This is a genomic window from Kocuria sp. LUK (assembly GCF_021012935.1).
In the GTDB taxonomy this organism is placed as follows: Bacteria; Actinomycetota; Actinomycetes; order Actinomycetales; family Micrococcaceae; genus Kocuria; species Kocuria flava.
Map to the genome: position 1 here is coordinate 227,181 of NZ_JAJMZI010000002.1, position 57,058 is coordinate 284,238.

A 57,058-nucleotide genomic window follows, 5' to 3' on the forward strand; every position below is an offset into this window, starting at 1 on the left:
GGTGGAGCGCACCTACGTGGTGCCCGGGGAGTCCTACCTGGACGTGCTCGACGGGCTGCACGACTCGGTGATCGACACGGTCGTGTGCCGGCACGAGGGCGGGGCGGCCTACATGGCCGAGGCCGACGGGAAGATGACCCCGGTCCCCGGGGTGGCGATGGTCACCCGCGGGCCCGGGGCGGCCAACGCCCACGTGGGCCTGCACACCGCCTGGCAGGACTCCACCCCGATGGTGCTGTTCGTCGGGCTGATCCCCTTCGAGCACCGCGACCGCGAGGCCTTCCAGGAGTTCGACCCGCACGCCTGGTTCGACTCCGGGGCCAAGCGCGTGATGGTCCTCGACCACGCCGAGCGGGCCTCCGAGATCGTGGCCGAGGCGTTCTTCGCCGCCAGCTCCGGCCGTCCCGGGCCCGTGGTCGTGGGCCTGCCCGAGGACATCATCAAGCACGAGATCGACGCGACCCTGCACCCGCCGATCCCCGTGGCCACCGGCGGGATGACCGTCAACGACTGGAAGGCGCTGCGCGACGCGCTCTCGGCGGCCGAGAAGCCCCTGTTCGTCACCGGCGGCAACGACTGGACGACCGCCGGGGCCGAGGGGCTGACGCGGTGGCTTGAGGAGCACCACCTGCCGGCCGCGGCCGAGTGGCGCACCGAGGGCACCGTGCCCTTCGACTCGGACTCCTACGTGGGCCCGATCGGCTACGGCCGCCCCAAGCCCACCCACGACCTGCTGGAGGAGACCGACCTGCTGGTCTTCGTGGGCACCGTGCCCGGGGACGTGATCACCAACGGCTTCCTGGTCCGCCAGGACTGGGCGAAGAAGAACTTCCTGGTCACCATCGACCCGTCCCTGCGCGGTCGCTCGGGCCCGGTCTCCTACCAGATCGTGGCCAAGCCCGACGTGTTCGTGCGCGACCTGGTGCGCATCGACCTGCCGGTCAAACCGGTGTGGAAGGAGTGGACCGCCCGGCTGCGCGCCCAGCAGGTCGAGTTCTCCACCCCCACCGCCACCGTGGGGGAGGGCCCGGCGCGGATGGACACCCTGATGGCCGAGCTCGTGAAGGGCCTGCCCGAGGACGCGATGGTGACCTTCGGGGCCGGGGAGCACACCAACTGGGCCCACCGCTACTTCCCCACCCGCGGCTACGCCTCGATGATCTCGGCCCGCAACGGCTCGATGGGCTACTCCGTGCCCTCCGCGGTGGCCGCGTCCCTGCGCTACCCCGGCCGGCGGGTCGTGACCATCGCCGGCGACGGCGAGTTCCTGATGAACGGCCAGGAACTGGCCACCGCCGCCCAGTACGGAGCCACCCCGCTGGTGATCGTGATGGACAACCAGGAGTACGGCACGATCCGCACCCACCAGGAGCGCGACTACCCCCACCGGGTCTCGGGCACCCAGCTGGCCAACCCCGACTTCGCCCTGATGGCCCGGTCCTTCGGCGGGTTCGGGGTGCGCGTGGAGCACGACGCCGAGATCCCCGCCGCACTGGAGGCCGCCCTGAAGGCCATCGACGAGGAGGGCCGCTTCGCCCTGATCCACCTGATCGTCGAGCAGCGCACCAAGGCCTACTGACCGGCCGCGGGCGGGGGCGCACCCGGTGCGGCCCCGCCCGGCGAGGAGCGGGGTGCGGCCGGCGGTGGTGGAGCCGGGGTGCGCGTAGCAGACTGGGCGGGTGCAGACCTTCCTCCCCTACCCCGACTTCGCCCGCTCCGCGCGCGCCCTCGACCGCCGCCGGCTCGGCAAGCAGCGGGTGGAGACCCTCCAGGTGCTGCGCGCCGCGACCGTGCCCGGCTACGGCTGGTGGCGGCACCCGGCGACCGCGATGTGGTCCCACCACGTCCCGGCCCTCGTCGCCTACGGGCGGGCGGTGGTCGACGAGTGGACCGCCCGCGGCGGGGCCGACAGCACCGGGTGGCAGATCCGCGAGTTCGACCCCGGCGCCTGGGACCGGTGGCCCCGGGAGGGCGTGGCCGAGCCGCCGCCGTGGCTGGGCGACGACGCGCTGCACCGCTCGCACCGGTCGAACCTGCTGCGCAAGGACGAGCAGTTCTACCGGTCCGTGTTCCCCGAGGACCCGGCGGGGCTCGACTACGTCTGGCCCGAGCCCGGCGACCGCACGCCCCCGGCGGAGCCGCCGCCGGGCGAGCGCGCGTGGGTGCTCGCCGCCGGGGCGCACGCGACGGCGGGCGGTGCCGTCCTCGTGCCCTTCCGCGCCCCCGAGGGGATCCGCGAGAGCCACTGGGCCGCCGCCCTCGAGCGCCTCGAGCAGGAACCCGCGGAGGGGGAGCCGGTGCTGCTGCTCCACGGTCCGCCCGGGCCGGAGCAGGTCGTGGAGCAGGCGGTGCTCGCGGAGGACGTCCACCACGCGGTGGCGGGCTTCTCCCTCGAGCTCGAGCGGACCGGCCGGGGTCCGCGCCGGCTGCTGAGGGCGCCCGCGCGACTGCAGTCCCCGCGGCCGCTCTTCGCCGTGCCGGCCGCCGACGTCCTCGCCGGTCCAGGACCGGAGGAGACGGCGGAGCACTGATCCGCCCGCCGTTCCGCGGCGGGCGCGGTACCCCTGGGTAGCATGGGAGCACCGGGCGGAGCGTCCGCACCGGCCCCGAGGAGGTCCGCATGCGAGGCTCCCACGTCCCCGCGACCGGCACGATCACCGTCACCGACTGGCCCGACCCGCAGGCGCGCGAGCCCGGGCAGGTGGTGGTCCGGATGCTCCACGCCGCGGTCTGCGGCTCGGACCTGCACGTGGTCTTCCACGGCCTGCTCCACGAGGAGGGGCCCGCCCGCCCCGGCTACCCGGGCCACGAGGGCGTCGGCGTCGTCGTCGAGTCCCGCTCCGAGCACGTGCCCGTGGGCGCCCTCGTGCTCACCGTGCCCAAGGGCGAGATGGGCGGGTGCTTCGCCGAGCTGCAGCTGCTCGACGACCGGCACGTCGTGGAGCTGCCCGCCGGCACCGACCCCGAGGACTCCGCGCAGCTGCGCCGGCTGCTGATGGCCCAGCAGTACGGCACGTGCCTCTACGCCATGCGCCAGTTCTGGCCCCACGAGACCCCCGCCCGCCGGGCCGGCACCTGCGTGGTGATGGGCGCCGGCTCCGCCGGCCTGTTCTTCGTCCAGGAGGCCTGGCGGCTGGGCTTCGAGCACGTCGTGGTCTCCGACCTCGAGCAGCCCCGCCTCGAGATCGCCGCGGCGCTGGGGGCCCGCACCGTCCGGGTGCCGGAGCAGGACCTCGCCGCGGTCGTGGCCGAGGTCAGCGGCGGGCGCGGGGCGGACCTCGTGATCGAGGCGGTGGGCCACGACGTCCTGCGGGACCAGGCGGTCGAGCTCGCCGCCGACCGCGGAATCGTGGGGCTCTTCGGCCTGCCCGAGCGCCACGGCCCCACGGAGATCCCCCTGTGGACGGCCTTCCGGAAGAGCCTGCGCATCCAGTGCTCCGTCGCCGCCCAGGCCGAGCCGGGCCTGACCTCCTTCCGCGAGGCGCTGCGCCGGATCTCAGAGGGCGAGATCGACGTCGAGTACTGCCTCGGCCCCGAGTACCCCCTCGAGCGGATCGCCGAGGCGCTGCAGGTCGCCGAGGAGCACGGCCACGGCCACGTGAAGCTCACCGTCACGCTCTGAGCTGCGCTCCGGGACGCTCCCCCGGACCGGCCAGCGGCAGGCGCACCTCGAAGCGGCACTCGCCCTCCGGGGTCTCGCCCGCCGTGACCGTGCCCCCGTGGGCGGCCACGATCGCCCGGCTGATCGCCAGCCCCAGCCCGGAGCCCCCGGTGTCCCGGGCGCGGGAGTCGTCCAGGCGCACGAACCGGTCGAAGACCCGCTCCCGGTCGGCCGGTGCCACGGGCGGGCCGTCGTTGTCCACAGTGACCACGGCCTCCCGCCCGTCGGCGCGCAGGGCGACCACGATCCGGGAGACGGCGTGGCGCTCCGCGTTCGAGAGCAGGTTGCGCAGCACCTGCTGCAGCCGGGCGCCGTCGCCGCGGACCCGCACCGGCTCCACCCGCGCCCGCAGCTCGTGGCGGGTCACGGGCCGCACCCGGGCCAGCTCCTCCCCCACCACGTCGTCGAGGTCGGTGTCGGCCACCCGGAGATCCAGCCCGGCGTCGTCCGCCCGGGCGAGCACGAGCAGGTCCTCCACCAGCCGCCCCATCCGCTGCGCGTGCGAGCGCAGCACCGGGGCGAGCTCCGCCCAGGACGCGCCGCTGGGGTCCGCCGCGGCGACCTCCACGGTGGTGGTCAGCGTGGCCAGCGGGCTGCGCAGCTCGTGGGAGGCGTCGGCCACGAAGCGCCGCTGGGCCCGGTCGGAGGCCTCGAGCCGCTCCAGCATGCCGTTCATGGTCCGTGCCAGTGCGGCGACCTCGTCCCGGGTGGGCGGCACGTCGACGCGCTCGCCGAGCCGGGCGGTCCCGATCCGGCGCACCTGCTCGGTGATGCGCCGCACCGGGGCCAGGGACCGGCCCACGAGCCACCACAGCAACCCGGCGCCCAGGAGCGCGAGCACCGGCCCGCCGACCGACAGGAACAGGGCGACCGTGCGCAGGACGTCCTGCTGCAGGGACATCGGGACGGCCACGACGAGCGTCCGCGGCACCCCGTCGATGTACATGCTCTCGGCGACATATGTGAAGTCGGTGGTGCGCAGCAGGCCGGCGCGCCCCGTGTCCGCGGAGTCGTGGGACTGTCCGGGGTCCAGCGCGGGCACGTCGAGGTCGAGCCCCAGCGCCGCCGCCGGGGAGGCGGCCACGACCTCGCCGCCGGGGCCGAGGAGCTGGACGACCACGCCGGGCCGGCCCAGCCGCAGCAGCAGCTCACCGGGCTCGGCGTCCGTGCGCACGGCCACGGCACCGGCCTCTCCCGCCAGCAGGCCCGGGGGCACTCCGAGCTCCCGCAGGATCTCGGCCCGCCGCTCCACGGCCTCCTCGTGGGCCGCGCTCACTGCCGTGCGCCCGAGCACCTCGAGCAGCACGGCCCCGGCGACGGCGACGACCGCGAGCACGAGCAGGGCGGCGGCTGCCGCGCTGCGGCCCCGCACGCCCCAGCGGGCCGGCGGCAGCAGGCGGGGCCGCGTCACGGCTGCCCGGGCGCCGGGTCGTCGGCCACGAGCCTGTAGCCCATGCCGCGGACCGTGCGCAGCGTGCTCAGCCCGAAGGGCGCGTCGATCTTCCGGCGCAGGTACCCGACGTAGACCTCCACGATGTTCTCCGAGCCCTCGAAGCTCGCGTCCCAGGCGTTGTCCATGATCTCGGCCTTGGAGACCACGCGCTCCGCGTTGTGGACGAGGAACTGCAGGACGACCCACTCCTTGGCGGTGAGCTCGATCGGCCGGCCCCGGCGGTGGACGGTGCGGCGCACGGGGTCCAGGCGCAGCGAGCCGACCTCGAGCACCACGGGCCGCTCCGGGGCGCCGCGGCGGATGAGGGCGCGCAGCCGCGCGACGAGCACCGGGAAGCTGAACGGCTTGGTGAGGTAGTCGTCGGCGCCGAGGTCGAAGGCGTCGGTCTGGTCGTACTCCCCGTCCTTGGCCGTGAGCACGAGCACGGGGGTCCAGTTCCCGGACTCGCGCATCCCGCGCAGGACGTCGTAGCCGTTGCGACCCGGGAGCATGAGGTCCAGGACGACGACGTCGTAGGGGTTCTCCCCCGCCAGCCACGCGCCCGTGGTGCCGTCGTGGGCGAGGTCGACCACGAACCCCTCGCGGCCCAGCCCGCGGCGCAGCGACTCCGCGAGGTCCACCTCGTCCTCGACCAGCAGCGCCCGCATCCCGCCCCTCCTTCTCCGGTCCTCCTCCGGCGCGGCCGCTCCGGCGCCCCGCCGGGTCCCGCTCCGTCCGGGTCCAGTCTCGCGCACCGGCACCCGGACCGCTCCGGCGACGGGCCGGAGCGCCGCCGGCCGTGCCCCCGGGTCCGTGCCGGCCGGTCCGCGCGTCCCGGACCCCGTCCGCCGACGGGCGCAGACCACGGCCCGCCCGTGCACCGCGGCCCGTGTGCCCGGGCGGGCGCTGCGGACCCGCGTGCCGCGGTCTTCTCCCCACCCGGTGCACAAAGTTGTCCACAGGTGTGGAGAACATTGTGCACAGTTCCCCGTCCACAGCGTTATTAACAGCTGTGGAGCCCGCGCTGACGGCGTCCACACGGTTGTGCACACCTGTGGAAGCACACCGGTGGCATTTGTCGACAGCTGGGGACAACCCCTGTGGAGAACCCAGGGCGCTCCGCGGTCAGCGCCCGGAGCGCCGGCGGGCGGTCGTCGTGTAGGCGAGGGCCACCAGCGCACCGGCGGCGAGCCCGCCCAGGTGGGCCTGCCACGCGATGCCGGGGAAGACGAAGCCGAAGACCACGTTGACGCCGATCAGCACGAGGATCGGGGTGATCGAGCGCCCCAGGTGCCGCTGCAGCACGAACAGGGCCCCGAACAGACCGAAGATCCCGCCCGAGGCACCCACCACGAACGTGAAGGGCGGGGCGAGCACCAGCACCCCGAGCGAGCCCCCGAGCACGGAGACCAGGAACAGCAGCAGGAACCGGGCCCGCCCCAGCGCCGGCTCGAGCATCTGGCCGAAGACGTAGAGCATGTACATGTTCAGCACGAGGTGCAGCGGGTTGGCCACCGAGTGGAGGAACCCGCTCGTGAGCATCCGCCACGGCTCCGAGGCCGTCAGGAACGGGGCGTAGGAGGCCATCGCGGTGAGGTTCAGGCCGAGCAGGCCGGCGAGCCACTGCAGGGCGTAGACGGCGGTGTTGACGCCGATGAGCGTCCACGTCACGAGCAGGGCGGAGCCGCGGGGGACGCGCCCGCCGAGGCTCGTGCGGCGGACGGGCCGCGAGCGCGCGGCCTCGGCGACGCAGTCCACGCAGTGCACGCCGACGGCGGCGGGGCGCTGGCACTGCGGGCAGACGGGCCGGCCGCAGCGCTGGCAGGCGACGTAGCTGGGCCGGTCGGGGTGGCGCGGGCAGACGGGGACCTCTCCCCCGCTGCTCGCGCCGTACTGCGGTCGGTCGCCGCTCACTGGGACTCCTCGTGCTCCGGCGCGCGGCCGGGCTGGTCTCGGGCCGGCCCGCGGGCCGGGAAGGGGACGGCGCAGGCCCGCCCGGAGCGTTCCGGGCGGGCCTGCGCCGTGGGCCCGCCCGGCTGCGTGCGGAGCGGGCGGGGATCCTCGCGGACGGACCGCGGGGCTAGAGCTGCTCGACGTCGATCGAGGTGATCACGCAGTCCTCGACCGGGCGGTCCATCGCCCCGGTGCGGACGGCGTTGAGCTCGTCCACGACCTTGCGGGAGGCGTCGTCGGCGACCTCGCCGAAGATGGTGTGCTTGCCCTGCAGCCACGTGGTCGGGGCGGTGGTGATGAAGAACTGGGAGCCGTTGGTGCCCTTGCCGTTGCGCTTGCCGGCGTTGGCCATCGCCAGCACGTAGGGCTCGTTGAAGTTCAGCTCGGGGTGGATCTCGTCGTCGAACTCGTAGCCCGGGCCGCCGATGCCCTGACCGAGCGGGTCCCCGCCCTGGATCATGAAGTCCTTGATGATCCGGTGGAAGACCACGTCCTTGTACAGCGGGCCGGACTGCTTCTCACCGGTGCGCGGGTCGCTCCACTCGCGGGAGCCGTCCGAGAGGCCGATGAAGTTCTCGACGGTCTTCGGGGCGTGGTTGCCGAACAGGTTCACGACGATGTCACCGTGGTTGGTGTGGATCGTCGCCTTGGCGGTGGGGATGGCAGAAGTCATGGGGCCATTCTTGCACGGTGCCCCTGGGCGCATCCGAGGTGCCGGGGGGTTCAGCGCACAGTGAAAACCCGCGGGAGCGCGCGGCGGGGAGTCCACCGCGGCGGGCACCCCACGTATGCTGACAGTGGATCGACACGACCCTCGGAAGGGATGGATTCATGAGCATCAGGAAGTCCAGGAGCGAGAAGCAGGCCGCGGCGGCCCAGAAGGCCGCCGAGAGCAAGGTCCTCGACGCGGGCAAGTGGGCGTCGAAGGAGATCGGCGACCTCGCGCCGAAGCTCCAGCACGGCATCGAGGCCGGCGCCGCCGCCCTCGCCGGCGGCGTGGCCGCCGCGGGCCCGCGGGTCCAGGAGGGCCTGGGCCGCGCCCACGACCTCTCCGACTCCGCCAAGCTCAAGGCCGCCGCCGTGGCCACGCCGGTCGCCGCGAAGGCCGCCCGCTCGGCCGCCCCGGTGGCCGCGAAGGCCGCCGACCGCGCCGCCGAGAGCCGCGCCGCCGTCCAGGCGAAGTACGCCGGTGCCGCGGCCCTGCTGGCCGGCAAGTTCGCCGAGGCCGACACCCCGGAGCAGCTCGAGGCCATCGTCGCGAGGCTGACCGGTGACAAGAAGGCCGTGGCCCACGCCAAGAAGGCCGCCGCCAAGGTCGCCAAGGACTACGCCAAGCAGCAGAAGAAGGCCGAGGGCTCGCACAAGGGCCTGCTCGTCCTGGGGCTGCTCGTGGCCGGCGGCGTGGCCGGCGTGGCCGCCTGGAAGGCCTCCCGCCCGGTGGAGGACCCGTGGAAGACCCCCGCGGCGACCTCCCCGCGGGTCAGCGCCTCCCCGGTCGCCCCGCAGACCACCGTGGCCGCCGGCACCGGCGTGCAGGTCGACGACGTCAAGGACGCGACCACCCCGGCCGGGCAGTCCGGCGGCACCTCCGCCGCGGCCGCCGAGGCCAAGGAGGGCGCCCAGTCGATCGGCGAGGACGCCAAGACGACGATCCACGAGGTCAAGGAGCAGATCCAGGGCAAGAAGCCCGAGGACGAGGCCTGAGCACCCCGGCACGCACCTGACGGAGCCCCCGGACCCGCACAGCGGGACCGGGGGCTCCGTCGTCGTCCCCCGGGTCCGTGCCGGGGGCTGCGGGGCGGCTCAGCCCCGGAACCAGGCCACGACGTCCTGGAGCGTGTCCCAGGCCTGGTAGAGGCCCAGGACGATGAAGAGCACCGCGCACAGGGCCAGGGCCACGTTGGTGAAGGCCCCGTTGCGCCAGCGCCGGGGCGTGCGGTCGGTGTTCAGCAGCCACACCAGCGTGATCGCCAGGAACGGCATGAACAGCGCCCCGAGCACCCCGTAGAGCAGGATGAGGAAGACGGGGCGGTCGAGCAGGAACAGCAGCATCGGCGGGAAGGTCAGCCACAGCAGGTAGAAGCGGAAGTACTTGCCGCCGGTGATCGTGTCGGGGTGGCCGCTGGGCTTCTCGCGCAGGTTGCCCCAGAAGTCGGCGAACATCAGCGAGACGCCCGACCACACGCCGATCAGCGAGGAGAAGGAGGCGGCCCAGAAGCCCACGAGGAAGGCGGTGCCGATGACGTCGCCGTAGCGGTCCTTGAGGATCTCGCCCAGCTCGAGCAGCCCCTCGTCGCCGGCGCTGATCGCGTACCCGGCGGAGTAGAGCACCTCGACGCCCACCACGAGCATGGCCACCACGAAGATGCCGGTCACGGTGTAGGCGGCGGCGTTGTCGAGCTGCATCACGCGCATCCACCCGGGGCGGTACCAGCCCTTCTCGCGCAGCCAGTAGCCGTAGGCGGCGAGGGTGATGGTCCCACCGATGCCGCCGGCCAGCGCGAGGGTGTAGACCACGCCGCCCTCGGGGATCAGCGGGACGAAGCCGCGCAGCATCTCCGGGATGTTGGGCACCGTCAGGACCGCGAGGCCCACCACCACCACGAACATGATGCCGACCATCAGGGCGGCGACCTTCTCGACGACGGCGTAGCGGCCGAACCAGACCATGGCGAAGCCGAGCAGGCCCATGAGCACGGCCCACGCCCACAGCGGCAGGACCGGGAACAGGGCCGCCAGCGGCAGCGCCGCCGAGGACATCGCGGTGGCGCCGTAGACGAACCCCCAGATGATGATGTAGGGACCGAAGTAGACGGTGGTCCACTTCCCCAGCGAGCGCCAGCCCTCGAAGATCGTCCGCCCCGTGGCCAGGGAGTAGCGCCCGGCGCCCTCGACGAGGATGATCTTCAGGACCGTGCCCAGCACCACGGCCCACAGCAGTCCGTAGCCGAATCGGGAGCCCGCGGTGAGGGTCGCGACGAGATCCGCGGCGCCGACGCCGGTGGCCGCGACGACCAGGCCGGGCCCCACGACCTTCCAGCCGCTGACCTTCTCGAGCGGTTCGTCGGGGTCGATCCCCGGCAGCGGTCGTCTCGCCTTGTCGGCGAACTTCTCGTCGGCCATGCAGGTGCTCCTGGTTCGGGCGGGCGGGGCGCCGTCGGGCGCTTCCCGGGACCCGCCAAGTCTGCCACGGCCCGCGCCGGGGCACGGGAGGAGCCGGGAACGGGAAAGATCCCGACCGAGCGGGTGCTCGATCGGGATCCGTTGCGGTGGAGGCGAGGGGACTCGAACCCCTAACCCCCTGCTTGCAAAGCAGGTGCGCTACCAGTTGCGCCACGCCCCCGCGGTGTCCGGCTACTCCACCTCGTCGGTGGCCTCGGCCCAGGCGGACCGGCCGGCGTCGGCCTCCCGCCACTTCGTGAGGACCGCGACCGAGGCCCCGAGCAGGGCCAGCGCCGCGGCGAGCTTTCTGTTCACGGACTGCCTCCAGGGGCTGGCAGTGAAGGGGGAACCGTGGGCGTACCAGGAATTGAACCTGGGACCTCTTCGTTATCAGCGAAGCGCTCTAACCGTCTGAGCTATACGCCCTTCTCGACCCGTGCGGGCCGATCAGAAACGATACCGGAACCGGGCACCCCTGCCAAATCGGTGCCGGCGGGCGCCCCGGGGACGCCCGCCGGACGCGGGACCGGTCAGTCGTCCGTGAGGGTGACGCCGATGCCGCCGACCAGGGCCGCGGCGATGTTGTAGAGCAGCCCGCCCAGCACGGAGAGGGCGGTCAGCAGGATCACGTTCACCACCGAGACGATGGTCGCGAAGATCGCCACCTGGCCCAGCGAGAAGAAGTCCTTGACGTTCAGGGCCCCGCCGGCGCCGCCGAGCATGCCGAGCAGCTCGTTGATGCCGTCGAACATCCCGGTCAGGTCCAGCACGATCCACAGCACCACGGAGGCGACGACCGTGATGATGCCCAGCGCCACCGAGAGCAGGAAGGCGAGCTTGAGCACCGACCAGGTGTCGACCTTGGAGACGACCAGCCGGGCCCGGCGCACCCGGGGGCGCGGGGCCGGGCGGACGAGGCCCTTGGTGGAGGTCCCGGGGCGGCCGGAGGAGTCCTTGGCGGGCCGTGCGGGGGCGGGGCGGCCCGCCGGTGCCCGGCCGCCGCCCTTGCCCGCGGAGCCGCCCTTGCCGGCCGGACCGCTCGGGGCGGGACGTCCCGTGGCGGGGCCGGTGCGCGGTGCGGACGCGAGGGGGGCCCGCCCGGACCGGCCGGCGGCGTTGGAGCCGGAACTCGAGCTCATGCGTTACCTCCGTTGTCGTTGCGGTCCAACGCTACTTCATCGTCCGCGCCGTCCCCGGCAGCGGGGGCGTCGCCGAGCCCGTCCGCCGGGCTCTCCTCGGCCTCGACGACGTCGGCGGTCTCGAGCACCTCGCCCTGCTGGACGTCGACCTCGGCCACGGCCTCGGCGTCGACCTCCTCGGCGATCTCGCGGTCCGCGTTGCGCGCCACGCCCACGATCGAGTCGCCCTGGGCGGGCTTGGCGAAGATCACGCCCATGGTGTCGCGGCCCTTGGCCGGGACCTCGGAGGCGCCGGTGCGCACGACCTTGCCGGACTCCATGACCACGAGGACCTCGTCCTCCTCGCCCACGATCAGCCCGCCCACGAGCCGCCCGCGCTGCTCGGCGAGCTTCGCGACCTTGATGCCCAGGCCGCCGCGGCCCTGCACCCGGTACTCCTCGACCTTGGTGCGCTTGGCGTAGCCGCTCTCGGTCACCACGAACACGTAGGACTCGTCGGTGACCACGTTGGCGGAGAGCAGCTCGTCGCCGTCGCGGAACTTCATGCCGGTCACCCCGGAGGTGTTGCGGCCCATCGGCCGCAGCACGTCGTCGCTCGCGGTGAAGCGCAGGGACATCCCGTTGCGGGAGACCAGCAGCAGGTCGTCCTCGGCGGAGGTCAGCTGCGCGGAGACGAGCTCGTCGCCGTCGCGCAGGTTGATCGCGATGACGCCCGCGGAGCGGTTGGTGTCGTAGTCCTGCAGGCGCGTCTTCTTCACCAGGCCGTTGCGGGTGGCCAGCACCAGGTAGGGGGCGTCCTCGTAGGAGCGCAGCTCCATCACCTGGGCGATCCGCTCCCCCGGCTGGAAGGCCATGAGGTTCGCGACGTGCTGACCCTTCGAGTCGCGCCCGGCCTCGAGCAGCTCGTAGGCCTTCGCCCGGTAGACCCGCCCGAGGTTCGTGAAGAAGAGGATCCAGTGGTGGGTCGTGGTGACGAAGAAGTGCTCGACGACGTCGTCGCCGCGCAGCTGTGCGCCCTTGACGCCCTTGCCGCCGCGGCGCTGGGACCGGTACTGGTCCGAGCGGGTGCGCTTGACGTAGCCCCCGCGGGTGATGGTGACGACCATCTCCTCCTCGGGGATGAGGTCCTCCATCGACATGTCGCCGTCGTAGCCGGCGAGGATCTGGGTGCGGCGGTCGTCGCCGAAGCGGCCCACGACCTCGTCGAGCTCGGTCGAGATGATCTCGCGCTGGCGCGACTCCGAGGCGATGATCGCGGTGTACTCGGCGATGAGCCGCTCGAGCTCGGCGTGGCGGTCCTGGATCTTCTGCCGCTCGAGGGCCGCGAGCCGGCGCAGCTGCATGTTGAGGATGGCCTGGGCCTGGTCCTCGTCGATCGCCAGCAGCTCCATGAGCCCGGTGCGGGCGTCGTCGGCCGTCGGCGAGCGGCGGATGAGGGCGATGACCTCGTCGAGGGCGTCGAGGGCCTTGAGCAGCCCGCGCAGGATGTGGGCCTCGGCCTCGGCCTGGCGCAGGCGGTAGCGCGTGCGGCGGACGATCACGTCCATCTGGTGGGTGACCCAGTGGCGGATGAACGCGTCGAGGCTCAGCGTGCGGGGCACCCCGTCGACGAGCGCGAGCATGTTGGCCGAGAAGTTGTCCTGCAGCTGGGTGTGCTTGTACAGGTTGTTCAGCACGACCTTGGCCACGGCGTCGCGCTTGAGCACGATCACGAGCCGCTGGCCCGTGCGCCCCGAGGTCTCGTCGCGGATGTCGGCGATGCCGGTGATGCGCCCGTCCTTGACCAGGTCGGCGATCTTCATCGCGAGGTTGTCCGGGTTGGCCTGGTAGGGCAGCTCCGTGACGACCAGGCACGTGCGCCCGTGGATCTCCTCGACGCTGACCACCGCGCGCATCGGGATCGACCCGCGGCCCGTCCGGTAGGCGTCCTCGATGCCCTTGCGCCCCAGGATCTGGGCGCCGGTCGGGAAGTCGGGGCCCTTGACGCGCTTGAGCAGCTCCTCGAGCAGCTCCTCGCTGGAGACCTCCGGGTGCTGCAGGTACCACTGGACGCCGTCGGCGAGCTCGCGCAGGTTGTGCGGCGGGATGTTCGTGGCCATGCCCACGGCGATCCCGGAGGAGCCGTTGGCGAGCAGGTTCGGGAACCGGGAGGGCAGGACGGCCGGTTCCTGGTTCTTCCCGTCGTAGTTGTCCTGGAAGTCGACGGTCTCCTCGTGGATGTCCCGGACCATCTCCATGGCCACGGGCGCCATCTTGGTCTCGGTGTACCGCGGCGCCGCGGCGCCGTCGTTGCCCGGGGAGCCGAAGTTGCCCTGGCCCAGCGCCAGCGGGTAGCGCATCACCCAGTCCTGGATCAGGCGCACGAGGGCGTCGTAGATCGCCGAGTCGCCGTGCGGGTGGTACTGGCCCATGACCTCGCCGACCACGCGCGCACACTTGTTGAAGGAGCGGTCCGGGCGGTAGCCGCCGTCGTACATCGCGTAGATCACGCGTCGGTGCACGGGCTTGAGGCCGTCGCGCACGTCGGGCAGGGCACGGCCCACGATCACGGCCATCGCGTAGTCCAGGTAGGACCGCTGCATCTCCGTCTGCAGGTCCACCTGCTCCACGCGGTCGGTCAGCACCGGGGTGCCCTCGAGGTCGCCGGCGGCGGGGGCCGCCCCGTCCTGGGTCTCGTCACTCATCAGGGAAGTCCGTTCTGTCTGCTGGTCCTCGGTCCGGGGCGCGGCGCCCGGCACTCCGCCTCATATGCGTTGCCGGGCATATGTCGCGGATCAGATGTCGAGGAACCGGATGTCCTTGGCGTTCTGCTGGATGAACTCGCGGCGGGACTCGACGTCCTCGCCCATGAGCACGGAGAACGTCTGGTCCGCGGCGGCGGCGTCCTCCATGGTGACCTGCAGCAGGGTCCGGCGGTCGGGGTCCATGGTGGTGTCCCACAGCTCGGTGTAGTCCATCTCGCCGAGGCCCTTGTACCGCTGGATGCCGTTGTCCTTCGGCAGCCGCTGGTTGTTCGCCAGTCCGCGGGCGACGACCTGGTCCCGCTCGGCGTCGGAGTAGACGTAGTCGTGCGGGGCGTTGGACCACTTGATCCGGTACAGCGGCGGCTGCGCGAGGTAGACGAAGCCGTGCTCGATGAGCGGGCGCATGAACCGGAAGAGCAGGGTCAGCAGCAGCGTGGTGATGTGCTGGCCGTCGACGTCGGCGTCGGCCATGAGCACGATCTTGTGGTACCGGGCCTTCTGGATGTCGAAGTCGTCCCCGATCCCGGCGCCGAAGGCCGTGATCATCGACTGCACCTCGGCGTTGGACAGCGCCCGGTCCAGGCGGGCGCGCTCCACGTTGAGGATCTTCCCGCGCAGCGGCAGGATCGCCTGGTGGGCCGGGTCGCGGCCCTGCACCGCGGACCCGCCCGCGGAGTCGCCCTCCACGAGGTAGATCTCCGAGACCGAGGGGTCCTTCGAGGAGCAGTCCTTGAGCTTGCCGGGCATGCCGCCGGACTCGAGCAGGCCCTTGCGCCGGGTCGTCTCGCGCGCCTTGCGGGCGGCCAGGCGCGCCTGGGACGCGTTGATGGCCTTGCGGATGATCTCCTTCGCGGCGGCCGGGTTGCGCTCGAGCCAGTCGCCGAACCGGTCGTTGACCTCCCGCTGCACGAAGGTCTTGGCCTCCGAGTTGCCGAGCTTGGTCTTCGTCTGGCCCTCGAACTGCGGCTCGGTGAGCTTGATCGAGATGACCGCCGTGAGCCCCTCGCGGACGTCGTCGCCGGTGAGGTTCTCGTCCTTGTCCCGCAGCAGCCGGTTCTCGCGCGCGTAGCGGTTGATCAGCCCGGTCAGCGCGGAGCGGAAGCCCTCCTCGTGGGTGCCGCCCTCGTGGGTGTTGATCGTGTTCGCGTAGGTGTGCACCGACTCGCTGTAGGCGGTCGTCCACTGCATCGCGAGCTCGAGGGACATGTTGCGGCCGCCGTCCTCGGCCTCGAGCGCGATGACGTCGTCGTGGACGAGGTCGGCCTTCTTGGTGGTGTTCAGGAAGGTGACGTAGTCGAGCAGGCCGTGGTCGTACTTGTAGACCACGCGCCGGTGCCCGGCCTCGTCGTGGCCCAGGTGGTTGAGCTGCGGGGCGTCGGTGCCGCCGTCGCGGCCCTCGACCGGCTCGCCCGCGTCGGCGCCCGAGCCGGCGATCTCCTCCCCGGTCTCCTCCAGTCGGCGCTCGTCCACGAGCGTGATCCGCAGGCCCTTGTTCAGGAAGGCCATCTGCTGGAACCGCGCCCGCAGCGTCTCGAAGTCGAACTCGACGGTCTCGAAGATCTCCGGGTCCGGCCAGAACACCTGCGTGGTGCCGGTCCGGTCCGTCTCCTCGCCGGCCTCGAGCGGGCCCTGGGGCCGGCCGCCGTCGCCGAAGGCCATCCGCCACACGCGGCCCTGGCGCCGCACCTCGGTCTCGACGCGCCGGGACAGCGCGTTGACCACCGAGATGCCCACGCCGTGCAGGCCGCCGGAGACCGCGTAGCCGCCGCCGCCGAACTTGCCGCCGGCGTGCAGGATCGTCATGACGACCTCGACCGTGGGCTTGCCCTCGGTGGGGTGGACGTCCACGGGGATGCCGCGGCCGTTGTCGCTCACGCGCACGCCGCCGTCGGCCTGCAGCACCACCTCGATGGCGTCGCAGTACCCCGCCAGGGCCTCGTCCACCGAGTTGTCGACCACCTCGTAGACCAGGTGGTGCAGCCCGCGCGGGCCCGTCGAGCCGATGTACATGCCGGGGCGCTTCCGGACGGCCTCGAGGCCCTCCAGCACCGTGATGTCGCCGGCGCCGTACTCGCGCTGCTGCGGTTCCTCTGTTGCCACGGGTTCCTGGCTCCTCCTGCTGGGCGTCGGACCGCTCCGGCGCGCACGCGGGACCGCCGGTGGGACGTGCCTGTCCACCGGCCGGTCGTCGTGCGGGGTCGGAACGGGTCGGCGGGGCGGGCCGCCCTCGTCCGGGGTCGGGGGCCGCGGACGGGGCCGGGGGTCCGGTCCGTCGATGTCTGTCTTCCTGCGATTCTAGCGGAAAACACGGGCCGCGACGGCCCCGGAGTGCCCTTGAGCGGCCGGAAAAGCGGCCCAGGACGGTTCCGCCTCCCCCCGACCACCCCGGGGTTCCACCGCGGGCCCCCCGGAGCGCCACAGGGGCATCCAGCGCTGCGGGCCGCGCCCGGCGGCGAGTGCTCCGGAGCCGGTTCAGCCGTAGGTGTCCCGCGGTCCCCGCCCGCGCACCGAGCGGCGCCCGCGCTTCCAGGACGGGCCGGCGGGGCCCAGGACCTCGATGCGGGTGACGATGCCCTCCCCCAGCTGTTCGTCGAACATCCGCAGCAGCTGCGGGAGCATCAGCCGCAGGTTGGCGGCGTAGGCCGTGGAGTCGCAGCGCACGCGCACCACGGTCTCGTCGAAGCTCTCGGGCCGGCAGTGCGCGGCGATGCCCGGGCCCACGAGCCCGTCCCACCGGGAGAGCACGGAGCCGACGGCGACCGGCGACTTCCAGCCCCGTCCGGCCACGAGCGAGTCGAGCACCGCGCCGACCCCGCGCGGGTCCCGCGCGGAGCGGCCCGCGCCCGAGTAGCCGCCGAGGGCGCGCGGGTCGACGTCGTTGCCCCGCCGGCGGAGACGCTCGGCCGGGGACGCGGTCGCGGACTCCATGGCCGCGCCGAAGCCCTTGAGGTTGCGCCGGGCGGCCGCCCCGTGCAGCCGCCCGTCCCCGCGGGCCTCAGCGGCCCGGCGCATCCGCTCGAGCAGCGCGGCGGGGGCGTCGATCTCGTCCTCGATCCGCACGACGCCGGCCGGCTCCCCCGGCTCCGGCGGGACGGGCGGCTGCCCGGCGCCCGGAGGCTCCTCCGGGCCGGTGTCCCCGGGCAGGGGCAGGGGCGTCCCGAGCTCGTCCCCGGTCACGACGGCGGGACCTCCTCCGTCCCGTTCCCGGCGGCGGCGGTGGGCTCCTCACGGACCGCCCGCCCGGGGCCGACCCGGACCACGTCGTGCGGGCCGGCGACCAGCTCCGCCGGGAGGTCCTCCTCGACCGCGGCCGTGACCAGCACCTGTTCGGCGGTCGCCACGACCGCGGCCAGCCGGCTGCGGCGGCGGGCGTCGAGCTCGGCGAAGACGTCGTCGAGGACGAGGATGGGGGCCGCGCCCTCGCTCGGGTCGTCGGCGAGGTGGACGTACCAGGAGCCCAGGCGCAGGGCCAGGGCGTAGGACCACGTCTCGCCGTGGGAGGCGTAGCCGCGGGCGGGGGCCTCACCGAGCACGAGCTCCAGCTCGTCCCGGTGCGGGCCCAGCAGCGTCAGCCCGCGCTCCACCTCGCGCCGCTCCGCCTCGGCGCAGGCCTCGAGCATCAGCGCGTGCAGGTCCTCCACGGTGAACCCGCGCAGCTGTGCCGCGTCCCCGCCGGCGCTCTCGGGCAGCACCGAGGAGACGTAGCGCAGCCGGGTGGTCTTGCTCCCGTCCGTCAGCTGGCCGTAGGCGCGGGCGACCTCCGGGCCCAGTGCCTCGAGCAGCTGCAGCCGGGCGTGCAGGATCGTGGCGCCCGCCCGGGCGAACTGGTCGTTCCAGGCGGCGAGGGTCGAGCGGTGGACGTCGGTGAAGCGCCCGGACCGGCGGGCGGACTTCAGCAGCGCGTTGCGCTGCTTGAGCACCTTCTCGTAGTCCGCCAGGGTGCCGGCGAGCACGGGGCGCATCGACACCGCCAGGTGGTCGAGGAAGCGGCGGCGGTGCGAGGGGTCGCCCTTCACGAGGGCGAGGTCCTCCGGGGAGAACAGCACCGTGCGCACGATGCCGATCGCGTCGCGGGCCCGCACCGGGGCGGCCCGGTTGATCCGGACGCGGTTGGCCCGGCCCTCGTTGAGCTCGAACTCGAGCACGGTCTGCTGCCCGCCGCGGCGCACCCGGACCCGGACGATCGCCCGCTCCGCGCCGAAGCGGATCAGCGGGCCGTCGGAGGAGACGCGGTGCGAGGACAGGTCCGAGGTCCAGTCCAGGGCCTCGACGACGTTCGTCTTGCCCACGCCGTTGGGACCCAGGAGCACGGTGATCCCGGGCGAAAGGCGTATGTCGAGCTCGGCATACGTCCTGAAGTCCAGCAGGGAGAGGTGGTCGACGAACACGCGGGGTCAGCAGTCTCCGACTCGGGGCCGGCCGGTCACTGGCTGGGCAGCCGCACCGGCATCAGCAGGTACTTGTAGTCGTCCTTGTCGTCCCCGTCCGGGGTCTCCTGTGCGGAGAGCACCGCGGGCTTCGGCGGGGCCGTGAACGAGAAGCGGACGTACTCGGAGTCGAAGGCGTGCAGGCCCTCCGAGAGGTAGGTGGGGTTGAACGCCACCGTGATGTCCTCGCCGGTCAGCTGCGCGTCGAGGATCTCGGAGGCCTGGGCGTCCTCCCCCGTGCCCGCGTCCAGGGCGACCTGGCCCTGGGTGAAGGCCAGGCGGACCGGGGTGTTGCGCTCGGCCACGAGCGAGACGCGGCGGACGGCCTCGACGAGGTCGCTCGTGCGCACCGCGGCCGTGATGGGGGTGTGCTCGGGGAACAGCGAGCGGATCTTCGGGTACTCCCCGTCGATGAGCAGGCTCGTGGTCCGGCGGCCGCCGGACTCGAAGCCGACGAGCTCGGCGGAGTCGGAGAGGGCGATGTTGATGTCCCCGGAGGGGCCGAGGGTCTTGGCGATGTCGTTGAGGGTGCGGGCCTTCACGAGCGCTGCCGTGGAGATGTCGCTCGCGGCCGGGCGCCACGTCAGCTCGCGCATGGCCAGGCGATAGCGGTCGGTGGCGAGCAGCGTCATCTTCTCGCCCTCGATCTCCACCCGCACGCCGGTGAGGATCGGCAAGGTGTCGTCCTTGCTGGCCGCGATCGTGACCTGCGCGACCGCGTGGGCGAACTCGTCCCCGGCCACGACGCCGGAGAGCTCGGGCAGGGCGGGCAGCTCCGGGTAGTCCCCCACCGGCATGGCGGCGAGGTTGAACCGGGAGGAGCGGCAGGTCAGCGTCACCTTGCCCTCGTCGGCCTGGACCTCGACCGGGGCGGAGGGCAGGGAGCGGCAGATGTCGGCGAGCAGCCGGCCCGAGACGAGCGTGGTGCCCTCCTCCCGGACGTCGGCGCTGATCGACAGACGTGCCGAGATCTCGTAGTCGAAGCTGGCGATGGACAGGGCGCCGTCCTGGGCGCGGATCAGCAGCCCGGACAGGACGGGGACCGGGGGACGAGGGGAGAGGGACCGGGCGGTCCAGGTCACGGCCTCGGCGAGAACATCGCGTTCGACGGAGAACTTCACGAGAGGTTGCTGCCTTTCAGTCTGGGCTTCTGCGGCGGGGCCGGGGTCCCGGCGGGTCGCCGCCCGGGACCGGTCTCCGTCGCGCCGGAGGCGCCGCGGAGCGAGGACGGGACTCGCCGTGTGCATCGTAGCCGTCCCCGAGAACGGAGAGCCATTCCCCCGCCGGGACGGCGGGGGCCGGAGGACCGGCCCGCAGACCGCTCCGGAGTCCCGGACCGGGGCCGGAGGACCAGGAATCTTGTTGTTTGGCCGGAGATCTCTTTAAGGACAGGAGTGTTAATAACCGCTGTGGAATCTGTGGAAAACTGCCTCCTGCTCAGCATCCGCGCGGATCCGGGGTGTGCACTTCTTGTGATTCGCCGTCCACCGGGCCGGCCCTCTCCCGTGGACGGATTCCGCGCCGTTCCGCGGCGTCCACAGGACCGGGCCGGGTTGTGCCGAGGTTGTCCACCGCCGCGCCGCGCTTCTCCACACATTTTTCCACAGGTGTGGGTTTCCCGCTGTGCACAGCGGCTCCACAGGACCGGAAAACCTGTGCACGACGGGTCGGTGCACCGCACGGTCCCGCGGTCCACGCCTGTGGACAGCACCTGAGGACAAGGGGCCGGGAACACGCCGAGGGCCCGCCGGATCGGTCCGGCGGGCCCTCGGGCGGATCGCGGCGGCGGCCGCGCGGGCGGCTCAGCCCTCGCGCTGCTGCTGCTTGATGCGGTTGGTCAGCTCGGTGACCTGGTTGAAGATCTGCCGGCGCTCGGCCATCAGGGTGCGGATCTTCCGGTCGGCGTGCATCACGGTCGTGTGGTCGCGCCCGCCCAGCTCCTGGCCGATCTTCGGCAGGGACATGTCGGTGAGCTCGCGCAGCAGGTACATCGCGATCTGCCGCGCGGTGACCAGCGTGCGGGTGCGGGACTTGCTCTTGAGCTCCTCGAGGGTGATGTCGAAGTAGACCGCGGTCTGGGCCAGGATCGAGGCCGCCGTGATCTCCTGCGCCCCGTCGTCGGTGATGAGGTCCTTGAGCACCAGCTCCGCCAGGGGCAGGTCCACGGCCTGCTTGTTCAGCGAGGCGAAGGCGGTCACGCGGATCAGCGCGCCCTCGAGCTCGCGGATGTTGGTGGAGATGTGGGAGGCGATGTACTCCAGCACGTCGTCGGGGGCGTCCATCCCCTCGCTCGTGGCCTTCTTGCGCAGGATCGCGATGCGGGTCTCGAGCTCGGGCGGCTGCACGTCGGTGATCAGCCCCCACTCGAAGCGGGAGCGCATCCGCTCGGCGAAGCCGGTGAGCTGCTTGGGCGGCATGTCGGAGGTGATCACGATCTGCTTCTCGTGGTTGTGCAGCGCGTTGAAGGTGTGGAAGAACTCCTCCTGCGTGTGCTCCTTGCCGGCGAGGAACTGGATGTCGTCGATCAGCAGCATGTCGACGTTGCGGTAGATCTCCTTGAAGGAGGAGCCCTCGTCGTCGCGGATCGAGTTGATGAAGTCGTTGGTGAACTCCTCCGAGTTCACGTAGCGCACGCGCACCTGCGGGTAGAGCCGCTTGGCGTAGTGGCCGATCGCGTGCAGCAGGTGCGTCTTGCCCAGTCCGGAGTCCCCGTAGATGAACAGCGGGTTGTAGGCCTTGGCGGGGGTCTCGGCCACGGCGAACGCGGCGGCGTGGGCGAAGCGGTTGGACTGGCCGATGACGAACGAGTCGAAGACGTACTTGGGGTTCAGCCGGGCGGAGCTGTCCCACTCCCCCACCACGGCCGGGGCGGTCCCGGTGTCCTGGACGGGCCGGCGCGGCGGCGCGGCCTGGGGGTCCCGGCGCGGGGGCAGGGTGCGGGTGCCCGGGTCCTCGGCCCCCGGCCCGCCCGCGGGGACGGGGGAGGCGGGCAGCGGGAAGGCGAGGGTCTCGGCCCAGGGCGAGTCGGCCGGCGCCGGATCGGCGGCGGGAGCGGGGGCGGCCGGGCGGCCGCGCTCGGCCTCGAGCTCGTCGATCGGCGGCAGGCCGGGGCCGGTGGGGGCCACCGGCTCGGGTGCGGCGACGGCCTCCAGGTCGGCGTCGACGACGAAGGCCACGAGCGTCTCCGGGCTGAAGGCGCGGTTGACGGCCGAGCGCAGCACGGGGGCCATCTGGTTCTGGAAGAACTCCCGGGTGAGCTCGTTGGGCACGGCCACCAGCAGCGTGGTGCCGATCAGGCCCTGGGGCTGCGCCAGCGAGATGAACCCGCGGTAGCGGCCCGTGGTCATGGGGTCCTCGTACATGTGCTGCACGCACTCGGCCCACTGGGCGCTGAGCGCCTGATTGTCCTGCGTGCCCACGCGTACTCCTGCTGTCGTTGTCGGGTCCGTCCCTGCCCCGCGGCGGGAGTCTTGTCCACAGCGTTGTTCACAGCGGTGGAAAAGCTGTCGGGGGCCGGCCGCGGAAGCCAGCCTAGAACATGCGCGAAGGCTGTTCATAGCCGCTCCCCGGGCCTCCGGGGAATTGCAGACGTGTAGTTCCGGCCCTCTCCGGCGCGGGAGCGGGGCTCTCGTCCCCCAGGTTTTCCACAGGATGTGACCAAGATCCGTGCACAGCTGTGGGTAGGATGTGCACTGCACAGCGCCGACCGTCCCGGCGCCCGCGGACCCGACCCCTGATTTGACCCGCCCCGGACCGTTGTCTAGGGTGGGCTAGTCTTTTGTGTCCACGGTCATGCCCACCCGCAGGCTCGGACGCATCCACCAGCACCGCCGCGTCCGAACGCGGGCCCCGCCGCTTCCCTGCGCCGGGCACGCCGCCGGGCGCGCACCCCGACGCCTTTGGAGTAACCAGTGAGCAAGCGGACTTTTCAGCCGAATAACCGCCGTCGCGCCCGCAAGCACGGCTTCCGTGCCCGGATGCGCACCCGCGCCGGCCGCGCCATCCTCGCCGCCCGCCGCAGCAAGGGCCGCACCGAGCTCTCCGCCTGAGCACCCGTTGACGGAGCCCGCGCCGTCCGCCGTGCGGGAGCACCGCCGTGCTGCCTGAGCAGCACCGGATGAGGACCTCGGCCCAGTTCCGGGCCACCACGCGTTCCGGCGCCCGCAGCGGGCGCCGGAACGTCGTCGTCTCCGTGCGCGCCACCCGCCCGGGGGACCCGGCGCGGGTGGGCTTCGTCGTGTCCAAGGCCGTGGGCAACGCCGTCCGGCGGAACAGGGTCAAGCGCCGGCTGCGCGCGCTCGCCCAGTCCACGGTCAGGCGGGCGCCGTACGGTTACGACGTCGTCGTGCGGGCGCTTCCCCCCGCCGCGGCCGCCCCCTGGCCGGAGCTGGCGGCCGACTGGGACGGGGCGTGGCGCACGGCGTCCTCGCGGGCCGGGGTGCCCGCGGCCGAGCAGGACCCCACCGGACAGGAGGAGCCCGAGTCATGAGCGAGCACGCTCACGCGCCCGAGGACCTCCTCGCCGCGGCGCCGGACGAGTACGTGCGCCCGGCCACGGCCGGGCAGGCGGTGGCCCTCCTCCCCCAGAACCTGCTCATCGCGCTGCTGAAGCTCTACCGCCGGATCGTCTCGCCGCTCTACGGCGACGTCTGCCGCTACTTCCCCACCTGCTCCGCGTACGCGCTGGAGGCCGTCACGGTGCACGGCGCCGCGCGCGGGCTCGGACTGAGCGTCCGCCGGCTGCTGCGCTGCCACCCCTGGGCCGCGGGCGGGATCGACAGGGTGCCGCAGGGAGGCCGGGAGTTCCCCGACCTCGCGTCCCTGCCCAAGATCATGCTGCTGAACCACCCCACCCCGGCCGACCGCCGGCAGTACCGTCCCGCGGCGGACCCCGGTCCCGCGGCCCAAGGAGAGCCTTCCCCATGAACCTGTTCGAACTGATCCTCTTCCCCTTCAGGTGGGTCGTCTCGGCCGTGCTGTGGGTCTTCCACGAGCTGCTCACCGCCGTGGGCATGGACCCCGCGGCCGGCATCACCTGGGTGCTGTGCATCGTGGGCCTGACCCTCGTGATGCGCACGCTGACCATCCCGCTGTTCCTCAAGCAGATCAAGTCCATGCGCGGCATGCAGGAGCTGCAGCCGGAGATGGCGAAGCTGCAGGCCAAGTACAAGGGCAAGAAGGACCAGCTCTCCCGCCAGGCCATGGCGCAGGAGCAGATGGAGCTGTACAAGAAGCACGGCTCCAACCCGTTCTCGGCGTGCCTGCCGATCCTCGTGCAGATGCCGATCTTCTTCGGCCTGTTCCAGGTGCTCAACGGCGTGCCCAAGTCCGCGGCCGCCGGCGAGTCGATCCACGTGCTCCCCCCGAACATGGTCCAGTCCTTCAACGAGGCGACGTTCTTCGGGGCCCCGCTGTTCTCCACGCTGCTCAACCCCGGCGACGGCGACCGGCTCGCGACCATCGTGCTCGCGGTCGTGATGATCGTGGCGATGTCCGCCTCGCAGTTCATCACCCAGAAACAGCTCACGGCGAAGAACATGAGCGAGACCGCCAAGGCCTCCCCCATGTACCGCCAGCAGCAGATGATGCTGTACCTGTTCCCCCTGGTCTTCGCCATCGGCGGCATCAACTTCCCCATCGGCGTGCTGGTCTACTGGACCGTGTCCAACTTCTGGTCCATGGGCCAGCAGTGGTGGGTCATCCGCAACAACCCCACCCCCGGCTCCCAGGCCGAGCGCGAGCTCAACGAGCGCCGCGCCGCCAAGGGGCTGCCCCCGCTGGGCAAGACCCGGGAGGAGCACGAGGCGGAGGTCGAGGAGAAGCGCGCCCGTGCGGCCGCGGGCCAGCGCCAGCAGCCCGTGGGCAAGAAGCGGCAGAGGCAGCAGGCGCGCAAGAAGCAGTCCCGGTGAGCACGGCCGGTCCGACCGGCCCCCGCACCATCCCTCCCGCGACGGGCGCCGACCCGACCGCGGCACCCCACGGCCCCCAGGAGACGACCATGACCGAGAACCGGCCCACCGTCCAGGACACCGACGAGCAGCCGCCCGCCGCGGGCGGCGCGCCGGCCGGGACGGACCAGGAGCCGCCGGCCGGGGACGCCCCCGTGCCCGGCCCCGCCCTCGACCCGCTCGAGGAGGAGGGCGAGGTCGCGGCGGACTACCTCGAGGAGCTGCTCGACACCGCCGACCTCGACGGCGACATCGACATCGAGGTCCGCGACGGACGGACCTACCTGTCGGTGGTGGCCGAGGGGGACGACGACGACGCCCTCTCCGCGCTCGTGGGCGAGGACGGCGAGGTCCTCGAGGCCCTGCAGGAGCTCGTGCGGCTGTCGGTGCTCGCGGCCACGGGCCGCCGGTCGCGGCTGGTGCTCGACGTCGGCGGGCACCGCGCCCGGCGGGCGGACTCGCTGCGGGAGCTGGCCCTCGAGGCGGTGCAGAAAGCCCGGGAGACCGGCGCCTCGGTGCACCTCGACCCGCTGTCCGCCTACGAGCGCAAGATCGTCCACGACGTGGTCGCCGAGCACGGCCTGATCAGCGAGTCCGAGGGCGAGGGCGAGTCCCGGCACATCGTCGTCACCGCCGAGCCGGCCCGATGACGACCGCGGAGCGCCCCGCACCCGACCCGCAGGAGCCGCCCGTTCCCGACGCCCGGGAGCGGGCCGCCGCCGAGCGGCTCTTCGGCCCCCGGCTCGGCCTCGCCGAGCGCTACGTGACGCACCTGGCCTCCTCCGGCATCGTGCGCGGGCTGATCGGCCCGCGGGAGGTCCCCCGGCTGTGGAGCCGGCACGTGCTCAACTGCGCGGTGGTCGAGGAGCTGGTCCCCGAGGGGGCGCGGGTCGTCGACGTCGGCTCCGGCGCCGGGCTGCCCGGCCTGTGCCTGGCGCTGGCCCGCCCGGACCTGAGCATGACCCTCGTCGAGCCTCTCGAGCGCCGCGTCCAGTGGCTCGAGGAGGTCGTGGCCGACCTGGGCCTGGCGAACGTGCGCATTGTGCGGGCCCGCGCGGAGCAGGCCCGCGACGAGGTCGGCGAGGTCGACGTCGTGACCGCCCGGGCCGTCTCGGCGCTCACGGGGCTGCTCGACATCACCCTCCCCCTGCTGCGGGGCCGGGGCGAGCTGCTCGCCCTCAAGGGCCGCACGGCCGCCGACGAGGTGGTGAAGGCGCGCAAGAAGCTGCACCGCTACGCCGCGCGCTCCACCGAGGTCGTCACGGCGGGCACCGAGCTGCTCGAGGAGCCCACCACGGTCGTGCGCGTGCGGCTCTGAGCGGTCCCCGCTCACCCGTGCCGGCGGGCGGCCGGGATCGCGTGCGCCGCAGCCGCGGGAGGTCGGCGGTAGGCTGGAGCGCGTGCGCGCAGAGCCTGCCCCGCCGGGAGCGGGGCGCGGACCCCGGTGCCCGGTCCTCCGCGGACGGGGTGCCCCGACGCGACGTGTTCGAGACGAACCGGGAAGGTGCGACGTTCGATGACCATCGGCGAGGGCGCGGAGAGCGGCCAGGGGATCGACATGGGATTTCCCCCCGATCCCGTCGAACAACCGATGACGGTTGTTCCTGATCGGGGCACGCGTGTTTCACGTGAAACGGACGCCCTGCGTCCGCAGAGGACCACAACGATGGCGGAGGATTCGCCGCTGGGGAGGAAGCTCGTGGAAGAGACCAGGCGCCGCGCCAGGCTGCGCAACGTCGAGCTGGAGAAGCCCGCGAGCACGCGGGTCTTCACCATCAGCAACCAGAAGGGCGGCGTCGGCAAGACCAGCACCTCGGTCAACCTCGCCGTGGCCCTCGCCCGGCAGGGTCAGAACGTGCTGGTGATCGACAACGACCCGCAGGGCAATGCCTCCACCGCGCTCGGCGTGGAGCACAGTTCCGAGGTGGACAGCACCTACGACGTCCTCATCGACGAGATGCCCATCGCCGACGTCGTCAAGCCCTCGGCGGAGGCGGAGAACCTGTGGGTCGTCCCCGCGACGATCGACCTGGCCGGCGCCGAGATCGAGCTCGTCTCCATGGTCGCCCGCGAGCACCGGCTGCGGCAGGCGCTCGAGACGTACGCGAAGCAGCGCGAGGAGCAGGGTCTGGAGCGCCTCGACTACGTCTTCATCGACTGCCCGCCGAGCCTCGGCCTGCTCACGCTCAACGCCTTCGTGGCGGCGACCGAGGTCCTCATTCCCATTCAGTGCGAGTACTACGCGCTGGAGGGGCTGAGCCAGCTGCTGAAGAACATCGAGATGATCCAGAAGCACCTCAACCCCGCGCTGAAGGTCTCGACGATCCTGCTCACGATGTACGACGGCCGGACCAACCTGGCCTCGCAGGTCGCCGAGGAGGTCCGCACGCACTTCCCCGACGAGGTCCTCGAGACGATGATCCCCCGCTCGGTGCGCATTTCGGAGGCCCCCAGCTACCAGCAGAGCGTCATCAGCTACGACCCGAGCTCGACCGGCGCGCTCTCCTACCTCGAGGCGGCCGCGGAGATTGCGCAGAAGCCGGTGCGCTGAACCACCGCTCCGCCGTTCTCCCGGCGCCCCCGTCCTGTTCCGACAGGGCGGGGGCGTCGCCCTGTCGCGAGCCAGGAGACTCATGTCCGGCACCGTTCGGCGGGAGGTGCGTCTCACGTGAAACAGCACATCGGTAGGTCCGGGTCCTGTTTCACGTGAAACAGAACCTCGGCATGTCCGGGTGCTCTTCCACCGTGAATCGATCAGTGCCTGGAGCCGGAGCTGTTTCACGTGAAACGGAGCAGTGCCCGCGTCCTACCCGGTCCACCCTGAAGTGCGAAGGCACGCGTTCTCGTCGACGGTGGCGGGTGCGGCAGGGTTCCTCGTCCGCGGCCGTCGTGCGCACGGCGCCGCCGACGTCCGTGGCTGCGGCGCGTCTCCCCGTCCTCGGTCGTGCCGCCCGCTGGGCCGCGACGTCCTGGGCAGCGGGACGGCGCTCTCGCCTGCCCCCTCAGGGTTCCGGGGTCGAGATCCGGAACGGCCGGTCCCCCGCCGGCCCGGGTCGACCGGCCGGTCGCGCGCTGCTCGGATAGGATGGTCCGGATTGCCGGAGCATCGAGAGGAACGACGTGGCAGAACGACGACGGGGTCTGGGGCGCGGTCTGGGCGCCCTGATCCCGAGCACCCCACCCGCAGCGGACGCAGACGCACCGGGGACGGCGACGCCCGATCACGGTACCTCCGAGGACGGCCGCGCGCCGTCCGGCCCGACCACGGAAGCGACCCCTTCCTCCGCCACACCCGCCGTCCGGGGCGGACAGGTCCCTGAGGTGGCACCGGCGGAGACCCGGGACGAGAGCCGGTCGTCCGCGTCGGGCGCTGCGCCGGCCCCCGCGGACGGGGACGCGGACGGCGGCGGACCTGCGGAGCGGACGGAGCAGAAGGAGCAGCCGAAGCACGGGCGCACCACCTCCTCGACCGGAGCGGGACGCAAGCGGACCGTCAGCCCGGCCGCACGGCAGAAGGCGATGAAGTCACGGATGGACATGGGCGAAGCGCTGCGCAACACCACGCTGGTCAGCCGGCCCTCGGACATGTTCTTCCTTCCGTCCACCTCGGCTGCCGGGCAGGAGACGGACTCCTCGCCCGCGTCCCGCGTTTCACGTGAAACAGCGGAATCCGCAGGAGCCGAGGACACCGCGGCGTCCCCCGACACCGCCGCGGTGTCCACGCCCGCGGAGCGTTCGTCGACGAAGTCGCACCGGGTCGAGGCCGGACCGCCCTCCGCCGAGAGCGACGGTCCGACGGAGAGCACGGGGAAGAACACCGTGGAGCGGGCCGGAAAGAAGGCCGAGAACATCGCTCCGGCGGACACTGTGCCGCCGACGGACGCCGCGCCGGACCATGTCCTCCGGGAAACGGATGCTCCTGTGGCGGAATCCGCTCCGACCCTGGACATCCCGGCTCAGTCGGCCGCCCCGGCGCCCGCAGGGCAGGACAGCGCGCTGTCCGCCGGTGTTTCACGTGAAACGGACACGGACGGCTCGGCCGGGCAGGCGTCGGACATCGGAACCGCGGACAGCACGAGCCCGGATGACGAGCCGGAGCTCGTCGACGTGGCCGGGGCCCGCTTCGCCGAGATCCGGGTCGTGGACATCCACCCCAACCGGAAGCAGCCGCGCCAGGTCTTCGACGAGGAGGAGCTCGCCGAGCTGGCCTACTCGATCGGCGAGCTGGGCGTCCTCCAGCCCATCGTCGTGCGGCGCAGCCGGGAGCCGGGGGAGTCCCCGTACGAGCTGGTCATGGGCGAGCGGCGGTGGCGGGCCACGCAGCGCGCCGGCCTGGAGACCATCCCGGCCATCGTGCGCGAGACCGCCGACGACGCGCTGCTGCGCGACGCGCTCCTCGAGAACCTGCACCGCAGCCAGCTCAACCCGCTCGAGGAGGCCGCCGCCTACCAGCAGCTGATGGAGGAGTTCGGCGCGACCCAGGAGGAGCTTTCCCGCAGGATCGGCCGCTCCCGCCCGCAGATCAGCAATACCATCCGGCTGCTCCGCCTCCCCCCGCTGGTCCAGCGCCGGGTCGCCGCCGGTGTCCTCTCCTCGGGGCACGCACGCGCCCTGCTGGCCCTCTCGGATCCGGCCGAGATGGAGCGGCTCGCCCAGCGCATCGTGGCGGAGGGACTGTCCGTGCGGGCCACCGAGGAGGCCGTGGCGCTGCTGGACGGCGGCAAGCGCTCGACGAAGCGGTCCCCGGCCTCGACGTCGCGGCACCAGGAGCGCCTCGACTACATCGCGGACGCCTTCTCCGACCGGCTCGACACCGCCGTCAAGATCGCCCTCGGGGCGCGGAAGGGGCGCATGACGATCGAGTTCGCCTCGGTCGAGGACCTCAACCGCATCATCGAGGTGCTGGACCCGGGCATCGAACAGGACTGACCAGCACCGCCCCGGCGCCGGCCCGGGAACTGACGGGCCCCGATGTTCCACGTGGAACATCGGGGCCCGTCGTGCTCCGGCCGGCAGGCAGGGCTCAGCCGCCGTTGTAGCCCGCGACGTCGTCGAGGCGCATCGTGCCCGTCGGGTGGTCCTCCTCGGCGAGCAGGTACATCCGCTGGAGCCCGAAGACGATCGCCTCGGCCAGGTGGCTCCGGTGCTCGGCGCCGGCCAGGGCCGCGCGGTCCGCGGGGTTGGAGAGGTAGCCCAGGTCGAGCCAGGCCGTGGGCGCCCCGGCGGCGCGCAGCAGGGACCACTGGCGGGGGTGGGTGCCCAGGTCCAGGGCGCCGGTGCGGGCGACCATCTCCTTGAGCACGAGGGTCGCGGCGCGCTCCCCGATGGGGGAGTAGATCTCGTGGGTCTCCACGTCGCCCCAGTAGAACGAGGCGAGCCCGCCCGCCGCCTCGGTGCGGTTCCAGTCGCAGTGCAGCGTCAGCACGACGGCCTCCGGGTGCTCCGCGAGGACGGGGGCCGGGTCCGGCACGGTCCGGACCGCCCCGCCCCCGCGGACCGGCGCGGCGCCGTCGGCGGTCACGAGCACGGGGTCCGCCCCGATCTCCGCCAGCAGCGAGGCCGCCCGGGCCGCGACGTCGGTCGTGACCTCCCCGGCCCTGGCGGGGAAGTCGGCGGGGGCCCCGGCCGGTGGCTGCTGCCCGGCGGCGGGGGAGGGCACCAGGACCACGCAGCGGCCGCGCAGGGCGGAGGACGCCCGCTCGAGCCGGTGGTAGTCGCGCAGCGAGAAGGCCTTGGAGGAGGTGATGTTCTTGTTGATCCGGGCCAGGGCCGCGATCGTGTCCCGGTCGACCACGCCGGTGGGAGCCAGGCCCAGGCTCTGCTGGAGCTCCACGGCCGCGTGGTGGGTCCCGCTGCCGAACACGCCGTCGAGATGTCCGTAGTAGAAACCCAACCGGGAGAGGTTGTGCTGCAGGCGGGCGACGTCGTCGCCCCGCAGGGGCTCCTGACCGTCGAGCTCAAGGGTCCGGTCGCCCAGGGAGTACTGCGCCTCGTTGAGGGCGCGGTCGGTCTCCGGGCCCACGGCGCCGTCGACGATCAGCCCGCGCTCCTGCTGGAAGGCGCGCACGGCGGCGTCGACGTGGTCGTCGAAGACGGAGGGGTCGTTGACGTCCTGCGGGGCGAGGTAGGCGACGGTGACGCCGGCGCGGAGCAGGCGCTCCCGCAGGCTCACCACGCGCCGGCTCCTGGTGGTGCGGCGCAGCATCGGTTCGGTCGGATCGGGTGTCATGGCGGTCCCACGGGTCGTCGGTCGGGGGGAGGGGTGGTGCAGGAAGGGCTCGTCCGTCCGCTCCGGGACGGAGGGGACGGACGAGCCCGGGGTGGGCCGAACGGCGGGACCGTCAGCTCGCGGGGGCGAGGTACTCGGCGAACTCCTTCTCGAGGGCACTCTTGGGCTTGGCGCCGATGGCCTTCTTGACCACCTCGCCGCCGGAGAAGAGGTAGATCGCCGGGATGGAGGTGATCCCGTACTGCGAGGCGACGGCGGGGTTCTCGTCGACGTTGAGCTTGACGACCTCGACGGCGTCCGCGTGCTCGGCCGCGATGGCGTCGAGCACGGGCCCGACCATGCGGCAGGGCCCGCACCACTCGGCCCAGAAGTCCACGATGACGGGCTTGTCGGACTCCAGAACCTCGGTGCGGAAGTCGGCGTCGGTGACGTTCTTGGCGGCGCTCATGGTCTCTCCTTCTCCGGACGCCGGGGCGCTGGTGCGCCGGCGCCCACGGTGGGTGGTCCGTCCCGGGACGGACCCGGTTCCATTGTGGGGCACCGTGCGGGCCCAGGGGCCCGCACGGTGCCGGGGGCTCAGCTGTGCAGGACCGAGCGGCTGTCCAGGGCCGCGAGGTAGTGCTCGACGTCGACGGCGGCCACGCAGCCGGAGCCCGCCGCCGTGATGGCCTGGCGGTAGGTCGGGTCGACGACGTCGCCCGCGGCGAAGACGCCGGCGAGGCTCGTGGTGGAGCTGCGGCCGTCGACGGCGATGGTGCCGTCCGCGGTCAGCTCCAGCTGGTCCTTGACCAGGTCGGTGCGGGGGTCGGAGCCGATGGCGACGAACAGTCCGGTGACGGCCAGCTCGGAGGTCTCCTTGGTGACGGTGTCGCGCAGCACGAGGGACTCGACCTTGTCGGCGCCGTTGATGCCCACGACCTCGCTGTTCCACAGGATCTCGATCTTCGGGTCGTCGAAGGCCCGCTGCTGCATGATCTCGGAGGCGCGGAAGGCGTCGCGGCGGTGGATGATCGTGACCTTCGAGGCGAACTTGGTGAGGAAGGTCGCCTCCTCGATCGCCGAGTCGCCGCCGCCGACCACGGCGATGTGCTGCTCCTTGAAGAAGAAGCCGTCGCAGGTCGCGCACCAGCTCACGCCGTGGCCGGAGAGGCGCTTCTCGTCGGGCAGCCCCAGCTCCCGGTAGGCGGAGCCCGTGGCGACGATGACGGCGCGGGCGCGGTGCACGGAGCCGTCCTCGAGGGTCAGGGTCTTGATCTCGCCCTCGAGGTCGGCGGCGACGACGTCCTCGTAGCGGATGTCGGCACCGAAGCGCTCGGCCTGCTGCTGCATGTTGGCCATCAGCTCGGGGCCCATGATGCCCTCCACGAACCCGGGGTAGTTCTCGACCTCGGTCGTGTTCATCAGCTCGCCGCCGGCGGTGACCGAGCCGGCGAAGACGACCGGCTTCAGGTTCGCGCGCGCGGTGTAGATCGCGGCGGTGTAGCCGGCCGGGCCGGAACCGACGACGACGACCTCGTGGACGGTCTCGTCCTCGGCGGCGGCCGTCGGCACCTCGCGCTGCGCGGCGAGGTCCAGGGCGTTGATGACGGGACCGAAGTCGGGGCTCACTGTGATGCTGACCTTCCGTGAACGGGGGCGGCCGGGCACGCCCGGCCGCGGGGACCACTGGGACAACGGGCCGTGCGCGGCGGATATTCCGGTGCCGCCCCCGCGCGGGCGCGGGGCGCGGGGCTCACTGCAGGGCGATCTCGCCGATCCGCAGGCCGTACTGGAAGCCCGCGATGGGGTTGGTCAGCTGCGGCAGCTGGGTCCAGTTGACGATCACGTAGCGGTGGTCCTCCTCCTGGGCGGCGGGGGAGAGGGAGACCGTGATGTCCGGGCCGGTGAAGGAGCCGGACCCGACCTGCTGCGCGCCCTCCAGGGTGGGGGAGTCGTTGACGTAGACGTCGAAGAGCCCGCCGGAGCCCGCGGACTGGCTGATCAGCACCTCCTCGACGGGGGCGGCCTCCTCGAGCTCGACGACGAGGCCCACGCTGGGCGCCTGGTTGCCGAAGTTCTGGTCGGAGAAGCCGTAGCTGATCCAGTAGGTCGCGGGGTTGCCGTCGACCGTCTGGCCCAGCTGGGCGTCCTGGTCGGCCATGAAGCCGGGGTTCGTGGGCACGATCCGCTGCACGGACGCCGCCTGCGGCTCGGGCCCGTCCTCCTCGGCCGCGCTGGGCTGCGCCGAGGGCTGCCCGTCGTCGTCGTCCTCGGCGGGCGCGGGGGCCTGGGTGCTCGTGCCGGGGTCCGCCCCGCCGAAGAGCCCGCCCAGCCGGTCGAAGCTGAGCACCACGGCCCCGACCAGCAGGGCCAGCAGCAGCAGGAGCACCCACACGAGACCGCGCCCGCCCCGGCGCTCGCGCGGTGCGGGGGAGCTCGGGGGCTGCGGGGCCTCCGGCTCGGCGTACGGGGTCTCCTGGTGCTCGTCGTACCAGCTGTCGTAGCGGTTGTCGCCGTCGTAGCCGGGGTCCACCTCGGTGCCCACGGACCGGCCCGCGGCCGCGGCCGTGCCGCCGGCGGCGGCACGGTCGAACATGGTGGTGCGGGTCGAGGTCGCGCTCACCCGCACCGGCCGGCCGAGCCGGGTCCGGACGCTGGGGGCGGGGGCGGCGTCGTCGTAGGAGTCGTCGTCCTCCCACCGGGTGACCTTGGGCTGGGGGGCGGTGGGGCCGGGACCGCCGGAGGGCGCGTCGGGGACCACCGGGGTCGGGCTGGTGGGCTCGGGCTCCTCGTAGAGGTAGGCGCCGCCGCCCGTGGCGCGCGGGGCGCCGAAGATGTCGTCGCCGAGCGACTCGTCCTCGACCTCGTGGGGCTCCACGAGCAGGGAGTCGAGCATGTCCGCCGCCGGGGCGTGGGAGGTCACGAGGTAGGTCTGCGCCTCCGCCTGGCCGAGGTCGAGGATCTGGAAGGGCGCCCCGATGCTGCCGTTGGCCATCGACCGGGCGTTCTCCACGAGCAGCGCGGTGTGCTGCTCCGCCGGCAGGAGGATGGACACGCGCCGGCCCAGGATCTGGTCCTGACCCTCGAGGACGTGGTCGCCCTCGGCCGTGGAGAGCACGTCGGCGACGACCTTGTAGCGTCCGCCGAGGACGGCTCCGAGCTTCAGCGGTGCGGGCACGGTGGCTCCCTGGGGGTCGGGAATCCGCGGGGGCGGATTGCGGTGCGGGGCGGCGCCGGGCGGGCACCGGCCGGACAGCACTCTACCGGGCGCGGGGTCCCGCCGGTGGGAGATGTCCTCCTCCGCCGCAGGTCGCGGCGCGGGAGCGGAGGAGGCGGCTCAGCGCCCGAGCCGGGCCAGGACCGGGCGCAGGAGGCTGCCGAGCTCCTCGACGCGGCACAGGCGCAGGGCCACGAGGTAGACCGCGCCCATCGCGGTGCCGCCCACGGCGAGGACCACGACCGCCGTGAGCTGGCTGCCCCAGGCGAAGCCCGCGGGGTCGTAGCCGCCCAGCAGGTGCAGCACGACCGCCCCGGCCGCGCCGGCCAGCAGCGCCGCGGCGAGGATGCGGGCGTGGGAGTCGAGCACGCGGGCGACGTCGTAGTCGCCGACCCGGCGCACGAGCACGCGGTGGTAGAGCAGGGTGCTCAGCACGTTCTGGGCCGCGTAGCAGCCCGCGACCGCGAAGATCATGTGCTCGGGGGCCACGAACGCCCAGATCGCCGCGGCGCAGGCCACGGTGAACACGGCGACGCCGATCTGGACGAGGAACGGCGTGCGGGCGTCCTCCTGGGCGTAGAAGGCCCGGCCCAGCATGAAGGAGGTGGACATGAACGGCGCGCCGATCGCGATGACGGCGACCACCTGGCCCACGACCGCGCCCGCCGAGGGCACCCCGCCGCTGAAGAGCATCCCGAGCGGGCCCGCGTAGACGACCAGCGCCACGGCGGCGAAGACGGTCGCGACACCGGTGATCCGCAGGCTCGAGGACAGGGAGGAGACCATCCCCGCCCGGTCGCCCTCCGTGGCGGCCGCGGCCATGCGGTTGAACAGGACCGTGGCGATCGACAGCCCGATCACCCCGTGCGGCAGGGAGTAGAGCATCGAGGCCTGGTTGAGGGCGGTGACGCCCGCGATCTGCTGCGGGGGGTCCATCGCGAGGTGCTCGGGGCGGTAGCCGGTGGGGATCGCGGCGACCTTGGTGAGCACGAGGAACGCCAGGTTGGCGATCACCCCCGTGGCCAGGGTCCAGCCGCCCAGCCGCGCCGCGGTGGACAGCCCGATCCCGCGCCAGCCGAAGCGGGGGCGCAGGCCCAGGCCCAGGCGGCGCAGGGGCAGGAAGAGGATCAGGGCCTGCAGGACCACCCCGAGCGTCGCGGTCCCGGCCAGCCACAGGGTCTTGCCGGCGGTCCAGTTCTCGAGGGTGTGCGGGTCCTGCTGATAGGCGCCGAACTGCTGGACGAACACGAGCAGCCCGGCGATGGCCACGACGTTGTTGAGCACCGGGGCCCACATGTAGGCGCCGAACGCGCCCTTGGCGTTGAGCACCTGCCCGACCACGGTGTAGAGGCCGTAGAAGAACAGCTGCGGGAAGGTGAACAGCGCGAAGGTGGTCCCGAGGGCCAGCATGCCGTCGTCCCAGTCCGTGCCCATGAGCCGGATGATCGGCCCGGCGAGGACGACCACGACGGCGGCCACGCCCAGCAGCGCGAGCACGGCCAGGGTGAGCAGCCGGGAGATGTAGTCGGCGCCCTGGTCCTCGGCGTTGCGGGAGGCCTTGATGATCTGGGGGACCAGCACGGCGTTGAAGATGCCGCCGGCGACCAGCACGTAGATCAGGTTGGGCAGGGTGTTGGCCAGCTCGAAGACGTCGGCGACCGTGGTGACCGAGCCGACGGCCACGGTGATGAGCACGGCCTTGACGAAGCCGAGCACGCGGGAGACCAGCGTGCCCGAGGCCATGATGGCGCTGGAGGCCGCGCCCGAGCGGCGGACCGGGGCCGCGGCGGGGGCCGTCCCGGGGGCCGGTCCCGTGCCCGGCGCGGACGCGGTGCCCGCCGCCGGTCCCGAGGCGTCCCCGGGGCCGGTCTCAGAGCTGGTGGATGATGTATTCACGAGCGATGTCCGCGATGCGCCTCTCGTTGGGGAAGGACAGCCTGCGGCCGAGGTCGTCGATGTCCACCCACGCGACGTCCACGGCCTCGTGGTCCGGGTCGTTGTCGGTGGTCAGGTGCCCGCCCGTGGCGCGCAGCAGGAAGTGGTGGACCGTCTTGTGCACCCGGTGGCCCGAGACCGTGAACCAGTAGTCGATGCTGCCCAGCGGGCTCAGCACCTCCCCGGCGATGCCGGTCTCCTCCTCGATCTCGCGGATCGCGGCTTCCTCGTTGGTCTCCTCGTTCTCCGGGTGGCCCTTGGGCAGGCACCACTCGAGCCGCCCGCCCCGGTTGATCCGGGCGATGATCGCGACCGGGTGGGAGGGCAGCTCGAGATCGACCACGATCCCGCCGGCGGAGACTTCCTCGACCGTGGGCAGCGCGGCGGCCGGGGTGGTCGGCCGCTTCTTCGGTGCGCTGGGTACGGGGAAAGCCATGCCTCCTACCTTAGCCACAATCCTCTGCGCTCCCGCCGGGGCCCGCACGCGCCGGACGGGCGCCGCCCCCGCCCCCGGCGCCGCCTCCCGGGGGCCCGGGAGCTCTCTGGAAGAATGGGCGCCACCATGACCCAGCTGATCGATCCCTCCGCGATCCACCCCGCCGCCCTCGAGCTCGGGCGCCGCTTCGCCGACGCCGGCCACGACCTCTCCCTCGTGGGCGGGCCCGTGCGCGACCTGTTCCTGGGCCGCACCGCCCTGGACCTCGACTTCACCACCGACGCGACCCCCGACCGGACGCTCGAGGTGGTCGAGGGGTGGGCCGACGCCGTGTGGGAGATCGGCCGGGCCTTCGGGACCATCGGGCTGCGCAAGGGCCGGGCCCAGCTCGAGGTGACCACCTACCGGGCCGAGGCCTACGAGCCGGGCTCCCGCAAGCCGGTCGTGGCCTTCGGCGACCGGCTCGAGGACGACCTCTACCGCCGCGACTTCACGATCAACGCCATGGCGCTGCGCCTGCCGGACCTGGAGCTCGTGGACCCCCACGGCGGGATCAGGGACCTGCACGCCGGGGTGCTGCGCACCCCCGGCACCCCCGAGGACTCCTTCTCCGACGACCCGCTGCGGATGATGCGCGCCGCGCGCTTCGCCGCCCAGCTCGAGGTCGAGGTCGCCCCCGAGGTGGAGGAGGCGATGACGGCGATGGCGCAGCGGATCGGGATCGTCTCGGCCGAGCGGGTGCGCGAGGAGCTCGTGAAGCTGATCCGCGGCGCCCGGCCGCGGGCGGGGGTGGACCTCATGGTCCGCACCGGCCTGGCCGACGTCGTGCTGCCGGAGGTGCCCGCACTGCGCCTGGAGGTCGACGAGCACCACCGGCACAAGGACGTCTACGAGCACTCCCTGACGGTCCTGGAGCAGGCCGCCGCCCTCGAGACGGGCCCGGACGGGCCCGTGCCGGCCCCCGACTTCGTGCTGCGCTTCGCCGCGCTGATGCACGACGTCGGCAAGCCCGCGACCCGCCGCTTCGAGCCCTCCGGGGCGGTGAGCTTCCGCCACCACGAGGTGGTCGGGGCGAAGCTGACCGCCAAGCGGATGCGGGCCCTGCGCTTCGACAACGACACCGTCAAGCAGGTCGCCCGTCTCGTGGAGCTGCACATGCGCTTCTACGGCTACGGGGAGGCAGGATGGACCGACTCCGCGGTGCGCCGCTACGTGCGCGACGCCGGGGACGGGCTGGAGCGTCTGCACCGGCTGACCCGCGCCGACGTCACCTCGCGCAACCGGCGCAAGGTCGCCCGGCTGGCCGCCGCCTACGACGACCTCGAGCGGCGGATCGCGGAGCTCTCCGAGCGGGAGGAGCTCGCCGCGGTGCGGCCCGAGCTCGACGGCGAGCGGATCATGGCCGTGCTGGGCGTCCCGCCCGGACCGGTCGTGGGCCGGGCCTACCGCTTCCTCCTGGAGCTGCGCCTCGACGAGGGGGAGCTGGGGGCCGAGGAGGCGGAGCGGCGGCTGCGGGCCTGGGCGGCGGAGACCCTGTGAGCCTGCGGCTCGGGCCGTGGGTCCTGGCCGGACTGGCGCTGACGACGGCGCTGGCGGCCTACGTCGTGCGGCTCCCGTGCCGGCTCGTGTCCTGGGCGGAGCCGGAGAACTTCCGCCGGCTGTGCTACTCCGACTTCCCCACCCTGTATGCCTCCCGCGGCATGTCCGAGGGGCGGTTCCCGTACCTCGACCCGACCGCGCTGCTGGAGTACCCGGTGCTGCAGACCGTGGTCGCGAGCGCCACCGGCGTGCTGGCGCACGGCCTCGCGGGCGGCGCACCCCTGCATGTCGCTCAAGGAATATACTTCGACCTCAACGCCGTGCTGCTCGCGGCCGTGTGGGTCGGGGTCGTGCTCACGACCGCCCGGCTGGCGGCCCGGCCGGCCCCCGCGGTGCTCCTGGCCCTGGCGCCGGCCGTGGCGGTGACCGCGTTCATCAACTGGGACCTGTGGCCGGTGCTGTGCACCCTGCTCGCGCTGCTGGCCTTCCGCCGGGCGCGCTGGGTGCTCGGCGGGGTCGCCCTCGGGATCGGGGCGGCCTTCAAGCTCTTCCCCTTCTTCGTGCTCGGGGCGGTGGTCGTGCTGGCGCTGCGCCGCCGGGAGGCCGGGCCCGCGCTGCGCACCGCAGCCGGCACGGTGGGGGCGTGGGCGGCGGTCAACCTGCCCGCGGCCCTGGCCGACCCGCAGCAGTGGAGCTGGTTCTGGCGCTTCAGCGGCGACCGGGGGGCCGGGTTCTCCTCGGTCTGGCACTGGTTCAACGAGGTCGCGGCACCCCGGCTGGGCGTTCCCCTGCTCTCGGCGGAGGGCATCACCGTCCTCGCGCTGGGCGGGTTCGCCGCGGGCTGCGCGCTGGTGCTGGTCCTCGGCCTGCGGGCGCGGGCGGAGCCGAGCCTCGAGCAGCTGGCCTTCCTGGTGCTGGCCGCGTTCGTGCTCACCAACAAGGTCTACTCCCCGCAGTTCCTGCTCTGGCTCGTGCCGCTGCTCGTGCTCGCCCGCCCGCGGGTGGGGGAGTTCGTGGTCTGGCAGCTGGTCGAGGTCTTCCACTGGGCCGCGGTCTTCACCTGGCTGGGGCACCTGGTCGTGGCGGCGGAGGGGCTGGGGACCGCCGCGGACGTCTACTTCACCGCCGTCGTGCTGCACACGCTGGTGCTGGGCTGGCTCGTGCTGCAGGTGGCCCGCGACGTCCTGCACGGGCGCCGGCCGGGCGCCGCGCCCGCTGCGGCGGCGGAGGAGCCGGACGCCCGTGGGCAGCGGGCCGTTCCCGCGCAGCCGGCGGGACAGGACGGGCCGGCGGCCCACGACGGGCCGGTCGCGCACGAGGCACCGGCCGGCCGGGCAGCGGCGGGGCGCGCCGGCGACCCGGCCGGGCACGACGAGCGGCCCGCGCCGTGGACCCCCGGCGGGAGCCGCCCGTGAGCACCGGCGAGCGCGGCGGGACCCGCGCGCTGCTGATCGGCGCGAGCCTGTGGACGGTGCTCATGGCGCACCTGCTGCGCCTGCCCTGCCGGGTGCCGGGCTGGGACGCCGCCGAGCGCCTGCCCGGGCTGTGCGCGCCGGGGACCGCCCCGGCCGGGACGGCCGGTGAGCAGCCCGCGCTGGTCGGGATGCTCACCGGGGTCCTCGGCTGGTTCTCGGCCCGGGTCGCCGCGCTGCTGGGCACGGACGGGACGGTCCTGGACGGGCTGCCGGGCCTGCTGCTGGTCCTCGCGTGGGTCGGGGTCGTCGCGGTCGTCTCCGCGCTGTCCGGGCGCCGCCAGGTGGACGCGTTCGTGCTGGCGCTGTCCCCGGTCGTGGTGCTGGTCGGGTTCTCCGCGTGGGACCTGCTGGCCGTGCTCCTGATGCTCACGGCCCTGCTGCTGCACGTGCGGGGACGCCCGCTGCCGGCGGGGATCGTGCTGGGCCTGGCGGCCTCGGTCGCGCTGCTGCCGCTCGTGGTCCTCGGGGCCGTCCTCCTGCAGGGCCTGCGGGACCGGTACCTGCGCGACGCCCTCGTGGTGCTCGCGGGCACGGCCGCCACGTGGCTGCTCGTCAACGGCTGGACCCTGCTCACCGCGTGGGAGCGCCTGCGCGCCGGGGACGGTTCCGCAGCGGTGGGGGAGGCCTCCCTGTGGCGGACGTGGGCGCGGACCGGGCTGGGCCCGGACGCGGTCGGCACGGGGGCGTGGGCGCTGCCCGCGCTGCTGCTGGGCCTGGCCGCGGTGCTGCTGCTCGTGCTCCTCGCCCGGTGGGACCCGTCCGTGGTCCAGGTCTCGCTGCTGCTGCTCGCCGTCGTCGTCCTCGCGGACCGCCAGCACCCGCTGGTGCACGCGCTGTGGCTGCTGCCGCTCGTGCTGCTGGCCCGGCGGCGGTGGGTCGAGCTGGCCGCGTGGCAGCTCGTGGAGGTGCTGTGGTGGACGGGCCTCGTCCTGCCCGGGCGGGCCCTGCCCGGCGGGGTCCTGCTCGGGCAGGACGCCCAGGAGTGGCTCACGGCCGCCCGGCTGCTGTTCGTGGTCTGGTTCCTGGTCGCGGTCGCCGTCGACGTCCTGCGCGGGCGCACGGCGATGGGCGGGGCCCCCGCACGGCACGAGTGAGCTGCGCCGGCGCCGCGGCGGCCCTCCGCCGCGCGGGGGAGGGCCTGCGCGGCCGCGGATCATCCCTCCGGCGGTCCCGGCGCCGGGGCGTCCTCGCCTAGGCTCGGGGGCGGAGCGCCGCGGCCACCCCACGCCCGCGCCCACGACCAGCCCGGAGCACGTGCTCGGAAGGAGCGCCGGTGATCGAGATCGAGAACCTGACCAAGACCTACGGGGACCGGACGGCGGTGGACGACATCAGCCTCACCGTGCGCCCCGGCCGGGTCACCGGGTTCCTCGGGCCCAACGGCGCGGGCAAGTCGACCACGATGCGCCTCGTCGTCGGCCTCGAGACCCCCACCCGGGGCAGTGTGCTCGTCAACGGCAGGCCCTACGCCCAGCACCGGGCCCCGCTGTCCGAGGTCGGCGTGCTGCTGGACGCCAAGGCCGTCCACCCCCGGCGCACCGCCCGCGCCCACCTGGCGGCGCTGGCGGCCACCCACGGCATCCCGCGCTCGCGGGTGCAGGAGGTCGTGGACCTCACAGGCCTGGGCTCGGCCGCGGACAAGCGCGTGGGCGGGTTCTCCCTCGGCATGGGCCAGCGCCTCGGCATCGCCGCCGCGCTGCTCGGGGACCCGCGCACCGTGATCCTCGACGAGCCCGTCAACGGCCTCGACCCCGAGGGCGTCGTGTGGGTCCGCCACCTCGCGAAGTTCCTCGCCGCCGAGGGCCGCACCGTCTTCCTCTCCTCCCACCTGATGTCCGAGATGGCCCAGACCGCCGACCACCTCGTGGTGATCGGCCGGGGCCGGATCCTCGCCGACGCCCCCATCGACCGGATCCTCGCCGGCAGCAGCACCCGCACGCGGGTGCGCGCCGACGACCGGCCGGGCCTGCGCCGCGCCCTCGACGTGCTCGGGGCCGGGGTCGAGGAGATCGACGACGACGGCGTCGTGGTCACCGGGCCGGAGCCGCGGCGGATCGCCGGGGCCGCGATGGCCGCCGGGGTGCTGCTGCACGAGCTCACGCCCCTGACCGAGACCCTCGAGGACGTGTACATGGCCATGACCCAGGACGAGGTCGAGTACCGCTCGGGCACCGGGTCCGCCCCGCCCCCGGTCAGCGCGCCCGCCCCGGACGGGGAGCCCGGCGGCACCCCCGTCCGCGCCCCCTGGGAGCAGCCCGCCGCCGTGAACGGAGACCGAGCATGAGCACCAGCACCCCCACCGCCGCCCGCCCGGAGGCCGGCGGCCCGGCCGGGCCCGGACGGGACGGCGACCGCACCCCGGCGGTGCGCCTGAGCTTCTCCCGCGTGCTGCGCTCGGAGTGGATCAAGTTCCGCTCCCTGCGCTCGCACTGGATCCTGCTGGGCGTCGCCCTGGCCCTGGCCCTGGGCTTCGCCGCGCTCTCCGCGTGGAGCACCACGACCTTCGTGCAGTTCAGCGAGGACACCGCCCAGGAGCAGGTCGACGCGATGCTCGACGGCCGCGACCCCGCCGAGCTCGGCCTCACGGAGGAGGACGTCGAGGAGCAGCGCGAGCAGTTCGCGGCCGAGGCCGACCGGCAGATGGCCGAGGGCTCCGGCATGGCCCTGCCCGAGGACATGGGCTTCGGGGAGTACCTGGCGATGACCAGCGCCAACGGCGGCCTGCAGCTCGTGATGCTGCTCGTGGGCGCGCTCGCCGTGCTGTTCATCGGCTCGGAGTACGCGACCGGCTCGATCCGCACCACGATGACCGCCGTGCCCCGCCGGACCCCCGTGCTCGTGGCCAAGACCGTGGTCGTGTCCCTGGTGGCCCTCCTCTTCGGGGTGATCAGCGCCGCGTCCGCCCACCTGCTGGTGCAGCCGCTGCTGGCCGGGCCGGGGCTGGGCTACGACGTGCTGCAGGAGCCCGTGCTGCTGAACATCCTCGCCGTGGGCCTGTTCTACGTGTTCACGGCCTGGCTCGGTCTGGGCCTCGGCGCCCTGCTGCGCTCCACCACCTGGGGGATCGTGGTGCTCGTCGTGGTCCTGCTCGTGCTCGAGATCGTGCTCTTCGCCCTGTCCTTCGAGTGGCTGGAGGACGTCAAGCCGTACTCCCCGGCGGCCGCCGGCACGCAGCTGACCACGATGTACCAGTCCCCGGACCCGGTGCTCAACCACCTCGAGTCGGGCCTCGTCTACGGCGGCTGGGGCCTGCTGCTCGTGATCGCGGGGATCGTCGTCACCAGGCGCCGGCCCCTCTAGGCCCGGCGCGCCCGGCGGACGCGCCGCAGGGCGCGTCCACCGCCCCGTCCGGGCCCGGTCCTACCATGTGAGCGGGCCCGCCGGAGGGCGGGCCCGGTGCGGAGCCGAGGCGGAACGGACGGGGGTGCGGTGGCGCAGGACCGGGAGACCCAGGAGGCCCTCACCGCCACGGAGTCCCGTGCGCTGCACCGGACCCTCCGGCGCTGGCTGCTCGTGGTCGTGGTGCTCGTGACCGGACTGACCACGCTCGTGAACTGGGCGCTCGTGGACCGCGAGCCCGAGGACCCCGTGCGGACCTGGCTGCAGGGCCTCGTCGAGGGGCGCTCCCGGCAGCTGCTCTCCGGGACGGAGGAGGTCCGCGCCGACCCCACGCTCAACGTCTTCTCCAACCGCGTCTACCGGGGCGCGGCCGGGCGGATCGACGGCTGGGAGCTGCTGGGCACGGAGGTCTCCGGCGACCGCGCGGAGGTCCGGGTGCGGGTGCACTGGGAGGAGCCCGGCGGGGTCCGCGCGGAGGAGCACGTCTACGGGGTGCACCGCGTCCACCGGACGGGGCCCCTCAACGACCACTGGGCGCTGGCGGACCCGGACGCCGCCGTGGTGGGCGTGCACCTGCCGGCGCCGCTGGACGCGATCTCCGTCAACGGCGACGTCGTGCGGATCGACGCCCGCGAGCGGGTCCCCGACGCCGAGGGCCCCGGGGGGACCTGGCGCTTCGAGGCCCTGCCCGGGCGCTACGCCGTGGGGCTGCCGGGGAACTCCTACTACGAGGTGGACCCGCCCCTGGAGCCGGTCGAGCTGGACTTCCGCCGGCCGCGGCGCACGGACGTGGACCTGCGCCTGTCCCCGTCGCCGCGGATGTGGGAGGAGACCGACGCGCGGATCCGCGAGTGGCTCGGGGAGTGCATGGCCGCGGAGGAGCTCGCCCCGGAGGGCTGCCCCGCCTCCGTGCGCCGGGCCCCGGGCGGGGCCGTGCTCGAGCCCCGGCCCAGCGGGAGCCCGACCCGGGGCAGCACCGCGATCGAGGACGACGCCGAGATCGAGGACGTCGCGTGGCGGCTGCTCTCCCGCCCGGCGCTGGTGCTCGTCCAGGACCCCGAGGACCCGCTGCACTGGACCGCGGACCCCTACCGCCCCGCCGTCGCCGAGCTGAGCTACCGCGAGGACGGGGAACGGGTCGTGGAGCGGGTCGAGTTCCCCGTCGGGGCGAGCGTGCGCTCCACGGGCGGCAGCGCCGAGATCAGCGTGGGGCCTGAGCCGGCGCAGTGAGCTCCCCGGCCGGCGTCCCGGCGGCGCGGTGCTCCGCCCCGCCGTCGCCCGGGACCCCCGGGCGGCCCGGTGCGCGCCGGGCCCACCACCGGCCCAGGGCGGCGGCGACCCGCAGGGTCAGCGCCCAGTAGGCCACCCCGGCGGCGAGGGAGGCGACCACGGCCACCACGGGGTGGACGGCCAGCAGCGGCGGGTAGACCAGCCAGTGCACGAGGTACACGTGCAGGGAGGCCCCGGCCAGCCACGCGGTGACCCGCCGCAGCCCGGCCGGCACGGGCAGGCGCGGCACCCACACGAGCAGCAGCAGCCCGGCCACCACCGTGGCCTCCCGCAGGGTCGAGCCGAAGTAGCCCGGCACGCTCAGCAGCGCGAGCACCGAGACGAGCACCCGCTCCGCCGTCCCGCGGCAGCGGGCCACCGCCCAGCCGAGGGCGAAGAGCCAGAACACCGGCGCCGGCTTCGGCAGCCCCGGGTCCACGAGGTCGTAGCGGCTCAGCAGGCCGATGCCCACCAGGGCCAGGGCGAAGCCCAGCGGGAAGCGGCGCTCCGCGCGGTCGGCCCACGGCACGGCCATCAGGGCGATCACGGCGACGAGCACGTAGACGAGCATCTCCACGAACCAGAAGTGCCACTGGGACGTGAGGTGCTGGGGTCCGACCATCCCGTTGAGCAGCGCCACGTTGGCCCACGTGTAGTCGTCGGTGAGCAGGTGGGCCACGAGGATCAGCGCCACGGAGGGCACCACGATCCGCCCGAGGCTGCGCAGCTGGCGGCGCAGCCTCGGGCGGCGCTCGCCGCCGAGCTGGAACCGGGCGAAGTTCAGGCCGGCGAGCACGAACAGCAGGTGGGCGGTCTGGAAGGTGAACAGCTCGACGTGGGTGGCGACCACGCACACGATCGCCGCGGCGCGCAGCACGATGCCGGTCTCCAGCCGGGCGACGGCGCGCCCGCGGCGGGCGCGCGGGCGCGGGGCGAGGTCCCGCACGGGGGTCACGTGCCAGTCGGGCGGCAGGTGCCCGAGCGCCCGCTCGAGCCGCACCGAGGCGGCCACGTAGGACAGCGAGTCCCCGCCGAGGGAGACGAAGGTGTCGTCCTCGCCGACGTCGGACCGGTCGAGGACCTCGGCGAGGATGCGCCGGACGTCCCCGGGGCCCTCCGTGCCCGCGGGGGCGGAGGCCGCGGGCGGTGCGGCGGGGGCGAGCGCGAGGACGGCCGGGTAGTCGACCTTGCCGTTGCCCAGGCGGGGCAGCTCGTCGACGGCCTCGACGACCACGGCGCCGCGGGGCAGGCCGACCTCGTCGGCGAGCACCTTGGCCAGCAGCCCGGGGTCGGGCTCCCCGGCGGCGGCGACGACGAGGCGCTCGTCGTCGCCCGCGGCGGCGGCGGTGACGCCGAGGCCGGCGAGGATCCGTTCGACCTGGCCCAGGTCCACCCGCAGCCCGGCGAGCTTCACGAAGCGGCTGCGCCGGCCCACGACCTCGTAGAGGCCCTCGGGGGTGCGGCGGGCGAGGTCGCCGGTGCGCAGCTCCTCGACCTCCCGGCCCAGGGCGAGGTCCGCGGGGTCCTGGGCGTAGCCGAGCATGACGTTGGGCCCGCTGTAGACGAGCTCGGCGTGGGGCAGGTCCGGGACCGGGTCGAGGCGGAAGGACCCGCCGGGGATCGGTACGCCGATGCAGCCGGGGTGTGCCTCGGCGAGGTCCGGCGGGAGGTAGGCCATGCGCGCGGTGGCCTCGGTGGCCCCGTACATCACGAACAGGTCCCAGCCGCGCCGGCGGCCCGTGGCGGCCCAGGAGCGCACCTGCTCGGGGGCGAGCCGCCCGCCGGCCTGGGTGACGCAGCGCAGGTGGGGGAGGTCCATCTCGGCGAAGCCCACGCGCTCGAGCAGCTCGAAGGTGTAGGGCACGGCCGCGAAGGAGGTCGCGCCCCGGTCCCGGAACAGCTCCCAGAAGCAGGGGTCGACGACGGACAGGCCGGTGAGCACGAGCCCGGCGCCGCGCAGGAGGTGGCTGTTGACCACCGAGAGCCCGTAGCAGTAGTGCAGCGGCAGGGTCGTGGCCGCGCGGTCCTCGGGGCGGATCCCGAGGTACTGCGCGATCGACTCGGCGTTGGCCACGAGGTTCTCGCGGGACAGGCGCACGAGCTTGGGGGAGCCGGTCGAGCCCGAGGTGCTCAGCAGCAGGGCGAGGTCGGGATGCAGCTCGTGCCGGGTGCCCGGGCGGCGCTCCTCGAGCAGGGGGGTCCCGCCGCCGGGGCGCAGGACGACGTCGGGGTCGTAGGCGGCGGTCAGCGAGGCCAGGGCGGCGGGCTTGTCGCCGGGGGCCAGGAGCACGGGGTGCCCGCCCGACAGGGCGGCGAGGTAGCCCACGAGGGTGTCGAGCTCCCCGTCGGCGGCGAGCAGCACGAGCCGGCGCTCGGTGCCCAGCCGGGCGGCGCACTGCTCCACCCGCTCGGCGAGCTCCGCGTAGCTCAGCACGCTCCCGGCGGTGAGCACGGCGGGCCGGTCGCCGTGGCGGGCGAGGCCGGCGGCGAAGGACACGGGGGCGAGCTCGGGCTGGACGGTCACCGTGCCACCGTAGAGGAATCCATTAGCGAAGAAAAGTCTTGCGCAATTAGCGGGACGTGCGGGCGGGCTCCGCCGGCGCGTCCTCGGGGTCCCGGCCGGGCGGGGAGGTGACCGCGCGGTCGTCGACGAGCAGGGTGGGGACGGTGCCCGCGGCCACGGTCACGGCCACGGGGGTCCCCACGGGGTGGCGCACGGTGTGCGGCTGCCACGAGCGCAGGGTCCGCCCGGAGGCGAGGCGCACGTGGTGGAGGACGAACGCGCCGTGGTACTCGACGGCGTAGACGTGGGCGGAGGAGGCCGGGTCGGGGCGGATCGCGACCTCGTGGGGCCGCAGGACGACGTCGACGTCGACGTCGCTGTCGGCCCAGCCGGGCACCGTGGAGACGATCCCGATCTCGCAGGTCAGCAGCGCCCGGTCCACGTTGGCCGGCAGGAAGTCGGCGTCGCCCATGAAGGAGGCGACGAAGCGCGTGGCCGGGTGCTCGAAGACCCGCTCGGGGGTGTCGGCCTGCTCGATCAGCCCGTCGTGCATCACGACCACCCGGTGGCCCACGGACAGGGCCTCGGTCTGGTCGTGGGTCACGAGCACGGCCGTGGTCCCGGTCTCCTGCAGCGTGGCGATCGTGTCCCGGCGGACCTGCCCGCGCAGGGACTCGTCGAGGCTGGAGAACGGCTCGTCGAGCAGCACGACGGCGGGGCGCGGGGCCAGGGCCCGGGCGAGGGCCACGCGCTGCTGCTCGCCGCCGGAGAGCTCGTGCGGGTAGCGGCCGGCGAGGTGGCCCAGGCGCACGAGGCCGAGGACCTCCTCCACCCGTGCCGCCCGCTCGGCGCGTGGCATCCGGTCGAGACCGAAGGCCACGTTGCGCGCCACGGTCAGGTGCGGGAAGAGGGCGTGGTCCTGGAAGACCAGGCCCACCCGGCGGTGCTCGGGCTCCTGGAAGCGACGGCCGTCCGCGACGACCTCCCCGGCGATGCGCACGGTGCCCTCGTCGGGACGCTCGAGACCGGCGATCAGCCGCAGGGTCGTCGACTTGCCGCACCCGGAGGGGCCGATCAGGGTCACGAGCTCCCCCTGGGCGACCGTCAGGTCGAGGGAGCGTGCCCCGGAGGAGTCCCCGTAGCGCTTGGTGACCCCCTCCAGGACGAGGGCGGGGGCCGTCCCCCCGTCGTGGCCGGCGGCCCCGGGCGCGCTCATCGCTCCTCCCCGCCGGTCGCGGGGACCGGGGCCGCGGCGGCGCGGGCCTCGTCCCCGGGCGTCCCGGCGCCGCGGGCCTGGCGGAAGAGCACGAACACCGGCACCACGGCCGCGGCGACGATCACCAGGGCGGGCAGGGCCGCCTTCTCCCAGAAGTTCTCGCGGGCCAGTTCGTAGACCCACACGGACACGGTCGTGAAGCCGAACGGGCGGAGCATGAGCACGATGGGCAGTTCCTTCACGGCGTCGATGGCCACGAGCACCAGGGCCACGGCCACCCCGGGGCGGACCATGGGGGCGTGCACCCGGGCGAGCACCCGCCGCGGCGGGGCGCCGAGGCTCAGCGCGGACCAGGTGATCGTGGGGGAGATCTTGGCGAAGCTGGCGTCCACCGCCTGGTAGGCGGGGGCCAGGAAGCGGATGACGTAGGCGTAGAGGATCCCGAGCACGGACCCGGTCACCAGCAGGCCCGTGCCCCCGGGGACCCCGGCGGCCTCGAGCAGGGTGTCGGCGTGGGCGAAGACCAGCAGCACGCCGATGCCGACCACGGCCCCCGGCACGGCGTAGCCGAACGTGGTCAGCTGGGCGGCGAAGGAGACCACGGGCCCGCCGCGCATCCGCACGGCGTGGGCCACGGTCGTGGACAGGGCCGCGCAGGCCACCGCGGCGACCGTGGCGACCGTCAGGCTGTTGACCAGGTAGCTCACGAGGCGCGGGTCCTGCAGGGAGGCCGGGTCGGCCACCGCCTGCCCGACCGCCCAGACCAGCAGCTGCACGACGGGGACCACGAAGCCGGCGGCGAGGGCGGCCGTGCAGGCGGCCGTCGCCGCCCAGGCCCGCGCCCCGGTCAGCCGCCGCGGCTGCAGGCCGCGGCCCCGGGCGCCCTTCTGGTGGAACCGGGCGCGCCCGCGCAGCAGCCGCTCCCCGGTCAGCACCGCCACGGCGAACAGCAGCACGAGCACGGCCAGCTGGGTCGCGGACTGGAAGTCGAAGCTGCCCTTCCACACGAGGTAGACCCCGACCGAGACGGTGGTGACGTTGAAGTACTGCACGGTCGCGAAGTCCGTGAGGGTCTCCATCATCACGAGCGAGAGCCCCGCCGCGAGGGAGGGGCGGGCCAGCGGCAGCAGGACGCGGACCAGGGCCCGTCCGCGGGTGGCCCCGAGGGTGCGCGCGGCGTCGTAGGTGCCGGGGGACTGCTCCACGAGGGCGGCGCGGGCCAGCAGGTACACGTAGGGGTAGAGCGTCAGCGACATCACCAGCACGGCCCCCGGCAGCGACCGGACCTCCGGCAGCCAGAGGTCCGCGCCGAACAGCGAGCGCAGGAGCCCCTGCACGGGCCCGGCCACGTCGAAGACCGAGAGCAGGACGAAGCCGAGGATGTAGGCCGGCATGGCCAGGGGCAGGACCAGCAGCCACACGAGCACGTCCCGCAGGGGGAAGCGGTAGGCGGTCACCAGCCAGGCCAGCCCGCCGCCGACCAGCAGCGTCCCGGTCCCGACGCCGAGCATCAGCAGCACGGTCGTGAGGACCATGTCCCCGATCCCGCGGGGGAGGCTGCCGCCGCCGAGACCGCCGACGCCGTCCAGCAGGACGGCGACGACGGGGGCGGCCACGAGGACCGCCGCGAGCACGGCGACCCCCGCCCACAGGGGGCGGCCGCTGCCGGTGGACCTGCGGGAGGCCCCGGAGTGCGTGCCCGCCTCGGCGAGGACCGGGGCCTCGGTCACCGGTAGCCGGCCTCCGCCAGCAGGTCCACGGCCTCGGCGTTGAGGTCGCCGTAGGCCTCGGCGTTGAGCGGCATCCGCTTGAACTCCCCGAACTCCGCGATCACGGGCTCGGGCTCCACGGCCGGGTTGACGGGGAACTCGTGGTTGGCGTCGACGAAGGCGTTCTGCCCGTCGGTGGCCAGCCACTCGATCAGCTGCTGGGCCTGCTCGGCGTTGTCGGAGCCCTCCACGACCCCCGCCCCGGAGATGTTCACGTGGGTGCCGGCGCCGTCCTGGCTGGCCCAGAACAGGTCGACCTTCAGGTCGGGGTTCTCCTCGAGCTTGCGGGCGAGGTAGTAGTGGTTGTTGATCCCCACGTCGCAGGTGCCGGCGTCGATCGCGTCGAGCAGCTGCATGTCGTTGCTCATGATCTCGACGTCGTTGGCGACCCAGCCCTCCACGATGCGCAGGGCCTCCTCGCGGCCGTGCAGGTCGATCAGGCTCGCCACGAGGGACTGGGTGTAGGCGGAGGTCGCGTCGCGCATGCACAGCCGGCCCTTCCACTTCGGGTCCGCGAGGCCGGCGTAGGTCTCCTGCGCGTCGAACTCCGCGGGATCGACGTTATCCGGGTTGTAGGTGATCGTGCGGGCCCGCATGGCCAGCCCGTACCACCGGCCCTGCGGGTCGCGCAGGTCCTCGGGCACGGCCTCCTCGAGCGCCGCGGACTCCACGGCGGCCAGCTCGTCCTGGCGCGCGGCGTTCCACAGGTTGCCCGCGTCCACGGTCATGAACACGTCCGCGGGGGAGTCCTCGCCCTCGGCCCGCAGCCGCTCGAGCAGCTCGGCGTCGTCGCCGGTGATGAACTCCACGGTGGTGCCGGTCTCCTCGGTGAACTGCCCGAAGGCGCCCTCGAGGTCGTAGTGGCGGGCGGAGTAGATCTGCAGGTCGGCGGGCTCCTCGCCCACGCCCAGGACGCCGCAGCCGGTGAGCACCGTGGTCGCCGCGGTGAGCAGACCGGTCGTGGCGAGAAGGGATCGGCGGCGCATCGGGACCTCCCGGGGGCACGGCGGTCGGCGGACCACGCGGCGAACAATTGGCAAGGAAAGAGTAGCCTAATCACGCACACGACGTGCTCCCGGCGGCGGCCCGCTCTCCCGCGGTCCGGCCCCCGCCGGGTGCGGATCAGGAGAAGACATGCCCGAGGAGTCCCCGATCACCGTCCGCAACGCCCCCGGCCGGCGGCGCTACGAGCTCGTGGACGGCGGTGAGGTCGTCGGATCGGCCCACTACCGGGCCTTCGGCGCCCGGTCCGGGCCGCAGCGGATCGTCTTCCACACCGAGGTGGCCTCCTCCCACGAGGGCCAGGGGCTGGGCAGCCGGCTGGCCCGGCACGCGGTGGAGGACATCATCGACGCCGGGATGAAGGTCGTGCCCGTGTGCCCGTACCTGAAGAAGTGGCTGGGCCGGCACCCCGAGTACGCCGACTTCGTGGCGCCCGTGCGCCCCGAGCACCTCGAGGCCGTGCCGGAGCAGGCCCGGGCGGCCGCCCGGGACGCCCAGGAGGGCGCCGGGGAGGACCCCGGCGCGGGGCGCCCGGCGGAATAGCGCCCCGGGCGGCGCCGTTGGACCGGGTGGGCCCTCGCGGCCCGCTTCCACCCGTTCCCGAAAGGACCCGCGTGGCCCCCGAGCCCGAGTACTACCGTCCCGTCCCCCTCGACAACGACCCCTCCCGCGCCGGCTGGTCCGGGAACCGTCCCGGCGCCTCCGGCCGCCCGGCCGGGAGCCACTTCGGCGGGGCCCCGTTCGGCGCGCGCTCCGGCGGACCCGCGTCCGGCGGAGTGCCCTCCGGCGGCGCTCCCTTCGGCGCCCCGCAGCGGCCGGTCGTCACGGTGGTCGGCGGGAAGTCGCTGCTGCTCGCCTACGTCCTGTGGCTCCTGCTGGGCTGGCTGGGCGTGCACAAGTTCTACCTGCGCCAGCCGGTCTGGGGACTGATCTACCTCGGCCTCGGCGGGCTGGGCTGGAGCCTGGCCGGGGTCGGCATCGGCTTCCTGTTCCTGATCCCCTGGGCGCTGCTGATGGTCCTCGACATCGTCACGATGCCCTTCCGCACCGCCTTCGTGAACGCCTCGATCGCCCGCAGCGCCTGGGTCCGCTGACCGGCCCGCACGGCGCCGTCGTCGCCTCCGCCCGTCCTGCCGCCGTGCCCGGGAGGGCGCCCTCCTGCCCCCGCGCGTTGGGCCGGTCCCCCGCGGTGTAGTAGTGTTGGACGGTCTGTGCCCCCGCCGCCCGAAGTGCGGCGCCGGAGCGCGGACGACGCACAGAACCTCCTGCTGCGGAAGGACCGCAGCCGCTCAGCCCGAAGGAGGTGGGTTCTTTCCATGCGTGAATACGAACTGATGGTCATCATCAACCCCGAGGTCGAGGACCGTGCCGTGGAGCCGACCCTCAAGAAGTTCCTCGAGGTCGTCACCAAGGACAACGGCACCGTCGACAACGTCGACATCTGGGGCCGCCGTCGCCTCGCCTACGAGATCCAGAAGAAGACCGAGGGCATCTACGCCGTGGTGAACTTCACCGCGACCCCGCAGACCGCCCAGGAGCTCGACCGCGTGCTCGGCCTCAACGAGGCCGTGATGCGCACCAAGATCATCCGCCCGGAGGAGCAGAAGATCTCGGCCGAGTGACGACGTCCCGGCGGATCCCGCGGCGCCCCCGGGCGCGGCGGTGAGATGCTGGGAACCCCTCGCACGTCCCGTACGACCGCGAACCCCATCCGACCCGGGAGGTCCACATGGCTGGTGACACCGTCATCACAGTGATCGGCAACCTGACCGCCGACCCCGAGCTGCGCTTCACCCCGTCGGGTGCGGCCGTGGCCAACTTCACCGTTGCGTCCACGCCCCGCACCTTCGACCGCCAGTCCAACGAGTGGAAGGACGGGGAGACCCTGTTCCTGCGCTGCTCGGTGTGGCGCGAGGCGGCCGAGAACGTGGCGGAGTCCCTGCAGAAGGGCATGCGCGTGATCGTGCAGGGTCGGCTGAAGTCGCGCTCGTACGACACCAAGGAAGGCGAGCGGCGCACCGTCACGGAGCTCGACGTCGACGAGGTCGGTCCCTCGCTGCGCTACGCCTCCGCCAAGGTCACCCGCAACGCCCGCGGAGGCGGGCAGGGCGGCGGCTTCGGCGGCGGCGGTGGCGGCCAGCAGTCCGGCGGCTTCGGCGGCGGTGGCGGCGGCTTCGGCGGCGGCCAGCAGTCCGGCGGCGGCGGGTTCGGAGGCGACTCCGGGTCCGGCTTCGGCGGGCAGCAGTCCGGCGGCGGCTTCGGCGGCGGCCGCGGTGGCGGCCGGCCCGCCCAGCAGCCCGCGCCCCAGGGCGACCCCTGGAGCCAGTCCTCCGGCGGCAACTACGACTGGGGCACCGGTCAGGACGACGAGCCGCCGTTCTAGGCCTTCCCCGCTTTATCCACATCCCCATCCCGCGGTGCCCAGCCGCGGGCTCCACTTGAAGAACAAGGAGCACCACGATGGCCAAGGCTGAACTTCGCAAGCCCAAACCAAAGCAGAACCCGCTCAAGGCGGCCAAGATCACCGAGATCGACTACAAGGACGTCGCCCTGCTGCGGAAGTTCATCTCCGACCGCGGCAAGATCCGCGCCCGCCGTGTCACCGGTGTGACCGTGCAGGAGCAGCGCAAGATCGCCCTCGCGATCAAGAACGCCCGCGAGGTCGCGCTGCTGCCCTACTCCGGCGCCGGCCGCTGACCCGAGAGGACGCAGACACCATGGCAAAGATCATCCTGACGACCGAGGTCACCGGCCTCGGCGCCGCCGGTGACGTGGTCGAGGTCAAGAACGGGTACGCCCGCAACTACCTCTTCCCGCGCGGCTTCGCGACCCCGTGGACCCGCGGCGGCGAGAAGCAGATCGAGAGCATCAAGGCCGCCCGTGCCGCCCGCGAGGTCGCCTCGCTGGAGGACGCCCAGGCCCTGGCGCACAAGCTCACCTCCGCGACCGTGACCATCCCGGTCAAGGCCGGCGCCGAGGGGCGCCTCTTCGGCACCGTGCGTGCCGAGGACGTCGCCGACGCGGTCGAGGCCGCCGGTCTCGGCTCGGTCGACAAGCGCAAGGTCGAGCTGAACCAGCACATCAAGACCACCGGTGTGTACCAGGCCTCCGTGCGCCTGCACGAGGACGTCAACGCGAACGTCGAGTTCGAGGTCGTCCCCGCCTGATCCGGTTCCGGCCGGGTCCACGGACCTGACGCAAGGGCCCCCGCGGCGTGCCGCGGGGGCCCTTGCGCGTCCCCGGACGCTTCCGGGGTCCCGGACGGGTCTAGAGGGGGCGCAGGGCCTCCACGACGACGTCGAGCGCGGTCGGGCTCGTGCGCACCTGCTCGGCGCGCAGCAGGTCCAGGTCCTTGCCCTCGAGCACGGCGAGCGTCTCGTGCACGTCCGGGCGGGGCACGGCCGGGGGCGGGCCGTCGACGCTGCCGGGTGCGTGGGTGATCCACAGCAGGTGCCCGCCGGGGGCGAGCCACTCGGCGGCCCGGCGCAGCAGCGTGAGGTCGTGGTGGAAGTAGGCGGCGACGACGAGGTCGGCGTGCGCCGGCACGGTGCCCGTCCCGGTGCTCTCCCCGGCGTGCTCCGGCGTGCCGGGGGTCCAGGCGCGCAGGTCGGCCACGAGCGCCCGGCCGGGCAGGCCCTCCGCCCGCAGCGCCTCGCCCACCGTGCGGACCGCGCTCGGGGAATAGTCCACGGCCGTGACGTCCCAGCCGGCGCGGGCCAGGGCCAGGGCGTGCCGGCCGGAGCCCGTCCCGAGGTCCAGGGCGGTGGGCCGCGGGTCCCCCGGGGCCCGGTGGGCGCCCGGGGCGCCGTGCCGGCCGGCGAGCCGGTCCAGCAGCGCGGTGACCTCCGGGTGCGGCGCCGTCCCGTCGGGCGGGTGCGTCCCGGAGGCCCAGCGCTCCTCCCACATCCTCTGCGTCTCGTCCACGTCCGGTCCTCCTCGGGGTCTGGCGCTGCTCGGGCTCCCGCGCCGGGCGGGTGCCCCCGGTCCGGCGGCAGGGTCGGGGCGCCGGTGGGGCGTGCCACCGGGGCGGGGGTGCGGACCCCACGGCTCCGCGGGTCAGAATGGACCCATGCCCTCCCTGATCTCCCGCGTCACGCCCTCCGCCCTCCTCTGGTTCGGGGTGGGCTGCCTGCTCACCACCGTAGTGGCCTTCGCCGTGGCCTTCCTGGGAGGCAATGCGGCCGGCGGGCAGACCGCGGGGATGTTCCTCGTGGGCGGTCTCGTGGGGGCCACCGTGGCCGCGAGCGTCACGGTCGTGGTGGCCCTCGCCGGGCTGATCGGCTTCCCGCGGGCCCGGCCGCGCTTCGCGGTCCTGCTGCTGCTCGCCGTGGTCTGCCACCCGCTGCTGTGGATCGGGCTGCTCGCCACGGTGCTCTGACCGGCCCGTCCGCGCCGGGCCCGTCCGCGCCGGGGAGGTCAGCGCCGGACGCCGTCCGGACGGGTCCTTGTCCGGTTCGGTCGCCCGTTCGCCCGTTCGCCCGTCCGTCCGCGCCGGTCCGTCTCCGCTCCGCCCGCCCGGGCCGGACGCCGTCCGTTCCGGGCGGCGACCGTCGCCGCCGCCCACCCGTTCCCGGCCGCCCCTCAGCGGGTGCGGCGCACCGCGTGCGCGCCGCGGCCCGGGGTGCGGGGGCGGGCCAGCACCCGCGGCACGAACGAGCGGGCCAGGGCGAGGTCCTGCGGCACGAGGTCCCGCGCCCAGCGGGCCCAGGCCGCGGCCGGGTCCAGGGTGCGCACGGCCTCCCCGCGCCGCCGTCCCGCCACGGCCCGCAGGACCCGCAGGTCGTGGGCGCCGGAGCCGTCCACGACGGTCCGGTCGTCGAGGTGGGCCCAGCAGTGGCGCAGCACCTCCCGGTCCCCGCGGCGCTCGACGTGGGCCGCGACGGGGCCCCCGGTGGTCTCGGCCACCGCGACGGCCAGGGCCAGGCACTGGCCGCGGGCGAAGACGTGCGCCGCGGCCGCGTCCCACCGGCCGGGCACGACCCGCACCGGCCGCCGCTCGACGTCCGCGACCGTGCGTGCGGCGTGCGCGGCCGGAGGAGAGGAGCGGGCGGGGGAGCCGGGCGGTGCGGGGGCGGGAGCGGCGGAACGGTCGGCGGGGCGGAGAACGGCGGACTCCTTCCGGGCGGATCGGCGGGCACGGCCCGCGGCGGGTTCCCGGCCCACCGTACCGGCGGCCCCCGGGAGCCGTCACGGGAGGGTGCCCACACTGTGCTGTGGAGAACACCCGTGTAGTTCCCATCCTCCCTGCACAGGCTGTGCACGATCATCTTCCCAGGTCAGAAGCTTATTGGGGGCGACCTGTGGAGAACTGTCCACAGAGTTTCCCCCAACCTGTGCACAGTCGTCCACGGCGTTTTCCACCGGTTGTCCACAGGCTGGGTCCGCCGGTGTGCACAGCACGGCGAACGGGCCTCAGGCCTCCTGCAGGACGGCCTCGACCGTGCGCCCCAGCTCCAGCAGCACGGCGTCGGAGCCGGGGCCCCCCGCCAGCTCGAGGCCCACGGGCAGGCCCTCCGCGGTGCGCCCGGCGGGCAGGCTCAGCCCCGGGGTGCCGAGCACGCCCGCGAGATCCGTGTGCCGCACGAAGGTCTCGAACGTGGGCACCCGCCGGCCGTTGAGCACCACGGTCTCGTCCTCGCCCACGGGCCGCGCCGTCAGCGGGCAGGTCGGCTGCACGAGCGCGGCGACCCCGGTGGCCGAGAGCGCCTCGGCGTGCAGGCGCTGCGCCACGCGCCGGTGCTCCAGGGCGGCGCGGTAGTCGTCGTCGGCCGCGCGGAAGACCTCGGCCAGCTCCCAGATCCGCCGCAGGTCCGGGCCGGCCAGCCCCTCCCGGACCTGAACGAGGCCGGGACCGGTGCCCGCCCGGGCCAGGTAGCCCTCGAGCCCCGGCAGGAACTCGTGCAGGGCGATCGCCATGCCCGCCGCGGCGCTCAGCTCGCGCGCCTCCCGCAGGTCCACGGCCACCAGCTCCGCCCCGGCGGCCTCCAGCGCCCGCAGGGCCGCGCCGAACACCGCGTCCACTCCCGCCTCGAGGTCCTCCGTGAACGGCTCCGGCACCCCCAGCCGCACGCCGTGCAGGGGGCCGGCCCCGGCCTCGTCGTCGTGGTCCAGGCGCCGCGGCGGCGGGCAGCCGTGCGGGCGCTCGCCGGCGAGCAGGGCGTCGAGCAGCACCACGTCGTCGACCGTGCGGGCCATCGGCCCGGCGGTGTCGCGGGTGCGGGAGACCGGCAGGATCCCCGCGGACGGATAGCGGCCCACGGTGGGGCGGAACCCCACGACCCCGCACAGGGCGGCCGGGATCCGCACCGAGCCGCCGGTGTCCGCGGCCACGGCGGCCGGGACGAGGCCCACGGCGACCGCGACCGCCGCACCCCCGCTGCTGCCGCCCGCGCTCAGGGAGGGGTCCAGCGGGTGGCGGACCGGGCCGTGGCAGCCGTTGTTCGAGGTGATCCCGAAGGAGAGCTCGTGCAGGTTGGTCCGCACCGGGAACAGGGCCCCGGCCGCCCGCAGGCGGTGGACGACCGCGGCGTCGCGGGCCGCGACGTTGCCCGCCAGGGCACGGGTGCCTCCGGTCGTGGCCTGTCCCGCGACGTCGAGCACGTCCTTGAGGGCCACGGGGATGCCCGTGAGCGGGCCCTCGGTGGCGTGCCGGTCCAGGGCGTGGGCGAAGGCCCGGGCCAGCTC

Annotated in this window: 51 protein-coding genes and 2 tRNA genes (2 of these 53 only partly in view); 25 read left to right on the forward strand and 28 right to left on the reverse strand. The window is 73.8% G+C overall.

Going from position 1 to position 57,058, the window contains the following annotated elements; translation table 11 throughout:
• The 3 genes from LQU92_RS03865 to LQU92_RS03875 form a co-directional block, all read left to right on the forward strand.
• Nucleotides 1–1,579, forward strand: the 3' portion of a protein-coding gene (locus tag LQU92_RS03865) for a thiamine pyrophosphate-dependent enzyme (protein ID WP_230661252.1). Its footprint begins 95 nt before the window's first position; the window shows 1,579 of its 1,674 coding nt (coding positions 96–1,674); the start codon falls outside the window, past its left edge; the stop codon is at nt 1,577–1,579.
• Between the two features lie 100 nt (nt 1,580–1,679).
• Nucleotides 1,680–2,531 (forward strand): MSMEG_6728 family protein, encoded by an 852-nt coding sequence (locus tag LQU92_RS03870; RefSeq protein WP_230661255.1) that lies wholly within the window; start codon nt 1,680–1,682, stop codon nt 2,529–2,531.
• 89 nt (nt 2,532–2,620) lie between these two features.
• Nucleotides 2,621–3,622: a zinc-binding dehydrogenase gene (locus LQU92_RS03875; RefSeq protein WP_230661258.1), complete on the forward strand. Its 1,002-nt coding sequence runs from the start codon at nt 2,621–2,623 to the stop codon at nt 3,620–3,622.
• Here LQU92_RS03875 and LQU92_RS03880 read toward each other — a convergent pair.
• The 4 genes from LQU92_RS03880 to LQU92_RS03895 form a co-directional block, all read right to left on the reverse strand.
• Nucleotides 3,612–5,072 carry an ATP-binding protein gene (locus tag LQU92_RS03880; RefSeq protein WP_230661267.1) on the reverse strand — a complete coding sequence of 487 codons (1,461 nt, stop codon included), beginning with the start codon at nt 5,070–5,072 and terminating at the stop codon, nt 3,612–3,614. The genes LQU92_RS03875 and LQU92_RS03880 overlap by 11 nt on opposite strands.
• The gene (locus LQU92_RS03885) at nt 5,069–5,761 is read right to left on the reverse strand and encodes a response regulator transcription factor (RefSeq protein ID WP_230661270.1); all 693 of its coding nucleotides are present in this window, start codon (nt 5,759–5,761) and stop codon (nt 5,069–5,071) included. The genes LQU92_RS03880 and LQU92_RS03885 overlap by 4 nt, the downstream gene beginning before the upstream one ends.
• 457 nt (nt 5,762–6,218) lie before the next feature.
• Complete coding sequence (locus tag LQU92_RS15210; protein WP_230661273.1) at nt 6,219–7,007, reverse strand: rhomboid family intramembrane serine protease; 789 nt, start codon at nt 7,005–7,007, stop codon at nt 6,219–6,221.
• Nucleotides 7,008–7,173: 166 nt separating this feature from the next.
• Entirely contained in the window at nt 7,174–7,719 is a 546-nt protein-coding gene (locus LQU92_RS03895; protein WP_058857564.1) for a peptidylprolyl isomerase, read from the reverse strand.
• A 158-nt stretch (nt 7,720–7,877) separates the two neighbouring features.
• On the opposite strand from LQU92_RS03895, the gene LQU92_RS03900 reads away from it, so the two are divergent.
• Nucleotides 7,878–8,750 (forward strand): hypothetical protein, encoded by an 873-nt coding sequence (locus tag LQU92_RS03900; RefSeq protein ID WP_101851270.1) that lies wholly within the window; start codon nt 7,878–7,880, stop codon nt 8,748–8,750.
• 99 nt (nt 8,751–8,849) lie between these two features.
• On the opposite strand, the gene LQU92_RS03905 is transcribed toward LQU92_RS03900, so the two are convergent.
• From LQU92_RS03905 to dnaA, 11 genes are all read right to left on the reverse strand, one after another.
• Nucleotides 8,850–10,169, reverse strand: coding sequence for an Nramp family divalent metal transporter (locus LQU92_RS03905; RefSeq protein WP_101851269.1), 1,320 nt, complete (start codon nt 10,167–10,169; stop codon nt 8,850–8,852).
• A 147-nt stretch (nt 10,170–10,316) separates the two neighbouring features.
• A tRNA-Ala gene (locus LQU92_RS03910) sits at nt 10,317–10,389 on the reverse strand.
• Between the two features lie 11 nt (nt 10,390–10,400).
• On the reverse strand, nt 10,401–10,523 hold the full coding sequence (locus LQU92_RS14870; protein WP_255667072.1) for a hypothetical protein: 123 nt from the start codon (nt 10,521–10,523) through the stop codon (nt 10,401–10,403).
• A gap of 37 nt (nt 10,524–10,560) precedes the next feature.
• Nucleotides 10,561–10,634, reverse strand: a tRNA-Ile gene (locus LQU92_RS03915).
• A gap of 104 nt (nt 10,635–10,738) precedes the next feature.
• Nucleotides 10,739–11,347, reverse strand: a complete 609-nt coding sequence (locus LQU92_RS03920) for a DUF3566 domain-containing protein (protein WP_230661276.1) — start codon at nt 11,345–11,347, stop codon at nt 10,739–10,741.
• Nucleotides 11,344–14,031: a DNA gyrase subunit A gene (gene gyrA / locus LQU92_RS03925; RefSeq protein ID WP_101851259.1), complete on the reverse strand. Its 2,688-nt coding sequence runs from the start codon at nt 14,029–14,031 to the stop codon at nt 11,344–11,346. Before gyrA ends, LQU92_RS03920 begins: the two co-directional genes overlap by 4 nt.
• Nucleotides 14,032–14,121: 90 nt before the next feature.
• Nucleotides 14,122–16,191, reverse strand: coding sequence for a DNA topoisomerase (ATP-hydrolyzing) subunit B (gene gyrB / locus LQU92_RS03930; RefSeq protein WP_101851258.1), 2,070 nt, complete (start codon nt 16,189–16,191; stop codon nt 14,122–14,124).
• A 372-nt stretch (nt 16,192–16,563) separates the two neighbouring features.
• Complete coding sequence (locus LQU92_RS03935) at nt 16,564–17,268, reverse strand: DUF721 domain-containing protein (RefSeq protein WP_374229631.1); 705 nt, start codon at nt 17,266–17,268, stop codon at nt 16,564–16,566.
• The gene (gene recF / locus LQU92_RS03940; protein WP_230661279.1) at nt 17,265–18,479 is read right to left on the reverse strand and encodes a DNA replication/repair protein RecF; all 1,215 of its coding nucleotides are present in this window, start codon (nt 18,477–18,479) and stop codon (nt 17,265–17,267) included. The genes LQU92_RS03935 and recF overlap by 4 nt, the downstream gene beginning before the upstream one ends.
• A 35-nt stretch (nt 18,480–18,514) precedes the next feature.
• Nucleotides 18,515–19,639, reverse strand: coding sequence for a DNA polymerase III subunit beta (gene dnaN, locus LQU92_RS03945; protein ID WP_101851256.1), 1,125 nt, complete (start codon nt 19,637–19,639; stop codon nt 18,515–18,517).
• A 681-nt stretch (nt 19,640–20,320) separates the two neighbouring features.
• Nucleotides 20,321–21,880 (reverse strand): chromosomal replication initiator protein DnaA, encoded by a 1,560-nt coding sequence (gene dnaA, locus LQU92_RS03950; protein ID WP_230778671.1) that lies wholly within the window; start codon nt 21,878–21,880, stop codon nt 20,321–20,323.
• A gap of 549 nt (nt 21,881–22,429) precedes the next feature.
• Between dnaA and rpmH the strand changes: the two genes are divergently transcribed.
• From rpmH to LQU92_RS03990, 8 genes are all read left to right on the forward strand, one after another.
• Nucleotides 22,430–22,567 (forward strand): 50S ribosomal protein L34, encoded by a 138-nt coding sequence (gene rpmH / locus LQU92_RS03955; protein WP_083529203.1) that lies wholly within the window; start codon nt 22,430–22,432, stop codon nt 22,565–22,567.
• Nucleotides 22,568–22,614: 47 nt separating this feature from the next.
• A complete protein-coding gene (rnpA, locus tag LQU92_RS03960) occupies nt 22,615–23,007 on the forward strand; it encodes a ribonuclease P protein component (protein WP_101851254.1) in 393 nt (130 codons plus the stop codon).
• The gene (yidD, locus tag LQU92_RS03965) at nt 23,004–23,444 is read left to right on the forward strand and encodes a membrane protein insertion efficiency factor YidD (protein ID WP_101851253.1); all 441 of its coding nucleotides are present in this window, start codon (nt 23,004–23,006) and stop codon (nt 23,442–23,444) included. The genes rnpA and yidD overlap by 4 nt, the downstream gene beginning before the upstream one ends.
• Nucleotides 23,441–24,427, forward strand: a complete 987-nt coding sequence (gene yidC / locus LQU92_RS03970; protein WP_230777459.1) for a membrane protein insertase YidC — start codon at nt 23,441–23,443, stop codon at nt 24,425–24,427. The genes yidD and yidC overlap by 4 nt, the downstream gene beginning before the upstream one ends.
• A gap of 89 nt (nt 24,428–24,516) precedes the next feature.
• A complete protein-coding gene (locus tag LQU92_RS03975) occupies nt 24,517–25,116 on the forward strand; it encodes a R3H domain-containing nucleic acid-binding protein (protein ID WP_230777461.1) in 600 nt (199 codons plus the stop codon).
• On the forward strand, nt 25,113–25,784 hold the full coding sequence (rsmG, locus tag LQU92_RS03980) for a 16S rRNA (guanine(527)-N(7))-methyltransferase RsmG (protein ID WP_230777463.1): 672 nt from the start codon (nt 25,113–25,115) through the stop codon (nt 25,782–25,784). The genes LQU92_RS03975 and rsmG overlap by 4 nt, the downstream gene beginning before the upstream one ends.
• 381 nt (nt 25,785–26,165) lie before the next feature.
• Nucleotides 26,166–27,017, forward strand: coding sequence for a ParA family protein (locus LQU92_RS03985; RefSeq protein WP_230777465.1), 852 nt, complete (start codon nt 26,166–26,168; stop codon nt 27,015–27,017).
• Nucleotides 27,018–28,051: 1,034 nt separating this feature from the next.
• Nucleotides 28,052–29,395 carry a ParB/RepB/Spo0J family partition protein gene (locus tag LQU92_RS03990; RefSeq protein ID WP_374229645.1) on the forward strand — a complete coding sequence of 448 codons (1,344 nt, stop codon included), beginning with the start codon at nt 28,052–28,054 and terminating at the stop codon, nt 29,393–29,395.
• A 94-nt stretch (nt 29,396–29,489) separates the two neighbouring features.
• On the opposite strand, the gene LQU92_RS03995 is transcribed toward LQU92_RS03990, so the two are convergent.
• The 6 genes from LQU92_RS03995 to LQU92_RS04020 all read right to left on the reverse strand — a co-directional run bounded on the left by LQU92_RS03995 (nt 29,490) and on the right by LQU92_RS04020 (nt 36,262).
• Nucleotides 29,490–30,695 (reverse strand): peptidoglycan-binding protein, encoded by a 1,206-nt coding sequence (locus LQU92_RS03995; protein ID WP_230777470.1) that lies wholly within the window; start codon nt 30,693–30,695, stop codon nt 29,490–29,492.
• 112 nt (nt 30,696–30,807) lie between these two features.
• Nucleotides 30,808–31,143: a thioredoxin gene (gene trxA / locus LQU92_RS04000; protein WP_230777473.1), complete on the reverse strand. Its 336-nt coding sequence runs from the start codon at nt 31,141–31,143 to the stop codon at nt 30,808–30,810.
• A gap of 128 nt (nt 31,144–31,271) precedes the next feature.
• Complete coding sequence (trxB, locus tag LQU92_RS04005) at nt 31,272–32,246, reverse strand: thioredoxin-disulfide reductase (RefSeq protein ID WP_230778674.1); 975 nt, start codon at nt 32,244–32,246, stop codon at nt 31,272–31,274.
• Nucleotides 32,247–32,427: 181 nt separating this feature from the next.
• Nucleotides 32,428–33,852, reverse strand: coding sequence for a hypothetical protein (locus tag LQU92_RS04010; protein WP_230777483.1), 1,425 nt, complete (start codon nt 33,850–33,852; stop codon nt 32,428–32,430).
• A gap of 159 nt (nt 33,853–34,011) precedes the next feature.
• Nucleotides 34,012–35,637: a murein biosynthesis integral membrane protein MurJ gene (murJ, locus tag LQU92_RS04015; RefSeq protein ID WP_257879791.1), complete on the reverse strand. Its 1,626-nt coding sequence runs from the start codon at nt 35,635–35,637 to the stop codon at nt 34,012–34,014.
• Between the two features lie 124 nt (nt 35,638–35,761).
• Nucleotides 35,762–36,262, reverse strand: a complete 501-nt coding sequence (locus LQU92_RS04020; protein ID WP_230777493.1) for an NUDIX domain-containing protein — start codon at nt 36,260–36,262, stop codon at nt 35,762–35,764.
• 126 nt (nt 36,263–36,388) lie between these two features.
• On the opposite strand from LQU92_RS04020, the gene LQU92_RS04025 reads away from it, so the two are divergent.
• The 6 genes from LQU92_RS04025 to LQU92_RS04050 all read left to right on the forward strand — a co-directional run bounded on the left by LQU92_RS04025 (nt 36,389) and on the right by LQU92_RS04050 (nt 43,845).
• Nucleotides 36,389–37,801, forward strand: a complete 1,413-nt coding sequence (locus LQU92_RS04025; protein WP_230777497.1) for a CCA tRNA nucleotidyltransferase — start codon at nt 36,389–36,391, stop codon at nt 37,799–37,801.
• Nucleotides 37,798–39,216 (forward strand): glycosyltransferase family 87 protein, encoded by a 1,419-nt coding sequence (locus tag LQU92_RS04030; protein ID WP_230777500.1) that lies wholly within the window; start codon nt 37,798–37,800, stop codon nt 39,214–39,216. The genes LQU92_RS04025 and LQU92_RS04030 overlap by 4 nt, the downstream gene beginning before the upstream one ends.
• Nucleotides 39,213–40,370, forward strand: a complete 1,158-nt coding sequence (locus LQU92_RS04035; protein ID WP_230777502.1) for a glycosyltransferase 87 family protein — start codon at nt 39,213–39,215, stop codon at nt 40,368–40,370. Before LQU92_RS04030 ends, LQU92_RS04035 begins: the two co-directional genes overlap by 4 nt.
• A gap of 179 nt (nt 40,371–40,549) precedes the next feature.
• Nucleotides 40,550–41,560, forward strand: coding sequence for an ABC transporter ATP-binding protein (locus LQU92_RS04040; RefSeq protein ID WP_230777505.1), 1,011 nt, complete (start codon nt 40,550–40,552; stop codon nt 41,558–41,560).
• Complete coding sequence (locus LQU92_RS04045) at nt 41,557–42,576, forward strand: ABC transporter permease subunit (protein ID WP_230777507.1); 1,020 nt, start codon at nt 41,557–41,559, stop codon at nt 42,574–42,576. Before LQU92_RS04040 ends, LQU92_RS04045 begins: the two co-directional genes overlap by 4 nt.
• A 129-nt stretch (nt 42,577–42,705) precedes the next feature.
• On the forward strand, nt 42,706–43,845 hold the full coding sequence (locus LQU92_RS04050; protein WP_230777509.1) for a hypothetical protein: 1,140 nt from the start codon (nt 42,706–42,708) through the stop codon (nt 43,843–43,845).
• Here the strand turns inward: LQU92_RS04050 and LQU92_RS04055 are convergent.
• From LQU92_RS04055 to LQU92_RS04070, 4 genes are read right to left on the reverse strand one after another with little or no spacing between them, the layout of a single operon-like run.
• Nucleotides 43,817–46,408 carry an AMP-binding protein gene (locus LQU92_RS04055; protein WP_230777511.1) on the reverse strand — a complete coding sequence of 864 codons (2,592 nt, stop codon included), beginning with the start codon at nt 46,406–46,408 and terminating at the stop codon, nt 43,817–43,819. The genes LQU92_RS04050 and LQU92_RS04055 overlap by 29 nt on opposite strands.
• A 46-nt stretch (nt 46,409–46,454) precedes the next feature.
• Nucleotides 46,455–47,603: an ABC transporter ATP-binding protein gene (locus LQU92_RS04060; RefSeq protein WP_058857588.1), complete on the reverse strand. Its 1,149-nt coding sequence runs from the start codon at nt 47,601–47,603 to the stop codon at nt 46,455–46,457.
• On the reverse strand, nt 47,600–49,333 hold the full coding sequence (locus LQU92_RS04065; RefSeq protein WP_230777512.1) for an iron ABC transporter permease: 1,734 nt from the start codon (nt 49,331–49,333) through the stop codon (nt 47,600–47,602). Before LQU92_RS04065 ends, LQU92_RS04060 begins: the two co-directional genes overlap by 4 nt.
• The gene (locus tag LQU92_RS04070; RefSeq protein ID WP_230777515.1) at nt 49,330–50,358 is read right to left on the reverse strand and encodes an extracellular solute-binding protein; all 1,029 of its coding nucleotides are present in this window, start codon (nt 50,356–50,358) and stop codon (nt 49,330–49,332) included. Before LQU92_RS04070 ends, LQU92_RS04065 begins: the two co-directional genes overlap by 4 nt.
• 148 nt (nt 50,359–50,506) lie before the next feature.
• On the opposite strand from LQU92_RS04070, the gene LQU92_RS04075 reads away from it, so the two are divergent.
• The 6 genes from LQU92_RS04075 (at nt 50,507) to rplI (ending at nt 53,541) form a co-directional block, all read left to right on the forward strand.
• On the forward strand, nt 50,507–50,917 hold the full coding sequence (locus tag LQU92_RS04075; protein ID WP_230777517.1) for a GNAT family N-acetyltransferase: 411 nt from the start codon (nt 50,507–50,509) through the stop codon (nt 50,915–50,917).
• Between the two features lie 71 nt (nt 50,918–50,988).
• On the forward strand, nt 50,989–51,468 hold the full coding sequence (locus LQU92_RS04080) for an NINE protein (RefSeq protein WP_230777520.1): 480 nt from the start codon (nt 50,989–50,991) through the stop codon (nt 51,466–51,468).
• A 222-nt stretch (nt 51,469–51,690) separates the two neighbouring features.
• The gene (gene rpsF / locus LQU92_RS04085; protein WP_058857592.1) at nt 51,691–51,996 is read left to right on the forward strand and encodes a 30S ribosomal protein S6; all 306 of its coding nucleotides are present in this window, start codon (nt 51,691–51,693) and stop codon (nt 51,994–51,996) included.
• Nucleotides 51,997–52,103: 107 nt separating this feature from the next.
• On the forward strand, nt 52,104–52,757 hold the full coding sequence (locus LQU92_RS04090; protein ID WP_058857593.1) for a single-stranded DNA-binding protein: 654 nt from the start codon (nt 52,104–52,106) through the stop codon (nt 52,755–52,757).
• 77 nt (nt 52,758–52,834) lie between these two features.
• A complete protein-coding gene (gene rpsR / locus LQU92_RS04095) occupies nt 52,835–53,071 on the forward strand; it encodes a 30S ribosomal protein S18 (RefSeq protein WP_101851234.1) in 237 nt (78 codons plus the stop codon).
• Between the two features lie 20 nt (nt 53,072–53,091).
• Nucleotides 53,092–53,541 (forward strand): 50S ribosomal protein L9, encoded by a 450-nt coding sequence (rplI, locus tag LQU92_RS04100; RefSeq protein ID WP_058857595.1) that lies wholly within the window; start codon nt 53,092–53,094, stop codon nt 53,539–53,541.
• 100 nt (nt 53,542–53,641) lie between these two features.
• Here the strand turns inward: rplI and LQU92_RS04105 are convergent, their stop codons facing one another.
• Nucleotides 53,642–54,298: a bifunctional 2-polyprenyl-6-hydroxyphenol methylase/3-demethylubiquinol 3-O-methyltransferase UbiG gene (locus tag LQU92_RS04105; RefSeq protein WP_230777523.1), complete on the reverse strand. Its 657-nt coding sequence runs from the start codon at nt 54,296–54,298 to the stop codon at nt 53,642–53,644.
• A 145-nt stretch (nt 54,299–54,443) separates the two neighbouring features.
• Here LQU92_RS04105 and LQU92_RS04110 point away from each other — a divergent pair, with 145 nt between their 5' ends.
• Complete coding sequence (locus LQU92_RS04110) at nt 54,444–54,752, forward strand: hypothetical protein (RefSeq protein ID WP_058857597.1); 309 nt, start codon at nt 54,444–54,446, stop codon at nt 54,750–54,752.
• Between the two features lie 203 nt (nt 54,753–54,955).
• On the opposite strand, the gene LQU92_RS04115 is transcribed toward LQU92_RS04110, so the two are convergent.
• Both LQU92_RS04115 and LQU92_RS04120 read right to left on the reverse strand, forming a co-directional pair.
• Nucleotides 54,956–55,360, reverse strand: coding sequence for a hypothetical protein (locus LQU92_RS04115; protein WP_230777525.1), 405 nt, complete (start codon nt 55,358–55,360; stop codon nt 54,956–54,958).
• Between the two features lie 426 nt (nt 55,361–55,786).
• A protein-coding gene (locus LQU92_RS04120; protein WP_230777527.1) for an amidase family protein crosses the window boundary here: on the reverse strand, nt 55,787–57,058 show its 3' portion. The gene runs 162 nt beyond the window's last position; only the last 1,272 of its 1,434 coding nucleotides appear in the window; the start codon falls outside the window, past its right edge — the gene reads right to left on this strand; it ends in the stop codon at nt 55,787–55,789.

Bases quoted from the DNA above. Each gene is read 5' to 3' on its own strand.
- LQU92_RS03875 (WP_230661258.1), top strand. From the start codon at position 2,621: ATGCGAGGCTCCCACGTCCCCGCGACCGGCACGATCACCGTCACCGAC.
- LQU92_RS03885 (WP_230661270.1), bottom strand. From the start codon at position 5,761: ATGCGGGCGCTGCTGGTCGAGGACGAGGTGGACCTCGCGGAGTCGCTG.
- LQU92_RS03895 (WP_058857564.1), bottom strand. From the start codon at position 7,719: ATGACTTCTGCCATCCCCACCGCCAAGGCGACGATCCACACCAACCAC.
- LQU92_RS03900 (WP_101851270.1), top strand. From the start codon at position 7,878: ATGAGCATCAGGAAGTCCAGGAGCGAGAAGCAGGCCGCGGCGGCCCAG.
- LQU92_RS03905 (WP_101851269.1), bottom strand. From the start codon at position 10,169: ATGGCCGACGAGAAGTTCGCCGACAAGGCGAGACGACCGCTGCCGGGG.
- LQU92_RS03920 (WP_230661276.1), bottom strand. From the start codon at position 11,347: ATGAGCTCGAGTTCCGGCTCCAACGCCGCCGGCCGGTCCGGGCGGGCC.
- gyrA (WP_101851259.1), bottom strand. From the start codon at position 14,031: ATGAGTGACGAGACCCAGGACGGGGCGGCCCCCGCCGCCGGCGACCTC.
- dnaA (WP_230778671.1), bottom strand. From the start codon at position 21,880: ATGTACGAGGACCCCATGACCACGGGCCGCTACCGCGGGTTCATCTCG.
- yidD (WP_101851253.1), top strand. From the start codon at position 23,004: ATGAGCGAGCACGCTCACGCGCCCGAGGACCTCCTCGCCGCGGCGCCG.
- yidC (WP_230777459.1), top strand. From the start codon at position 23,441: ATGAACCTGTTCGAACTGATCCTCTTCCCCTTCAGGTGGGTCGTCTCG.
- LQU92_RS03975 (WP_230777461.1), top strand. From the start codon at position 24,517: ATGACCGAGAACCGGCCCACCGTCCAGGACACCGACGAGCAGCCGCCC.
- rsmG (WP_230777463.1), top strand. From the start codon at position 25,113: ATGACGACCGCGGAGCGCCCCGCACCCGACCCGCAGGAGCCGCCCGTT.
- LQU92_RS03990 (WP_374229645.1), top strand. From the start codon at position 28,052: ATGTTCTTCCTTCCGTCCACCTCGGCTGCCGGGCAGGAGACGGACTCC.
- LQU92_RS03995 (WP_230777470.1), bottom strand. From the start codon at position 30,695: ATGACACCCGATCCGACCGAACCGATGCTGCGCCGCACCACCAGGAGC.
- trxA (WP_230777473.1), bottom strand. From the start codon at position 31,143: ATGAGCGCCGCCAAGAACGTCACCGACGCCGACTTCCGCACCGAGGTT.
- LQU92_RS04020 (WP_230777493.1), bottom strand. From the start codon at position 36,262: ATGGCTTTCCCCGTACCCAGCGCACCGAAGAAGCGGCCGACCACCCCG.
- LQU92_RS04025 (WP_230777497.1), top strand. From the start codon at position 36,389: ATGACCCAGCTGATCGATCCCTCCGCGATCCACCCCGCCGCCCTCGAG.
- LQU92_RS04045 (WP_230777507.1), top strand. From the start codon at position 41,557: ATGAGCACCAGCACCCCCACCGCCGCCCGCCCGGAGGCCGGCGGCCCG.
- LQU92_RS04060 (WP_058857588.1), bottom strand. From the start codon at position 47,603: ATGAGCGCGCCCGGGGCCGCCGGCCACGACGGGGGGACGGCCCCCGCC.
- LQU92_RS04070 (WP_230777515.1), bottom strand. From the start codon at position 50,358: ATGCGCCGCCGATCCCTTCTCGCCACGACCGGTCTGCTCACCGCGGCG.
- LQU92_RS04075 (WP_230777517.1), top strand. From the start codon at position 50,507: ATGCCCGAGGAGTCCCCGATCACCGTCCGCAACGCCCCCGGCCGGCGG.
- rpsF (WP_058857592.1), top strand. From the start codon at position 51,691: ATGCGTGAATACGAACTGATGGTCATCATCAACCCCGAGGTCGAGGAC.
- LQU92_RS04090 (WP_058857593.1), top strand. From the start codon at position 52,104: ATGGCTGGTGACACCGTCATCACAGTGATCGGCAACCTGACCGCCGAC.
- rpsR (WP_101851234.1), top strand. From the start codon at position 52,835: ATGGCCAAGGCTGAACTTCGCAAGCCCAAACCAAAGCAGAACCCGCTC.
- rplI (WP_058857595.1), top strand. From the start codon at position 53,092: ATGGCAAAGATCATCCTGACGACCGAGGTCACCGGCCTCGGCGCCGCC.
- LQU92_RS04110 (WP_058857597.1), top strand. From the start codon at position 54,444: ATGCCCTCCCTGATCTCCCGCGTCACGCCCTCCGCCCTCCTCTGGTTC.